Genomic DNA, 40,772 nt, shown 5'->3' with positions numbered 1-40,772 from the left:
CGCCAAAAGAACGCGACGCCATCATCAAATGGCCGAATTCGTACTACGACCGCGGTGTAAAAAAGGGTATCGAGCAAGGTATCGAGCAAGGTATCGAACGGGGCAAGAGCACTGCAACACAGGAATTTGTCCGCAAGTTGCTGCGAAAGGGCATGAGCTACGCCGAAATCAGTGATCTGACCGACCTGTCGAAAAAAGAAATTGAAAAGCTGAATAATGAGGAAGAGTAATTAACCTACCATCGCTCATACTGCCAGAGTCAGCCCTCAGATTCTGGTGGGTGAGCGTTTTATTTTGGGCCTGGCCAGTAATCTCCAAAATAGACCTATACCGAGACAATCACAGTCGCTCCGAAATCACGGAGTCGCGCCCCGAAACGAGCTCGAGGCGGAATCCCTCCAAACTCTGCGCCCTCCATCAAATCTGACAATCTGATCATTTTTCTCCCTCTTAAATAATATATCTATGAACAAGAACTCATAAAAGCGGAGGAAGAAATGAGAGAACAAACCCTATTAAAACTATTCTTGGTACTGGCTGCCACAATGGTTCTGCTCACCGGCTGCTCGGCGACTGATTCAGGCACCGCCAATCCGGCGAGCTCTTCAGGCAGCACGAAAACGGTAAGCACCAAACCAGAGAGCACAAAACCCGTGACCGGCAAACCGTCTGCCGTGCTGAACGCCGACACCGAGAGTCACTGGGCGTCCATTGAAATCCAGATGTTCCAGACTCTGTATAACGACTTCAATACGTACAATCATCAGCTGAACAATCCGGAGAACACAGCAAAATGGGTCACAGACACGCAGCAGGCGACACGTCAATTAGAGGCAGATATCACATCGCTGCAGCAGCATCGACCGATCGGAAACCTTACCGCTAAAATTTATGGCTACATGAGCCCGGCACTGGCCACCGCTCAGAAAGCCATGAAACAAACAGAACTGGCACTTAAAACGGAAAAAATTGCCGACATTCAAAAAGTAGAAGTGTATCTTAACCAGGCAGCCGCTCAGCTAAATACAGCAAACCGCAAAGCCCAGGTGATCGAGACCAAGCTACTGACGCAATCCAGTAAATAACATCAAGGAATGACCAGAGATGAGCCTTGAAAAAATTCAAAGTAAGATAACAGGCCCCCTGTCATCGGACAATCCATCCGATCCAGGGGGCCGCTCAGTCACAAACTTATTTTCACTCACTCAGTCTTTCCTCATTCTGTGCCGCCTGACCAGGCCATAGGCAACGACAAGCAGCAGAAACCAGACCGGCGTGACCAGCAGCGCCGTCCGGGTATCAGCGGCAAAGCCGAGCAGAACAAGGACAAACACGAAGAACGCGAGCAGAAGCCAGTTCACAACCGGTGCACCAGGCATGCGGAACCGGTTCGCCGCAGCGCTCTCCGGCTTCAACCGGCGATAGCGCAGATGAGCGATTACGATCATGCTCCAGACCCAGATAAAACAGATCGTGGCAATACTCGTGACCAGCGTGAACACCTGCGCGGCATCAGGAATCAGATAGTTCAGCAGGACGCCGATCAGCAGCATAACCGCCGAAGCCAGCAGCGCCGGCGCCGGAACATTGCGCGCATTAACCCGCCGCAGTCTGGCAGGCGCCGCCTTTCGCACGCTGAGCGCATAAACCATGCGGCTTGTGCTGAAGATACCGCTGTTGCACGATGAGGCGGCCGACGTCAGCACAACAAAGTTAACCACACCGGCAGCCTCCGGAATACCGATCATCGCAAACACGCGGACGAACGGGCTGCTCGCAGCGCTGACGTTGTCCCACGGATAAATCGACATAATGATCAGCAGCGCCCCGACATAAAAGAACAAAATGCGCAGCGGAATCGTATTAATTGCTTTCGGCAAGGTCTTTTCCGGATCTTCCGCTTCACCGGCCGTGATCCCGACCAGTTCAATACCGACGAAGGCGAACACCGCCATCTGAAACGATAGAATGAACCCGTGAAACCCGTTCGGGAACACGCCGCCGTGCTGCCACAGGTTGGCAAACGTCGCGTGCGTCTCCGCATTGGTAAATCCAGTGAAAATCAATACCAGTCCGACCACGATCAGAGCGAGGATCGCAATCACTTTGATCAGCGCGAACCAGAACTCAATTTCCCCGAACGCCTTGACCGTCGCCAGATTGATCAGCAGCAGGACAACCACGCAAATCAGCGCCGGAATCCACTGCGGCAGATGCGGGAACCAGAACTGCAGATAAATCCCGACAGCCGTGATCTCCGCAATTGCCGTGGCAATCCAGCAGAACCAGTACGTCCAGCCCGTAATAAACCCGGCCCACGGACCGATAAATTCCTCGGCAAACGCCGCGAAGGAGCCGGTCGTCGGACGGTACATCAATAATTCCCCGAGCGCCCGCATCACAAAAAACAAAGCGGCACCGATAATCAGATAGACGAGCAGAATCGACGGCCCGGCAAGATGAATCGATTTCCCCGAACCAAGAAACAGCCCGGTACCGATCGCCCCGCCAATCGCCATCAGCTGAATCTGTCTGTTGCTCAAACCCCGTTGCAAATGCTCTTTCTTCTTCAAAAAATTCACCTTTCACTTTCTCATCACATATGGAAAATAATGTTTTGTCGCCCGTCGTGGCACCACTCTCATAATCTAAAGTTGCCGGACATAAAAGTCAAATTGACGGCCCGCACTTTTCCACTCACCTGAACCAATCTTAAATAATATGGAAAAAATTGCGCCGCCTGCCCTATAATTAACTTTAAGAAGAAGACGAGGGCACAATCGATAGGAAATGTAAAAAAATCTTCGGAAATAAAGGGGCTCAGGGCAAAGTTTACCGCATATTCGGAGATAACAGCCTGCTGAATAATCATTATTCACCCAAATTCAGGATATGTCAGCGGATCTGGAATGAGATCAGCAGAGGAAAGGAGAATCCCAACATGAAAACAGAGGAAGAAAAATTTCTGAAGTCGCTGCACTTCTGGAGCAGACTGATCGGCTGGCTGATGGGCGTCATGGCGGCCGTCGCCCTGATAACAGCCATCATCTTTCTCATCCGGGTGGTTCCTGTCGCGTCGGTCATCGCTCATGGCCGTTATACGGCCCAGGTGGTCGTCCTCGATATCGGGACGCTGCTGCTTGTCCTGCTGCAGCTAATCCCTTTTTACGACTTACTGAAATCCGGCCGGTTCGCCCGCTCCGCACGATCCGGTCGCACGCCGTCCGCACTGGATCCGGCGATCGGCAGTTTCGCCCGTTATACGAGGACGCAGAGCATCATCCTGATCGTCACTTATGTCGGGGCGATGGTGCTGATCGGGCTGTTCCTGATCACGATTGTCCAGTTTACCGTCAAGCCATTCTGAGAGGAGAGAGACAACGATGGACGAACATACCGGAAAAGAGCACACGACCGATACACTGCAAACCGCTCAGCCAATCAGCGATCAAACGCTTGCCGCACTGGCCCGCTGGAGCAACTTTCTCGGCTGGACACTGATCATCTTTGCGGCGCTTCAAGTGACCGTCGCGATCAAAGGCGGCATCACCGGACTGATCATGCCTGCCGTCCAGGCCGGGATCGGCGTCTGCCTGATTCAGGCGAGCTGGGCCGCCAAAAAGTTAAAGGAAGAGAAAGGAAGTCACGCGGATCTCCTCTCGAAGCTCAGAATCTGTCTGATCTTCATCGGCATCATCACGATCATCGCGGTGAGTCTGTTCACCGTCTTCTGCCTGATCTTCATTCTATGGATGCTGCTCCTCTCCAGGTGAACGCAGACCACCATAGAACTTCACCCCGTACAAATCTCCCCGTCCGGCTAGCAGATATCGACCTGCATCCGTTTTGTTATGAAGAAGGCCGGGCCGACCTTAAACCTTGCCAAAGAAGCCCGCACTAAACAATATCACACTCCTTTCTTAGGGTTATAAGAAAACAATCTAAAATTTATATATATTGGGGTGAGCGACATGAAGATAAATAAAATGATTATAATCGCAACGACTGCTTTTTTTTAGCCTTTCACTGGTGTTTTGTTCTTCAAGCGAACATGTGAATGCAAAATCGTACAGTGATCCTTTAATCATTGCCCATCGTGGGGCGAATAATATTGCACCTGAAGAAACGCTGCCAGCTTATATAGACGCGGTTAAAAATCATGCTGATTTTATTGAAGGTGATTTGAGACAGACAAAAGATGGTGTATTAGTTTTGATGCATGACTCTACGGTTAATCGAACAACAAATGGAAAGGGATATGTGAGCAATAAGACATATCATCAGGTCGAGAAATTAGACGCGGGAGTTAAATTCAGTAAGAAATATAGGGGCACTAGGGTATTAAATTTAGAGAATTTAATTAGGCATTTTGGGACAAAGACGAAGTATTATATTGAAACGCGCAGAGTCAAAGGGAAATTGACGATGGAATCTCTATTGTTAAAAATTCTAAATAAATATCATTTAATTTCAAAACGTAAGGTGATAATCGAGTCATTCTATCCGACGAGTCTTAAAAAAATCCATAAAATGAATAAGAATATTCCTCTTGTTTTGCTTATTAAGCATAACCAGACAGTTATTTTACAGATCAACATTTCCGTTATTGGAAAACGTTTGTTTATGGGATTGGATTAGACTCAAAACAGGCTAATAGGGCAATGGTGAATAAGATTTATGATTATGGATTGAAATTACATATATTTTTCTTTACACCTAAGATTGAAAAAAGAGAACAGAAAAGAATGGTTTACGATCATGCAGATGGATTGTTTACAAACAATATTAGATATACTGAAAAGATTTTTAAGCTGAATACCTATTAATTGACACGGTGATTTTGTGGCTATAGACTAAAATACATTGACAATATCTTTCATATCTTGCTATGATTCATAAAACATTTTTGACAATTCGTCTGTCTGTGCCGGAACAATTAAAGCATGGAAAAGATGAGTTGACTAAAAACGCACTAAAAAGATCAGGAAAATGTACAATCTACTTCGTTTCGATGAGAGGTTACTATGGAAGCAACGGAACAGCACGGTGTGAGCATTAAAATCAATCACATTCAAAAAAGTTTCGGACAAGCACACATATTAAAAGATGTGAATTTCGACATTCATGCTGGCGAGTTTATTGCTATTGTCGGCAAAAGTGGCTGCGGCAAGAGTACGTTACTGCGGCAAATTGCCGGCCTGGACGCGCCGACATCCGGCTCGGTCGACTATGACGGTCGCTCGCAGAAAGGGCTGAATCCCGATGTCCGGATCATGTTTCAGGACTCACGGCTTCTGCCATGGAAAAGGGTGCTGAAAAATGTCGGACTCGGCCTTAAAAAGGGCGACATCGATAAAGCCCGGGCGGCACTGCAAAGTGTCGGCCTTTCAGGCAAAGAACGGGAATGGCCGAATTCGCTTTCCGGCGGGCAGCAGCAGCGGGTTGCGCTGGCGCGCGCTCTGGTCAGAAGTCCGCGACTTCTGCTTCTTGATGAACCGCTCGGTGCACTCGATGCGCTGACACGGATCGACATGCAGACCTTGATTGAGTCGATCTGGGAAAAGGACAAGTTCACGGCGATTTTGGTCACGCACGATGTCACCGAAGCAGTTTACCTGGCAGATCGGATCATTCTGATTGAGGACGGCGCTGTGAAACTGGATAAAAAAGTAGATCTGCCGCGGCCTCGCGAGCGAGGCAGTGCCGCTTTTGCCGGAATCGCCGGCGATGTGCTTGACCAAATTCTACACAGAGAATAACAAGCAATACGGGAGATGTTGAGATGGTTTCATTAGCGGATCGCAATCAACGGGAGTTTCAGCACAAGCTTCAGGCAAACATGAAACAGAACAATATTGACGTGCTGCTGTTGACTGGTCAGGAAAGTATTTTCTACGCCACCGGCTACTCGAGTAAGTTTCTGTCGATGATGAAACAGCCGGGTGTGGCCTATGCCGTTGTTCCGGCTGAGGGAAAATGCAAACTGATCGTCAATAATTTTGAGAAACAGACAGCTGATTTGCAGTGCAAGGACATTGATGTCATTCAGTACGACTCGTGGATCTTCATCGATGACGGCGAACCGAAGACAGACAACAAAACGACGCAGATGAATCTGAATCAGTCCTATGAGATTGTGAAGGATCTGATTCGCGAGGTCAGCCCGGCGCCGAGAATCGGCATCGAACCGGTATCGCTCACGTGGGCGTCTACGGAGCAGCTGTACAATGATTACGGTAGGGAAAATGTGGTTGACGTCACAGATGAATTACATAAGGTTCGTCTCTTTAAGACCAACTGGGAGATCCGGGTGCTGCGCGACGCGGCGAAACTTGCCGAGAAGGCGACGCTCCGGACGGCGCGTGATCTGGAGCCTGGGATGAACGAGTTTGATCTCAATGCCGTGTACCGGAAGCACACGGATCAGCTTGACGATCACGCGATCAACACGAATCTGGTCACCTCGATCGGACCGAATTATTCCGCGCCGTTCATTCCGCGCGACTATCAGCTTAAGACGGGGGATATTGTCCGACTCGATGGCGGGATCAACTATTACGGCTATCAGTCCGATATCGCCCGCACATTCGTGCTTGGCGGACAGGCGACGGCGGAACAGCAGGAAAAATTTGATTACTTATATGAAGGGTTTAGCAAGGGCCTGGCGATGATCAAGCCGGGCGTCCGCCTGTCGGACGTTTTCCGCACCGTCAACGGAACGATCCGCAAAGCCGGCATTCCAAACTATTTCCGCGGACATCAGGGCCATTCAATCGGTGTGAGCGCGTTCAGTGAAGAAGCACCATTCATTGCACCGAAAGAGGATCTCGTTTTTCAGGAGAATATGGTTTTCTGTCTTGAGGTACCTTATTACAGTACCAAGGGCGGGTACAATATTGAAGATGAATTCCTGATCACAAAGACTGGCATCGAACGTTTTACCACGGCCAACACATCATTAAACTGGCCGGATTAACGCGAACGCAACAGGGGGATAACAACAGTGAAGAAGTTTAGATGGATCACCATGATTTCGATTGCTGCTATTTTGATTTTTGCCTTGGCCGGCTGCAGTTCATCGCAGAGTCAGAGCGGCAGTTCAAAAGGCAAACTGACGCATCTGTCGCTTGGCTATCAGCAGGGGATTCCGTTGCTGACGACGGTTAAGCAGCAGGGTAAATTAGCCAAACGGCTTAAGAAGATGGGGATTACCGTTTCCTGGCATCAGTTCAGCTCAACCACGGACATGATGAATGCAGTCGGCGTGTCGAACGGGATTGACTTCGGCGGCGGTGGCGCCACGGCGAGCATCTTTGCCCAGGCTTCCGGCAAAAAGTTTGTGAAGGTCGCGGCACAGGACTGGATCAGCCATGGTTCGGCCATACTCGTCCGCGCGGATTCGCCGATTAAGCGCATCAAAGATTTGAAAGGGAAGACGGTTGCAGTAACAAAAGGCTCCGCGCAGCAGTATCTTCTCGTCAGCGCACTGAAGCAGGCCGGGATGAAGTACAGCGATATCAAACCGCTTTATATTGATCCGTCGGAAGCTTTGGCAGCGTTCAAAAAAGGCGGACAGTTCGACGCCTGGGCAATTTGGGATCCGATCACTGCAGAAGCACAGGCCAGTGTGAAGACACGGACACTGGCAGATAACGCGTCGGTATTCGGCAAAGAAGCCGGTCTGCAGACGGCACCTTACTACTTTGCCACCACTTCGCTCGTGAAACAGCATCCGGAAGTCGTCAAAGTGATTCTGGACGAGCTGTCCAGGGCGGGCGCTTGGGCGAAGAATAACCCTGAAGCATCGGCAAAATTGCTTGCCAACGCCTATAACAGTGATTATAAAATTATGCTGACGGAAGAAAAACGCGCCGGCAGCAGAAAGATCGTGCCGATCACCAACCATCTGCTGTCGCTGTTCCAGAACCAGGCCAACACCTTCTACAATCTGAAGGTCGTTCCGAATAAGATCAATGCCTATGACAAGAATTACAACTGGAATTTTCAAAAATAAGTAAAAGTTTCATATTTGATCACTCACCAATGTGTCTCTCCGGATGCTATGCTTCCGGTAAAGCAGCGATGAGTGATCCTTTATTGTATGGGTAAAAATTTAAAAAGTGTGGTGAACGAGATGGCGAAAACCTTACGAACAATCATTCCATGGATCATCCCGGTGATTCTGATGATTCTGTGGCAGATACTGACCACGGGGGGGATCATTCCTGCCAATGTGTTTCCCCGTCCGATCGATGTGATTCAGGCATGTGTCGACTTAACCCGTAACGGCCAGCTTGGCAGCAACATCGCTATCAGCGCGGAACGGGCACTCGCCGGCTTCCTGATCGGCGGTGGACTTGGCTTCATTCTCGGTCTGTTGAACGGCTTATTTACGCTGTTCTATCGCTTTACTGACACATCAATCCAGATGATCCGCAATATTCCGCACCTGGCGCTGCTGCCGCTGGTCATCGTCTGGTTCGGTGTCGGCGAGAGTGGAAAAGTATTTCTCGTGGCCCTGGGCGTCCTTTTTCCGGTTTATATCAATACGCTCCACGGCATTCGCTCGGTCGATAAGCGATTGATTGAAATGGGGCGTGTCTACGGACTTAAGGGCTTCTCTCTTTTTACATCGATTATTCTTCCTGGTGCGCTGTCGTCAATCCTTATCGGTATCCGCTACGCACTGGGTGTCATGTGGCTGACGCTGATCGTTGCTGAAACCGTTGCAGCTAACTCAGGCATCGGCTATATGGCGATGAATGCCCGTGACTTTATGCAAATGAACATTATCGTTTTGAGCATCATTATCTATGCACTGCTTGGAAAAATTTCGGACATGATCGCCAAATTCTTTGAACACCTTTTCCTTAAATGGGATCGTCCGTAATAGGGGAGCGCTGGCGCTATTTTAAATCGGGCATAAACTGTCTCCGATTATTCATTCGAGGGGCAATTTTATTCGCATCAGTATGGCACTCTCTGCGGCATGTACTGGAACTGCTAAAGAGCCCCCGGTGCCGGATTATCCCGTCCGGCATCGGGGGCTCTTTATGGCGCTGGTCAGTCACTATAATGCGGCCCATCAGCTTGTTCAGGACTGGTCGGCCGGGCATTCATGGGGGAAATGGGGGACCTATATAGCCCGTGCCAGTGTTTCCGAAACCTCAGATCCGCTGGCGTTTATCGACACGGATACGTTCACAGTCAAGGGAAACGCCGGCGAAAAAGCAGACAAGATTAAGCTCAAGGCAACCCTTCATACAGACAATCCCAAAGTAACACCGGATTTACGGCTGCTCGGCGCATCGACGGAACATGACTGGAACACCTACATCAAGAATCCGAGTAAAATCAGTCTCAATAAAGATATTCCGACACCCGCTTATTCACAGATGATCCGTGATCCGAAACTGGCGCCGAATATTTGCAGTCCGACAACCATCACCATGGCAATGAACCGGATGGGCGAGAATCTGCTTCTGGAAGAGGCGGCGTACAAAGATTACGACTATACGTATGATGGTTTCGGCAACTGGGCGTTCAGTACGGCACTGGCTGGGAGCCGCGGTTATAAAGCCTACACCGAGTTTACAGATATTGACGGACTAAAGCAGCAGATTGCGGTCGGCTATCCGGTCGGCGTCAGCGTCAAGTACACAAACAATCCGAATAATAAATCGCTTCCATAAGTAGAGAATGCGCCTGGGACGACATACGGCCGCCTGATTCTCGTGCGGGGCTTTGAAACCATTAATGGTCAGAATTACGTCGTCGTCAACGATTCTTTTGCACCCTCTGATGCTACCGCCACGCGCCGCTATAAACTGGATCAATTTGAGAAGGCCTGGGTGACCAGTATTGCTTATATTGTCCATGATAAAGAGCCCGGCGCGGCTGCCGGTGCCGCAAAACGAATCATGGCAACACTGAAACCGGCCACTCAGACTAATGAATATACCCTTTTTGCCGGGGAAGACAAGATTGTGATACCTAAAGACTTTACGGCGAATGTTGATCCGCTGACCACGCAGTCAGGTACGATTGCCTATACCATTTCTGACGGCAAGAAATCCCCGACTACTGCAGCACGGAAATTTTACTACACACATGAAACCTCTGGCGGCAATATCTATCTGGATATGAAGCAAATCGCTTCCGGACTGAACGGCAGAACAGCGACGCTAACGCTTTATGTGATGAGCACTGAGAACAGAACATATATGGCGCAGTTGAAACTGAACGAGGAGATGTTCCTCCGGACGGATAATCTTGTCTGCTCCCAGTTTGCGCAGAATCCGTTATGATAATCGTTTTGCGCCTTCGCCCAGATTTCCTTGACCCCGGCTTCCTTCAGCAGCAATGTGGTCAGGATACTCGCCTGAATATTACGGCTGATTGCCACAATCACATGGTCGAAGTTGCGGATGCCCAGCGTCTGCAGCACCTTCTCATCCGTAGAATCTGTCTCCACCGCCTGGGTAACAATCCCGGAGAAATCATTCACCTTATCACGGTCCGTATCGATCGCCAGCACTTCGCAGCCCATATTGCTCAGTTCCGTACAGATGCTGGCACCAAGCTGACCGAGCCCGATCACTGCATATTGTTTGTTCATCAGCTATCCCTCTTGCTCCGTTCATACGCTCGTTGATTTTAATGCAAGGGCAGGCAACCGGATTGTCAGATAGTGGCGGGCGCCGCAGTCAATGACTTGCGGTGCTTTATTTGGCCATAAGCATCGCCGTTCCAAATAAATATTTCCTATTATAATAGCGCTCATATGAATAACTTTTCATGCCGCTCCATTTTGAACATCGACATCACAGCCAAAAGAGACATCGCATCATCTGTAAGACAGATGAAATAGAAAAGTAATGGAAACTTAATTTGTCGAATTGATAATAAGATCTATTTTTTCACTATACCTTCCTGTTACTTTCTTCCTAGAACTGCCTCTTCTAAACGGTAAATTCTATGCTATAATGCTTATAGTTTGACGGACATAATTTGTCGCATTTTATCGCACTACGGCAACGGGAAATGATGTATAATAGTAAAATCCGGTTGCAGGTTTTTAAGAGATTATGTCGCACATATTTTGTGAGATTCATAACAAAGAGAACATAAGACGCTTTCAGGGGGTCATTCGATGAAGAAAGTCAGAAAAGCAGTTATTCCGGCTGCGGGCCTGGGGACACGGTTCCTGCCTGCGACGAAAGCACTGCCGAAGGAAATGTTGCCGATTGTCAACAAACCGACGATCCAATATATTGTCGAAGAAGCGGTCAAGGCCGGAATCGAAGACATTATCATTGTAACCGGAAAAGGCAAACGGGCAATCGAAGACCACTTCGATATTGCTTATGAACTGGAACAGAATTTAATTCAGAAGAAAAAATTTGACTTGCTTGAGAAAGTCAGAGAGCCGTCCAAAATCGATATTCACTACATCAGGCAAAAATCTCCGAAGGGTTTGGGCCATGCCGTTTGGTGTGCCCGCAAATTCATTGGTGATGAGCCTTTTGCTGTCCTTTTGGGTGATGACATTGTTCAGGCTGAGAAGCCATGCATCCAGCAGATGGCAGAACAATATGAGAAAACCGGCCATTCTGTAATTGGCATCAAAGAAGTTCCATACAGTGAAACGTACCGTTACGGGATTATTGATCCGGAGTCTCAGGAAGGACGCCTGTTTCATGTTAAAAAGTTTGTCGAGAAGCCGGAGTCCAATCCACCGTCCAATATGGCGATCATCGGCCGTTATATCCTGACGCCGGAGATCTTTGACTTTCTGGAAAAGAAAGAAATCGGCGCCGGCGGCGAAATTCAGCTGACGGATGCCATTCAAAAACTCAACGAGCTTCAAGGCGTCGATGCCTATCAGTTTGAAGGCAAACGTTTTGACGTAGGCCAGGTTCTCGGATTCGTGCTGACAAACATTGAGATGGCGCTGCAGAACGAAGACCTTCGTGATGATGTACTGGAAGGAATCGAGAAAATTCTGCATGAGAATAAGTTATCGTTGAAATGATGGAGGAGCATACGATGGCGATACCAAAATCAGAGCTTGACGCACGTTTTATAGAACAGGCTGAACGTGTTGCGACGAAACGCCTCACTAATACAAAAACTTCATATCTGGTGTTAAAAAGAGCACTTGATCTGGTTGGCGCAGTTGTTGGATTAGTGTTTAGTTCGCCGGTATTCGTGATCATCTCATTGCTTTATCTTTTTGGAGATAATAAAGGTCCTGTGTTTTTTAAGCAAAAACGCATCGGTCAATTTGGAAATACCTTCTATATATATAAATTCCGTTCGATGATCGTAAATGCAGAGGGCGTTTTGAAGTCAAATAGAAATCTATATAAAAAATATCTGGATAACAATTATAAGTTGGAACCTCATGAGGATCCCCGTATTACAAAACTGGGCTGTTTTCTGCGCAGAACCAGTCTTGATGAATTGCCTCAGTTACTCAATGTATTGAAGGGCGAAATGAGTCTGGTCGGACCTCGCCCCGTTGTTGCTGAGGAACTCAAAGAATACGGGAACAGGAAAGATGAGTTTCTTTCTGCTAAACCAGGTCTGACGGGTTACTGGCAGGCCTGCGGCCGTAGTGAAATTGAATATCCTGAACGTTGCAATGTAGAACTGTACTATGTAAGACACAAATCGATGAAGTTCGATCTGAAGATTATATTAAAAACAATATATTCTGTATTAAGTAAAAAAGGTGCCTACTAATTTCATGTTTAAAAAATAAGATAAATACAGATTTCTAAAAAAGCATAGGGAAAAATTATTATGAAAATTTATATTAATGGTAGATTTCTTACTCAGTCAGTAACAGGTGTTCAACGATATGCGCACGAAGTGGTCAAATCTATGGATGATTTGCTTGATTTAAATAAATACAAAAGCATTCAGGCATTTCTTATTGTTCCTGAAAATGTTAAGCAAAAGGTTTGTTTTAAAAATATACAGTTTTTAACAGCAGGGAAGCTGACTGGGCATTTTTGGGAACAGTTGGAGCTTCCCTATTTTGTTAAATCAGAGAAATTAGTAAATTTATGCAATGCTGCACCTATTTTTAAAAAAAATCAGATAGTGACAATTCACGATGCTGCCGCTTTTAAAAATTATCACACATTTTCCATTATTTTTAGATTATGGTATCAACTATTATTGAAATTAGAATGTAGGTTTTCAAAAAAAATTGTTACAGTATCACAATTTTCGAAGAATGAGATCATGAAACATACTTCAATAAAAAGTGGTAAAATTTCTGTTTTTTCTGAGGGAATTGAGCATATAGAAGAAAGGCAAGAGGATGATTCAATACTAGGAAGAAATAATTTGAATGAAAAGCCATATATCTTGGCGGTTGGAAGTTTGGATCCTCGCAAAAATTTCAAAACACTAGTTAAAGCCTTTCTTAGATTAAATAATATAGATGTTAATATTGTAATTGCTGGTGGAACTAATCCTAGGATTTTCAAAGATGAGAAAATTGATTTTTCAGAGAATGTTAAATACTTAGGATATGTGACGGATAATGAATTAAAAGCACTGTATAAAAATGCATATTGTTTTGTATATCCATCAATTTATGAGGGATTCGGGCTTCCTCCTATTGAGGCAATGACAGTGGGATGTCCAGTAATTGTTTCAAATGTCTCTTCACTGCCCGAGGTATGTGGATCAGCTGCGATATATTGCGATCCATTTGATGAGAAGGACATTGCAGAAAAAATAAATTATTTGATTCAAAACCAAAAAGTTAGAGAAGACTATGTAACAAAGGCTATAGCACATTCTAAGAACTTTTCATGGTCGGACAGCGCGGCGGGGATATTGGATTCTATTATTGATGACTAATCATTAAATCAAATGGGGATCACTCTTATGGTGAAAAATAATATTAAAGTTGCTGTTGTTACTGAATGGCTTGAAACATATGCAGGTTCTGAAAAAGTGGTTGAACAAATTTTAAAAGTATATCCTCATGCTGATCTCTTTAGCGTGGTTGACTTTTTACCGGAGGATCAAAGAAAATTTATTAATGGTAAAAAAATCACAACAACATTTATACAACATTTGCCCTTTTCGAAAAGAAAATTCAGAGCGTATTTACCACTCATGCCATTTGCTATCGAGCAGCTGGATCTATCAGATTATGATCTGATCATTTCTAGTTCTCATGCAGTTGCTAAAGGAGTTATAACCGGCCCGGATCAGCTACATATATGTTATTGCCATTCGCCCATTAGATATGCGTGGGATTTCCAACATGAATATTTAAGAGAGTCTGGGCTAGATAAAGGGTTAAAGGGACTGATTGCTCGATATATATTACACAAAATTAGAATCTGGGATTATCGGACAGCAAATGGTGTCGATTTTTTTATTTCTAATTCGAATTTTATAAAACGACGAATTTGGAAAGTTTATAGACGCGATGCAACGGTCATTTATCCCCCGGTAGATGTGGATGATTTTACTTTTCAAAAAGAGAAGAAAGAATATTATGTTACCGCATCTAGAATGGTCCCCTATAAAAAAATGGGACTCATTGTTGAAGCATTCTCAAAAATGCCTGATAAGAAATTATATGTTATTGGTGATGGACCAGAATATAAAAATATCAAGGAAAAAGCAACAGATAATATTGTTTTATTAGGCTATCAGAACTTTGATTCAATGCATAGATATATGAAGAATGCAAGAGCTTTCGTGTTTGCTTCTGAGGAGGATTTTGGCATTACTCCTGTGGAGGCCCAGTCATGTGGGACACCAGTGATTGCTTATGGCAAGGGCGGTTCCTTGGAAACTATTAGAGGAATTGATGAAGAAAAAACAACTGGCCTTTTCTTTTATCATCAGACTACAGAATCTTTGATAAATGCTGTAAAAGAATTTGAAAATAACTATTCTAAATTTCAAGCAATAAATTGTAGAGAAAACGCTCTAAATTTCTCTGAGGAGAAATTTAGAGAGAAGTTCAAAAAATTTGTAGAGGTTCAAACACAGAGAAAATGGGGTCGTTAATTCTCTACAAATTGGGTTAAGAAGTTTGAGTATTAATAAACTTCATTTTTTGGTAATCATTTGTTCTATCTTCATCATATAAAAATCTATTTGATTTTTCTTAAGAATAAGTTGAGGTAAAAAATCATGAAAATTGCAATCGTTTCACAGGGTGACAAAGCATCCGGGGCAGAAGTGGTCACGGCAGAGCTTTATGATAAAATCAAATCAGATATCACATTACTTAGTGGTAGTAAGCCGATCCTTTCTTTTTTTAAAGATAGAGGTTTCCCGACTGTTGAGGTACATGGACTTATGCCGATGAATCGATCATCTCTGAGGTTCGGAACATTGTTTCAGATAATACACTCCTGGGGAAGATTGAGAAAGCAAATTGCTGAGTTAAAGCCAGAATATATTCATGTTTACAATTTAGCTTCACTACTTTATACAGCAATTGCTATGATTGGGAGGCTTAATCAATATCATGTCATCTTGCATGTTCATGACTATTATTCTAAATCACATCTTTTGGCTTTTATCTCAAAATTATTGAGGAACAAGCCCAATTACATAGTTGCAGTTTCTGAAAGTGTTAAACAGGATCTCATCAAAGTTGGATTTTCGGCAACCCGAATTCGATGTATCCACAATGGTATTGACACTGGGTTACCTCCCCGGAACACTTTAGAACAAAATACAAGTTTCACAATTGGATTCGTAGGATCCTTATCTAGATGGAAGGGGCTACATATATTACTTAAAGCTGCCAGGATACTAGAAGAACAGGGATTAGTATTTAAATTTGTCATTGTCGGTGCCTTTGCTGATAAGACATATGAGAGAGAAATACGAAATCTGTGTCATTCAGTTAATAAAAGCAAGATAATTTTTTTAGGGAAGAGAAATGATGCCCGAAATTTGATAAGAAAATTTGATGTGTTAGTGCATTGCTCAATAGAAGCTGATCCCTTCCCAACAGTGCTGCTAGAAGGAATGCATTTAGGCTGTCCGGTGATTGGATCCGATTGCGGAGGAGTATTAGAAATAATTGACGATGATAGTACTGGGTTGCTTTTTCATAAAAATTCACCAAAATCTCTGGCCCAGACAATTGAGAAAATTTATTATAATCGTGATTTACGGATAAAAATGGCTGTCAAGGCACTGAAAAAGGCAAAAAATGAATATAGTTTGTCACGATTCCGAAGGGATTTCTTCAATTACGTCGGGTTACTTAAGTAGGGTAATGACCATAATTGAAATATCATTATTGGGCAGGTGATGAACCATCATGGGTTCAGGAATTCAGCTGGAGCACAAATTACGTTTCTATTTCTTATATCTCTTTGTTCTATTGGCAGGAATTTCAGGAGTGTTTGGCTTTGTTTCTCAATTATGGGATTTCCCAGTAATTAAATTGTGGAAGGAAATTTATATAACATTATTCTTTTTTCTTGTTTTTTCAAACAGATTAATTAAATCAGGTTTGAATAATCCTACTAATAAATCCGTTACAAGGTTTTTGTTAATCGCATTCATATATTTTATCCTAGAGGGATTTTATAGTATCTCGTTGCCAATAAAATTAATCCTCTATCAATACAAAATGGATGTACCCCTGCTCATTTTCTTTATGATTTGCTGGATTATTTTAGCAGAAATCTCAGAGTATAATCTCAAGAAGATATCAAAGTTATATATAAGAATACTTTTATCAGTTGGGATCTTAAACGCGCTTGCAATAATATTAGAGAGGGTATTCTCAGCGCCTTTCTTAAGACTATTGGGCATTCAAGGAGGTAATTGGGGTACTACAAGTGGAGTGAAAGTTATTACAATGGGTTCACAAATTAGGGCAATAGGTCTGCTTTCTAATTTTGTGGCATCTGGAACTCTAATGTTAATGTGCATAATTATTCTCATTGAAACACAAACCTTTTTAGATTTAAAAAATAAACTTGTTCTTTACACACTAATAATTTTATTTGCGGTATCACTTTTCCTAACTACCTATAAGACTGCTGTAATGGGACTAATCTTCTATTGTACTTTAAAAATTATTGAAAAGTTTAAAAAGAAGTATATCATTCATGCGTTTTCACTTTTCGTATTTTTTTTATTCTTTATATCAACTCATTTTTATAGCATCTATTATTTTGCTAGTATGTTTAACAGAACTATGGCATATAACTCGATTTATCTGCGCGTAGTTCAACATATCTCAATAATATCTCAGTTAAATACAATTCCAAAAGTTTTATTCGGTTTGGGAATGGGCAGAAATGGTATATATGGTATTAATAAAATGGGATATGGAATTAATCCCATTGCAACGGATAGCACATATATTTATTTAGTTAGTAACTATGGCTATTTGGCTGTTCTTTTATTTCTTTTATTTGGAGTATGGATAATAAGGCTCTTCTTTTTAAACAGTGAGAAGGATGTCCTGGGGGCAAGATTTCTATTACTATATACAGTATGTCTTGAATTTTTCTATAACAATTTCTTCTCAGACTTTCCTACCAACATGTTCCTTATTCTACTTTGCATACTTTCATTTTTTATATACAAGAGAACAGACTCACTGAAATAAAACTGAATGTTTTTTTGACCTGACAGGATTAATGCATAAAATGCTTTTAAAAAAATTTTTATACTAATTTTTAGTGCTTAAAAAAACTTACATTAGAAAGTTGGAACGTTATGAAGATTACTATTATTAACGGATATTGTTATCTTAATAAAGGAGATGCCGGAATTATTATTACTATGGTGAAATCCTTTAAAGAAAAATATCCAGATTCTTCAATCTCAGTTGTAAGTTTGTACCCTGAGATTGATAAGGGAAAATATAGGGATTGCCGCATATTACCGCCTATAATCACTCCATACGAGGGTAAAAATAAGTATATAAGAGTATTAAGGAATATTATTCTTTACTTGTATACAATATTTTTAAATAAAATGAATATTAATCATAATAAATCAGTACAGGCAATAAAAGAAGCAGACATAGTAGTAAGTTGCGGTGGTGGATTCTTCCAGTCAATAAATATTAAATATTTTTTGTCAAATTTCATTTACCATCTGATTCAGATGAAGACTGCTATCCAATTCAATAAAGACCTTGTATTATATGCACAATCTATAGGTGCGTTTTCAAAAAGCAAATTTATTTTATTTCATGTTAAAGAAGTATTAAATGCTGCAAAGCTTATTCTTGTAAGGGAAGGATTATCTTATAAGAATGTGGAAGAATTATTAGACGATACTGAAAAGCTTCATATCACTGGTGATATAGCTTTCTTATTGGAAAAGTCAAAATCTGAAAAGTATCATATTTTAGATAAAAATAGATATCATATAGGAATAACGATAAGAAATTGGAACTTTCCAAATAAATCGAATGTGGAATTACTAAAATCCAAATATAAAAAATCCATAATAGATCTAATCGAGTATTTAACAAGCCAGAGAAATATTTCTGTGTATCTTCTTCCCCAAGTTATTGGTCCGGGTCAAGACAATGATCGTATCATCAATAAAGAGGTTTATTCTAAGCTAAAGAATATTGATCATGTTAATCTAATCGATATAGATATTTCTCCTCAAGAATTAAAAGATTTGTATTCAAAGCTTGATCTGTTAATCGGAACACGAATGCATTCTAATATTTTTGCTCTATCATCCGGAACACCATGTGTTGCAATATCTTATGAACAAAAAACTGATGGGATAATGTCAGATCTTAACTTGAGTAATTATGTGATAAAAATTGATAAGATCAATTCCACTGAACTTATAGAGAAAGTTAATCTGGCATTGGCTGACCATGCAAACATAAAGCACCACTTAGCTATAAACATACCAAAAATGCTCGACCGATCCGCTGAAAATAATCGATTACTTTTTGAGTATTTAAGAGAAAAAGGTAAGAAATAAAGAATCTGTTTAAACTAGTGAGCCTAGTATTAATTAATTCTGATAACTATTTAAGTATAGTTTTGATCCCTGTCGAGTAATACTTGGAAAAATCCAATTTCTCAAAAAGAGGTCTTAATTATAGTAAACAACAGGGCGGTAAAATATGAATCGTTATAAAAAGCTGGCGTTTAACTCGGTCATTTTTGCTGTGGGCAATCTAGGGAGCAAGCTTATTTCGCTTCTACTACTTCCCTTATATACATATTTTCTATCCACGGGACAATATGGAACAGTAGATCTAGTGACAACCACATTAAGTCTAATTCTGCCGGTTTTTACGCTTAGCATTGGTGATGCGGTGTTAAGATTTGTCATGGATAAAAATAGCAATAAAACAATCGTTTTAAATAATGCGCTTGTATTAACAATTTGTGGTTATGCTGTTGCTTGGCTTTTGTATCCTTTATTTAAAACGATATTACCTTTTAATAATTATCTTTTTTACTTTTATATTATGTTACTGACTTCTTCAGTAAATGGTTCATTGATGCAATTTGTTCGGGCTAATGGTCAGGTAAAAACTTTTGCATCTATTGGGATCATAAGTTCATTTGTTGTATTAACTTCTAACATAATACTTTTAGTACAATTCCATTTAGGTGTTGCTGGTTATTTAATTTCACTAATTGCTGCAGATATAGTTAGTTTATTAATCTTATTCAGTATTGGCGGTGTTTACCGATTTATTTCAATTTCTCTTACGAATTTAGCATTACTCAAAGAAATGATTGTCTATTCAATACCTCTTATACCTAATGCTCTAATGTGGTGGATTATGGGGGTGTCCGATCGCTACATTATCACCTTTTTTTTAGGAGTGGGAGCAAACGGGCTATATGCGGTAGCTAATAAAATTCCAAGTATTTTAAGTATGATAAATTCAATTTTTTTTCAAGCATGGCAAATGTCTGCTATTGAAGAAGCAAATTCAAAAAGCAAGTCGCAATTTTATACGAACATATTTAATGCTTTTGCTACTGTGATGTTTCTTGGAACATCATTATTACTGTTATCTTTGAAAACAATCTTGCATTATGTTATATCTCCATCTTTTTTTAGCTCATGGGAATTTGTGCCCTTTTTATTACTTGGGGTCGTTTTTTCAAGCTTTTCTGGTTTCTTAGGTACAAATTATATTGCAGCCAAAAATACAGTTGGAGTATTTAGGACATCAATTTATGGAGCAATTGTCAATGTGGGTGCTAATTTTCTACTTATACCGTTCATCGGTACAAATGGTGCTTCAATTTCAACAATGTTGAGCTTTCTTGTAATCTGGCTATTCCGTATTGCAGATACTAAGTCATTTGTGAAAATAAATTATAATATAAAAAGCATCATTGGGAATTTATCGATTATTTTTTTTCAGATAATAATAATTTATTCGGATCTATCAATACAAATATTATGGCAATCAATATTATTTCTAATAATGATACCAATAAACTGGAAAGAAATTCGATTACTCTACCAGAGTGGATATGGCATATTTATTAATAAAATATCTAGAAAATGAGATCTAATGAAGAAGATGAGCTTGAATGATCACATTACATTTGAGCTTCTTATCAAGTTATCAATGGAAAGATGTATGATGGGATATTTAGCATTCAAGACCATGGCTTACTCTATCTAATTGATGACTTTATTTCGCAGCAGATCCCCTTTAATATTCAATTTAATGATGCTATAAAGCACGGAAATATATTCTGAAACTGTAAGCGTCAAATAATGGACACTTTCTCATACTCCTAGCGACATGCGATAGTGCCTCTATGAATTGATCAGGAGGATGATCCATGACACGAGCGGAGCTACATACATCCTGGAAAAAGAGAATGAGCGATTTTGAGGCGAGCGGATTATCAGGGAGTCAATGGTGCACCGATCAGGAAATCCCATTAAGTTCAATTCCAATATTGGCGGCGTAAGTTACGTTCGACAAGAGATACCGCATCCTCAAGCAGGCCATCTTGGATGGCCGTTGATCTAGCCGTACAGGAGAAAGCAGATATGCTTTTCATCTACCTGGGCCCGGCGAAAATCGAACTTCATGCTGGATTCGATTCGGACCTGTTTGCCGACGTGGTCCGTGTGCTTCGGAGCTTATGATTCGGGAATCAACGATCGAAAATGTCTACCTGGCCAAGGGGTACACTGATCTGCGCAAATCGATTGATGGGTTATCCGTCTTGGTTCAGGAAAGCTTTCACCTTGATCCTTTTTTACCCTGCCTGTTCGTTTTCTGTAATCGCAAGCGGGACAAGCTGAAAATCCTTCACTAGGAATACAATGGATTCCGGCTTTACTATAAACGTCTGGAAAAGGGAACTTTTCAGTGGCCGAAGTCCAATAACGATGCCCCGTCTTTAAAAATTAGCCGGCGCCAATTGAATTGGCTGCTGGACGGGCTGTCTCTCGAACAACGCGAGACCCACTGGGCCGTGAAGGCACGCATGCTGATCTGATTTTTGGTTAAAGCCTGGATTCCCGGAAAGTTATACCAAGGCGTCTAAAAACCCGCATTAGTAAAGGATTTCTAACATGATGCCCCTTTTCCGTTGGTATAATTATGCAGGATTACTATTTGTCAAAAATGCCTTAACGTAAAGGATTTTCATGACATTGGTATAAAAGCACGGGAATTCAGGTTAAACTGTTGCTCTTGACGGTAAAGTGGCTGAGCATCCAGATACTTTTGGCACATCGTCTGTGCCATCATCCAAGGGGATGCCAAACTTTTTGGAAAAACCGGCTTCGGAGCTGGTGCCGCCACAATCAGTGTTTTCGTTCCCTTATTTTCGCAGTGCCAGCAGGCGCAAACCTGTTCTTCTTCGGGCAGACGATAATTGATCACCTCAACCGGAAGGTTGTCCCATTTTTTCTTGCGTTGCCCCGCGGTCTTCTCTCGCTTATAGGTGATGGTTTCAACCGTAGACTCGGGTGCTTGTGGATTCGATTCACTCTCTGCCTCGTTGAACAGTTGCAGGGTGATGAGCTGCTCCGGATCCTGATGTATCTTTTCACTTAAAGCGCCAAACTGGCGTTTTTGGCTGAGACGGAGTTGTTCTTCGAACCATTTCAGCCTCAGTGTCAGTTCGGCGTTTTGTTTTTTCAACGCATCGCGTTCTTTTTGAAGGGCTTCAATTGTGGATAAGGGCGCTTCCGCTCCGTTTTTCATTCTTTCATTATAATAGAAAGTGCGCTCCCTGTCTGCGCTTTAACCTAAATTCCCGCACCCTTATACCAAGGTGTTACTGCTATTCATTAATCTCCAGAAAATGACGGCGACTATTGTCTACAGCTTGACGAGGATGCTGTCCAATGATCATAAAAAATAAGACCGTCTTAAAAAAGACAGTCAATCAACAAGGTATTATAGAATAACCTGATATCCTTGTTTTTCATTGAGGTTAAAACGAACACCTTCGGTGATAACATACCAACAATTGCCGAACTCCAGAGTGCATTTTAGGCAGTAGTAACCCACGATCAGCTCAAATCCTATCCCACAGTGCAGCTCACAGGGATGCCCTTGATAGTCTACACTCCACCGATTCCGTTCCGGATTGTAAAACATTTTATCAAGAGTGTTCATGAGAGTTCCTCCCTCGATCACTCGCTTGATCATTCGATCGTCAATGATCGGATGACCATTTTGAGCACCGTATATGAGGTAATGCGTGCATAACTTATTGATCAACCGGTCCGTACCCCAAGAAAATCGATAGATTTCCTCAATGACGCTTCTCTCCTGAGCAGGATGGCCTCCTCCACTAATTCATGTCTCGATGGGCTCTCCATCGAGCTGGCCTTACAATCATGAAGTTTCAACAGGAGTCAGCCGGACAAGAATGCAGAACGGGTCTGTACCCAAAGATGAACGTTAAAGATCGGTCTGGCCATTCTAACCAACCAGCCCGGCGCATCACCGAATAGTCGTCCAATTTTTTCGAGTGCGGTCAGTGACTCCGTGGACGAAGGAGTCGCCGGGGCGAATCCAATAGTTGAAAGCGGTGGATGATCGAATGAAGGCAGGCCCACCAGTAATTGATAAATTCAAGGAACCAACGGTTCCACCGATATAGCGTTGAATTGTCTGCAGCGACATCATTTTTGTGGGGCTTGGAAATGGTGTTACTGCTATTCATTAATGTCCAGAAAATGACGGGGGCAATTGACCGCAGATTGCCGGCGATGTTGTCCAATGATTATAAAAAAACAAGGCTATCTTAAATAAGACAGCCAATTAACCAGATGTTATAGAATAATCTGATATCTTTGTTTATCATTGAGGTTAAAGCGAACACCTTCGGTGATGATATACCAACAATTGCCGAATTCCAGAGTGCAGTTTAGGTAGTAGTAACCCAGAATCAAGTCAAATATTTCCCCACAGTCTAGCTCGCGGGACTGATCTTCAAATAGTACAACCCAACGATCCAGCTCACGATCATAAAACATTTCATGGGGTGAGTTCATGAGAGTTCTCCCTCGATTACTCGCTTGACCATCCGATCGTCAATGATCGGATGACCATTTTGAGCACCGTATATGAGACAATGCGTGCATACCTTATTGATCAACCGGGCCGTACCCCCGGAAAATCGGTAAATTTCTTCAATGGCGTCCTCTGTAAATAAGGGGCGGTCGCAGCCGGCAAACTTGAGCTGGCACTCAATATAGGCATTGGTTTCTGATCGGTCGTAATGGCCGATCTTGCACTGAAGATCGATACGCTGCCGGATCGCGGCGAAGCTTTGAAGTTTCAGACGGTCCCAGAGCTCGCTTTGACCGACCATGATGAGGGCCATTGGACTTTGTGAATCCATTTTAAAGTTTAAAAGCAACCGAACTTCCTCCAACATTTCACGGCTGAGCAGATGAGCTTCATCGACCACACAGACAGGCTGGAGGCCATGAATCCCACGCATGAGTTCGATCTCATGATGCAGCTGTCTTTTCGCATCCCCCCGATAAAATTTAGCTTCACAACCCAGCTGCTCCAGGAGACCTTTGTAGAAATGACGCGGCGTTAACTTTGAATCGGACAAGTAGAGAACGCTATAATGTCCTGGATCCAATTCTTGCGTAAAGCGTCGGACCATTGTCGTTTTACCTGTGCCACAGTCACCGGTTAAGACAGCGAAGAGCTGTCGTTCCGCTGCGTGCATCAGGCGCCCCAGAATCTCATCCCCAGATTGGGAGTTATAGAGATGACTTGAAGGAACGGACCGGGAGAAAGGGGTCTGCTTCATCTGATAAAAGGGTTCAAACAAGGTGCTCACCCTCTCTCATTACCTTTCTGTAAGAAACCGCCGGTTTCTGCACGTCTTGTCGTTCCTCGTGCTTTTGCGTTGCTGCACGCAAGAGTCGAGAGGCATCCGTTTGTTTGGGCTGAAGGTTTTCGGGTAATTCCGGCCGTTTTCCTACATGCGTGCCAATTTCAAGTCTCTTAGCCTGCCAGGGCGTGTAACCTTCTTTTTCAATGGTGATTTGTGAAAGATCCGAGGGATCATAGACGACATCGACACTGGTGCCGACAAATTGAGTGCCCACTTCATACAGCTGGCTCTGAAAACTGATACATCCGGATTTATCCACTTTTCTTTTTTCCGCATGAAGAAAAGCCAAGCGGATGGTTTCCGCATCTAAAAAATGTAAAATCTTTTTATCGCTGCGATAAGCCATCTCCGGTGTGACATGCTCGCCCAGAGCCGAGTGAGGCTTGTTCAGATAACATTCACTGAGCCAGACTTGGAAGAGATCATTCAGTTGATCAAGTGATTTGGGTTTCTCTAAGGCGACCTCTCCCAAAAAGGCATCGACAACACGGTTCAGACGTTCCACCTTGCCTTTTGAGCTAGGCGAGTACGGGCGGGCATAGAGAAGTTTGGTCCCCAGCTTGGAACACGTTCGAGCCATCCACTTGGTTCGATACTGCTTCCCGTTATCAAAAAATACAGCTTCCGGTCGCCCGTATTTCTGGACGGATTGGCGGAAAGCGTCCTCAACGATTCGCTGATCCAGAGTGGGATAAAAAGCACCATGAAGGACAAAGCGGGTGGCGTCATCAATAAATAAAACAAGATAGACTTGTTTGTTGCTGCCACCTTGACCGATGGGAAGGGTAGGTCCAAATTTAATATCCGACTGCCAAAGCTTATTTCGATGAGATTGTTGGAACCGTCGAGCGGCCCCCGCTGTTGATTGGTAGAGCCGCATTTGCCGAGAACTATAGCCGCGTTCCGTCAATCTTTCCTGCAGTGTTGACCGCTTGATTTCGCCGGGTTTGGCTCGTCCCTCCCACTCCAGAATTTGGATAATCTGCCGGACACTTCGTTGAGGTGCTTCTCTCCTGAGCAGGATGGCTTCCTCCACTAATTCATGTCTCAATGTGCGCTCCATCGAGCTGGCCTGCTTACGACTGGGCTTAAGCCCCTCGATTCCGCGCTCTCGATAGCTACCTAGATAGCGACGGATCGTTCTTTCTGAGAGTCCACTTTGCTTACAGATCTGTTTTTTCACTTCAGTCGCTCTGGCGGCATCCAGATCACCGGATAACAGTGGGGCGATCAGCTGGAAACGTTGAGAGGCCATCTCGTCCAGCTTTCTAGAATCTCTCATCATACATCTCTCCTCGTTTTAACCTTCATTATGAAGTTTAAACAGGAGTCAGCCGGACAAGAATGCAGAACGGGTCTGTACCCAAAGATGAACATTAACGATCGGTCTGGCCATTCTAGCCAGCCAGCCCGGCGCATTGCCGAATAACCGTCCAATTCTTTCGAGTGCGGTCAGTGACTCCATGGACGAAGGAGCCACCGGGGCAGAATCCATTTGTTGAAAGCGGAGAAGGATCGAATGAAGGCAGGCCAACCAGTAATCGATGAACTCAAGGAACCAGCGGTTCCACCGATATAGCGTTGAATTGTCTGCAGCGACATCATTTTTGTGAGGCTGGGAAATGGCTTTTTCAAAACAACGAGACTCATAACGTTTATAAGGAATAAGCAGATCAGGAAGTTCATGATGAATCTTGGAACAAGTGACACAGCACAAACGACGAATCCGCAACGAAACACACTTTCCCGAGTCTTCTATGTATTTTCTCAACCGGCTTCCAATAACTTTAAGTTTTCCTCCGCAACAAGGACAAGGCACCTTTCCCGCACCCTTAACAGAAAACACCCGTTGATTGGTTATCAACAAGGCTATAGTCTGATATAATAATCATATTATTGGTTTAGGGGTATCCCTCGTGTAGGTCGCATTACACGATAAAAGGGATACCCTTTTCCTTTCGCAAAATAAGTGCCAGCTATAAAGTCCTACGGACATTATAGCTGGCACTTATTGGACAGGCAATCCCGTCAACTTTCGGCCAAAATCAGGCATCAATAACAAAATGGCTTTTTCAAAGCAACGGGACTCATAACGTTTATAAGTAATAAGCAGATCAGGAAGTTCATGATGAAATTTTGAAACAAGTGACACTGCACAAACGACGAATCCGTAGCGACGCACACTTTCCCGCACTCTTAACGGAAAACACCCGTTGATTGGTTATCAACAAGGCTATAGTAAGCCTGATTATTGGTATAAATCACCTGAAATGCAGGTTGAAAGAAAAAGATGAAAAGCATGTTGAAAAAAATTTCCGGGCAAATCATGATTATTACGGCTGCCCTGGTACTTTTCTTTGCACTTCTTACACCAGCTTTAACGGATGCCGCATCACTGAAATATCAGTATACTGCGTATACGTTAAGTACGGCGCCTTATCACAGAAGTGCCAGCGGAAAGAGCAGAATACTCGGTCATATTTCAAAACACAAGAATGTTAGCGTCTATAAATACTCGAAGAGCTGGTATACGGTCAAATACGCAAATCACTATGTGTACATTTATAAAAAGTATTTAAAAAAGGGCAAATACGTTGCGCCAAGAAGTTCAGCGCAAACCTTGTCCGTTCAGACAATCAGTGTTAGTCAGAACTGGTCGAAGTTAAGAATTGTGAACAATTCCAGGTATTATGATGTAAAACTTGGAAAAAAAGGAGATTCCGGTCGTAAAATTTACGGAAGAATGAACGTAGCACTAAATAAGGTAAAGATTAAAACGTACAAGACAAGTGGTGCGAGGTACACATTCAGAACTTATGCCTGGCTTCCTTTTCTTGATAAACATTATAAGAGCAGCATTTCTTCTCCTATAAAAGACGGGCAGCTGACTAATCCACAAAGTTTTGTTGTCCTTGGTGGTAATCTGTATACGACCTGGTCGACTTTCACCAATCAAGGATATATTACAAAGTTTCCAATGAAGCTGCCGTCCGGTATGGCAAGGAAAAATGAAGATTTCCGGTCTGCCTATTGGTATAAATATGTGGATCCGAATAAGTCAAAAAAATACGCCGGGTACGTGAGAAACGGCTACAGGGCGGCCGGTGCCGACAGTTTCTTCAATACGATGCGTATCAGCGGTCCGAAAACTATTGGACATGGGCAGACACTGTCGACGGATGGTCAGTCGCTCTACATGCTTCAGGATACGGATTTTGCACATTCAAACTTAAAGGGAACCGGAAAATACATCACTTTGGTTCGCTACGACAAGAACATGAATATGAACAAACAATGGAAGTTCAGACTGAGAAACAGCGCAACCAAAAATGAATACAATCCGCATACGCTGGCGATGATCGATGGCAGCCATTTCTATCTTGGACTGCCCGGTTCGCTGTCGGGAGGCTACAAAGCAAGCTATGTTATTCTCAAAGGTACCATTTCAGGCAGCAAAGTCTCCGTGAAACCGGCATTCAGAGTGAAGTATCCGATCGGCAAGTATTTTCAGGGGCTGACGTACAATAAGAAGAATCATCGTCTCTACATCAGCAGTGACAATACTTTTGTTGGCATCGATGTTCGTAACTATAAGTCATACAGTTCGAAAATACCGGTCAGCATGAATACCCGCGAAACAGAAGGAATGGCTTTCGACGGAAGCTACGGTTACATGTTGTTTAACTCCTATCCGGAATTGATCAGAACGAAATTTTAAGGATTTCATTATGATAATATCAAATACCCTACCGTACTAGATCAAGTAGATCCTTAGGACATTTGATGAAACAAAGTTAATCTGCAGTTAACAAAAAAGTACGAAAACAGCTCGATTCATTCCTTGCTGCTTCCGTACTTTAATTTTTAATGTGAAATGACCAGTTTTATGTTCTGTTGGGATTTTTCATTTTACATAGAGATATTTGGTGATAGACTTTCCGCCAATTTTAATGACTACGCGATATTTTCCTTTTTTTGTGTTCGTGCCCACACGCCATTTCCATGTAATTTTCCCGTTGCTGCCGGCATACTTTGTCCCGAGACCCTTGGCTTTGCTGGCACCTGAGCTGTAGTAGACTTTAATCGTGGCTTTTGTTCCTTTTTTAGCCGCAACTGTGACCGATGCATACTGGCCGCGTGACACGGTCAGTCCTCCTGATATTCGATAGGCTGTCGTTGGTTTCTTTAACGTATGAACCTGATATCGATAGCCGCCGGTTGTCACATATCCTTTGATTTTCCAGATCCCGAGTTTCTTTTTCTTTGCTGCGTTTTGGGCTGCACGAAGGGAGCTCAAATGCTGAGTGTTCGGCTTGTAAACGTAAGCGACCCGGGCATAGCCGGCACGGATAACGTCATAGTTATAGAGGTGCCCTCTGGCTGTATAGATGAAGGCCAGTAAGCGATGATACTTGTCGTACCGATGCCCTTTCACCCCTTCCTGAAGGCGGATATGACTGCCGACAGGAAGCTCTTTCTTTGCAAAGGCTGAGGCGGTCGGCCCATATGGTTCAACACCATATCGCGGATCATGTGTCTCCGGTGTGTCAATCAGCAGCATACGTATCTCCACTTTTTTACCATGAAGCCGGACGTAAATCGAGTCGCCGTCAACCTCTTTGGCTATAGTTGCAGCTACCGCCCCTTTTGGGTAGGATGCCGCCTGTGTGACGGCGGGAGCTGCAACCAGTGAAGAAGACAGGATCAGACTGAACGCCAGTGTTACTGTAAGCAATACTTTCCTAAGAGAATGCAAGATGTAATTCCCCCCAATAGATACTTTTCCATGTAACTCTCATCAAGAGTACACAGCAGGCGCACCCAGCTATCGGGTTTGAAAACGGTAGCTTAGTCTTTAATTAAGAGACAAAAGTGTGTATTTATGCTTTGAAAGTATATTTTATCCATCATAATGTCAAGAAAAATTTGATGTTTGCCATAAAAATAAGAATTTCATGGTAGTTCTTAATTCGAAATTCTGGTAGATTAAGGGATAGATATTTCCGTGGAGGAACTGTATGAGGAAAAAATATGCAAGACTATTGTTATTTCCGATGCTGATTGCTGCTTTCCTGATTTCATCAATAATCATAACAGGAGAACCATTAGTAGCTCATGCCTCAGGAGCTTTAGTCAAACACGCTTCCAGGACGATCACCATTCATTCAAAAGCGAGCAGTTCCAGCAAAGTCGTCGGGAAACTGCCGGCGAACGCACCTGTCTTTGTTTATCGTTCAATCGGAAGCTACTACCGGATCAATTATAAAAATAAAATTGCTTATACATACAAAAAGTATGTTGCCGGCGGGAGTCCGAAAGTGCGTTACACAGGTTATGCGGCGGATACGGTGTATCTGCACTCGATACTCACCGGAAAGACGATGAAAACCACACTCTACCTTGCGACGCCGATCAAGGTATATGCCAAACAGGGGCATTGGCTGACCATTGGTTATTCAGGTGGCTATCACGGCTATGCCGTGACCTATGACAGCCATGTGGTCCGCTATGCAAAAAGGGGAATCGATTTATTTTATGATCAGTCATCGGCTTCCGGTGGACTGGACTTTAAAAAAGTGAAACAGGCGGGCTTCCATTTTGCAATCATTAAAGCAAGCGAGGGAAAAGATTATCCGGTTGCAGGAACAAAATCTTATTTTGTTCAAGATGTTCAAAATGCCAGCAAAGCCGGTCTTAAGGCGCACGCGTACCATATGTTTGATGCGACAAAAATTAGTGACGCACAACTTGAAGCCGATCAGTTTGCGAGACAGATGAATCCTGTAAAGAAACTGCTTGGGTATGCTTTTGTCGATGTTGAATATAAGAATTTGACACACAATCAAACAGATCTTACAAATGAAGTTAATGCCTTTATTAACGAACTCAAGAAAAAGGGATATACACATGTGGGCATCTACTCAAACTATTATTATTATCAGGAAAGACTGATTCCTTCCAAGCTGCTGCTCAAAGGCAATCTACTCTGGATCGCGCGCTACAATGCAACACTCGGGATGAAAGCCGATGTCTGGCAGCATCGGGATACTAACTGCACGATAAAAGGCGTCAAGGGCAAATTTGATTTCGACCTGACTTATAACAGGGCAATCGGAGGATGATGCCTAAAGCAGATTGGGGATCAAATCCGCCGTGTATCAGATGATTATCAGAAACATTATATAGGGTAACAGCCCCTCCACGTAATCTGTTGACATGATTAAGATCCTTGATCAATGATCTTTCAACCTGCATTCCCGTGTATTTATACCAATAATCGAGTCTGATTCCTTTTAAATCAAGGTATTCAGGCTTTTTTACTGTTGCTTTAATGCCGACTTTCTTCTGGATGTTCACTTCATTCCTCATTAGAAGTCGATTGAATTTTGACGTAATCGAATGATTGTTCGGATTCGGATTAGGGTGATTACGGCCAACGAACTGTGCCAGGTGGTACATTCCGTTGGCCGTAATCAATCAGGGAGCCATATAATTTATTTTCGTGGTTTATTTTATTATGTCAAAAATAATCTTTTAAAATAAAATGGGATATATTAATGGCCCTTAAGTAATGCTGTTCAATATATTTTAACAATTAGGAATCATTAACTGGATAATTTATGCTATATTTAATTCATTAGTACCAGGTTCTTTATACCTATAATATGAGATTATGAGGAATAGGAGGAAAATTTTATATGGAAGAGACGGAAGAAAAGCCTGGAAGAAAGCGATCCATTCTCATTATTCTTGTACTTCTTTTGCTATTGGGCGGTTTTGGTACATATTTCACCATTCAGATTGTGAAACAGCATACGATTCAGCAGGAGCTGTCATTAGGTAATCATTACTACAAGGAACATAAGTACAAAGAAGCGATCATTGCTTATAAGAAGGTTTTGAGCATTGATCCGAACAATGTGGAAGCACGTATTGGTTTGGCAAAGTCTTACCTGGCGCTGAAGATGTACAAACCTGCAGTTCAGGTGCTGAAAGCAGGGATAAAGTTGTTGCCCGATGAGCCCAGGCTCTATCTCGGGTTAAGTGATACCGATCTGGCACGCGGTGATGTGCTGGCAGCGATCCGTGATCTTGACAATGGGTATTCGAAAACGAAAGATGGCCAGTTCGCAGATAAATTAGGGCAAATGAGCCAGAGCATTTCCATTGAGTCGGACAAAAATAATGTTCAGATCGGCACGTCGGCTCATCTCAAGACAATTTATAAAAAATCGCCTGATGCCAAGGGAGAACTTGTTGAGGCCAGCTGGTCGCTGATCCCCGGTGATCTGGGGAACCTGTCTTCGAAGACGGGGAAACAGAATACATTTACGGGCAATAAAAATGGTGATGAGTCCGTAATGGCAAAAATGGGCTCGATTTCGGAACAGAAGAATATAAAGGTCAGCAAGCATGTTCTCACATCACTTCAGATTCAGACATCCACGACACAGGCGACGCCGGGTCAGCGAATCCAGCTGAAAGCAGTCGGGAAAGATGCAGATGGGAAAACATTCAGCGTTAATCCGCTTTGGTCTGTTACCAGCGGTGCGGGTGATCTCTCTGCTCAGGAAGGAGAGACCGTATATTTCTCATCGGAACAGACAGGAACAGCAAAGGTCACAGCTGAAGCGAATGGCAAACGGGATACTGTAACCCTCGATGTAAATAAGGCACCGACACCGTCGACAGAAAATGCATCTGACGCTGCGGCAGCCACCGGGTCGACTCAATTGGAACAGCCGGCACAGTCTTCTCAACCTGTTGCTGCGACACAAACAACACAGCTCTCCCAAACCGCGGCGGCAACAACTGGTACGGATGTGCTTCATCCGCAATCCGGTTCGGCTACACGGCCCGTCACAGCAACACCGCAACCCGTTGCGACACAGCCGATCGCTTCAGGAGGAACAACCACTCATTCTTTGACGGGATCGCAGCCGACAGCTGCTTCCCCGGTTGGTCCATCTGCGCCGGCATCATCACCAGTTGCAGCAACGCCGCAGCCTGTTCCTTCAAATCCGGAGCAGCCGGCGCCGACACCGCAGCCAACCGGCGGCATTTCAGGAACAATTACGGATGCACAGAGTGGAGCGCCTGTCTCTGGTGCCACAGTGCATGTGTTAAATGCTGATGGTTCAGAAGCAGCATCTGGGACCACCGATCAGAACGGGAATTACACAATCGCAGCTTTGAAACCGGGAACCTATACGGTTAACTATTCAGGAACAGATTATGTCACGAAGAGTGAACAGATAACAGTGATGTCCGGAGCGACGACGTCGCAAAATGAAACGATCATCAAACAGGGACAGGCAGCTTTCCAGGTTGTTTTGACCTGGGATGCCGAGCCGGATGATCTGGATTCCCATCTTGCATGGGTCGACGCAAGCGATCCTTCGACTACAAATCAAGTTTATTATGGCAATACGGCGGTACAGGACAGCAATGGCACAACATTGGCAGAACTGGACCATGATGATACGGATGCCTACGGACCTGAGACAATAACAAGTTTCCAGGAAACGCCCGGTACCACTTACAGATATTTCGTTTATAATTTTTCACATGGTAATGATACAGAGTTAAGCCAGAGTCAGGCGGAAGTAGAATTGTACCGTGACGGCCATCTTGTGAAGACGCTGAACGTCCCGACAACAGGTAATGGCTATGTATGGCACGTGTTTGAGATAACGGACGGCACCATAAGAATCATCAATACGATCGATGCTTCAGATCCGGATTATAGTGAAAGCTTAAGTGATCCGGAGACAACGGCAGATTCAGGCGACACAGGCAGTTCAGCACCGGCAGCCGCGGACTCAACAAATAGTGCGACCACGGATTCAAGTTCATCAACAGCACCATCAGCATCTGCAGACAGTTCTGATCCGTCACAGTTGGAGTCAGACAGCTCGTCACCGGCAGCAGCGACATCGAGTCAGCCTTCTGATGATGGGAATAGTTCATCAACTGCAGCGGCTTCGCAGCAGCCAAGTGACAGCAGCTCAACTGCTGCATCTTCTTCGGCTCCTGTTGCTCCATAACTTAAACGTATTAAAGAATTCTCTGGGACCAGCTTTCCAGAGAATTTCTATATCTACTTAAAAATCAGAGAGGGAAGAGACCATGACACGTTTCAGAAAAATCATTGCAGTACTTCTGATAATACCACTTGCAGCATTTACCGTGCAGTTTTCCGGAACAGCTCAGGCAGCAGAAAAAGCAGTAACATTCAAAGATAAAAATCTGGAACAATCCGTTCGTAAAGCAATCGACAAACCGGTTGGTACGATTTATCAAAGTGACGTAAATAATTTGAAGACACTGGATGCCAGTGACAATCACATCAAGGATCTGAATGGTATTGAGAATCTGTCCAGTCTCACCGATTTGCGACTGGAGAACAACTTGATTTCCGATATTACGCCACTCCAGAAGCTTAAGGACCTTCAATCTCTGGATTTAACGAATAACCAGATTCAATCAATCACACCGTTGCAAAACCTGGACAAGATGGAACGGCTCTTCCTGAGTGACAACCAGATTCAGGACATCGATGATCTGAACAATTTATCACGGCTGAATACCCTGATGCTGGAGAATAACCAGATTAAGTCGATCAATGGGATCAATAAATTAAATAAGCTCGTCAATCTGCATCTCGACAGCAACAAGATCGAGGATTTGTCCGCAGTACAGCAGCTGCTAAATTTGAAGGTACTGCGTGCAGCAGATAACAACATTTCCGATGCTTATGCTTTGACCAAACTTTCTGATTTGAGAGTGCTCGATCTTTCCAATAACCCGGTCGTCTTGCTGAAACCGCTAAGTAATCTTACAGAGCTGCGTGTGCTTGATCTTTCCCATTCCCGGGTTAAAGAACTTGATCCATTGCGCGGACTGACCAGAATTCAGGTGCTCGATCTGAACGACGATAAGATTCAAAATATCGGTCCGCTGGAAAATCTGACAAGTTTAAAAGAATTAAAATTGACTGGCAATCAGATCAATGACTTTTCTCCAGTTGAAAGTGTCTATCAGACACTGGATCATAAAGATTTTTCAATGGGTACGGAGAAATCTGGTACAAAGCCGGCCCAGAGTTCAAATAATTTCATCCTTTATGCGCTGCTGGCCATCATTCTGGTTCAGTTTGCAGGATTATTTCTCGTCTTCTTTAATACGAAGAAGAAATATCAGGGTTAAAGTACCTCAGTTTGAAATAGAGCGGATATAGGGGAGAGAGCAATGTTAGATCAAGCAGCCAATGCACGTAAAGGCGTGCTGAATATTTATATCGATAACGCATTGGTCAATTCATATGAGTTCGGTTTGGCCTCAGATAAAGTGCTGACACTGGGCCGAGGCACGGAGAACACCATTGAAATTCACTCCCCGATTGTTTCTTTGCACCATGCAAAGGTTGAAGTTCACGATGGACACTGTTCGATTGTTGATCTGGACAGCACAAACGGGTTGGTGATCAATGGCAAGCGGATCAAGAATCAAGAATTAAAGAATGGTACACAGATTTTGATCGATGATCCGGAACATCATCATGATAAAGGTGTTTTTATTCTTTTTTCATTGCTCGATGAAGGGGTCGGCGAGAAATGGAATGAGCTTTATTTAAAACCGGATCAGACCGTAATGATCGGCCGGGATCATTCAAATGCACTGGTCATCGCCGAGGGACCGGTATCGAGGAAACATGCTGAGATTCATTTGGGCAGTGGAGGATTCAGTATCCGCGACTGCAACAGTACGAACGGCACCTTCGTGAATGGAAAACAGATCCGGTCAAGCGTTCAATTGAAACCGCATGATGTGATCATGATCGGCCGGACAAAATTTATCGTTCAAGAAAATAAGCTGATCTACAACACGAATATTCACGGCCTGCAGCTGGATGCGATTGCCATCTCAAAAACCGTGGAGGAATCCCACGGCCTGTTTAAGAAAAAAGTCCGTAAGAAAATCCTCGACAACATCACAATCAGCATCAAACCAGGTGAACTGGTAGCACTTGTCGGCGGCAGCGGTGCGGGAAAGTCAACATTCATGGATACGCTGAATGGGTTCCGTCCGGCAACAGAAGGCGGCGTGCTGGTGAATGGTGATGATTTCTATGCGAACTTCAATGCCTATAAAAATATTATGGGCTATGTGCCGCAGCAGGACATTGTCTATGAAGAACTGACCGTCAGCGAGATGCTGACTTATGCTGCACGACTGAGAATGCCTGAAGATTCCAGCAAGGAAGAAATCACAGCACGGGTTCGCCGTGTTGTAATCGATGTCGAGCTCGATGGCAAAGAGAATCTGGTCATTCGAAATCTGAGCGGCGGGCAGCGCAAACGTGTCAGTATTGCGGTGGAACTAATTGCCGATCCGAAACTGTTCTTTCTGGATGAGCCGACGTCGGGGCTGGATCCCGGTATGGAGCGAAACATGATGCGTCTGCTTCGGAAACTCTCAAATACCGGAAAGACAATCATTTTGATCACCCATGCGACGGCAAATCTCTATCTCTGTGATAAAGTGGTTTTTCTCGGCACCGGCGGAAAGCTCTGTTATTTCGGACCACCGAAAGGCGCACTGGAATTTTTCAATGTGGATGGATACACCGATGTATATGATCAGACAGGCGAACGTGCCGCTTACTGGCAGAAAAGGTTTCTCAAATCGCAGTACTACTCCTATGTGCATCACATGGCACCATCCGGTGAAAGTGCCAGACAGAAGTTGATCACCATCCGACGGAGCGCACTGCGTCAGTTCAGAATCCTTCTCGAACGGTATTTGAAACTGACATGGGTAGATCATGCACGCTTTTTCCTGCTCATACTTCAGGTACCGGCGATTGCCTGGCTGCTTGGATTTGTTGGAAATCATCATTCATTTGATTATTATGAGACCAGTAAGGAAGTCATCTTTACGGCAGCATCTTCAGCTGTCTGGATTGGTTTGCTAAATTCTATTCAAGAGATCACTAAGGAACAGGTGATCTATAAGCGGGAACGGATGGTCAATCTGAAGATCTGGCCCTATCTCATGTCGAAGATGGGCATTCTCGGTGTACTGGCGGCGGTGCAGTCGGTGCTGTTTGTCTGGATTCTGAATTACGTCATTCCGTTTCCAAAGCAGAGTCTGATCGGCAGTGTTTCGCTTGAAGTCATGATCACCTTCTTTCTTACGGTCTTGGCTGCAACGGCGATGGGATTAGTTGTCTCCTGCCTTGTTTCCAATTCAGACCGGGCGATGAGTCTGGCTCCGCTGCTGCTGATTCCCCAGCTGATGTTCAACGGACTGGTCTTCGATCTGAAGAAATGGAGCGATCTGATTTCAAATCTGGCGATCAGCAAATGGGCTTCGCGTGCGATGGCGATATCCTTTAATTTGAACAATGTGCCGATGAAGATTGAAACCAAGGCGGCGGTTCCGCCCAGGGATCTTCCCGTCTATTTTGATCATCGAATGAATCTGCTGTGGCAGAACTGGCTGATCCTGATCGGATTTGCTGTGGTCTGCCTGATTCTCAGCAATGTGCTGCTCAAAAGAAAAGACAGCCAGTAAAATGCAGGGGGGGAGCAATATGTCAAATAATTTAACACTGATCTATCTCATTATCGGGGTTGCTCTTGTGGCGAATGTGATACTGATTATTGCCATCATGAGAAGGAAGAATACCGAAAGACCGGAAACAGCGGTGTCCCTGTATCAGAAGCTGCAGGATTCTGAAACCGGTCAGGACGAAGACCGCTCAAAAACAACGGCACTATCAGACGTACAAGCACAGCAGGTTGAGAAAGCCCGGAAGTCCATGCCGATTCCGGAAAATCGTGAAGAAGAAAAAACGGAAATGCTGCATCCGATCAGCAACCTGTCCCCAAAAATCAAGGGGGACATCAAAAATGCGGGCCCGGAAGATGCCACGATGCTGCTCAGCAAGGATGAAAGTATTCCGCCGCTTCAGAAGCAGGCGAAGAGGACCATCGACTATCAGATCGGCAGTGAAAAAGAACAATACTCCTGGACAGGCAGTGAGCCGGTCCGGATCGGAAGAGATCCGGATCAATGTGATCTGGTCATTGCCAATGACGGGTATGTTGGGCGTGTTCATGCGTTGATATATACCAAATCAGGGAAATACTATCTCGTTGACCTGGACAGTAAAAACGGGACATACATCGAATCCCGTCAGGTGAAAGGTCAGGAGGAACTTGCTGCTGGTCAGTACTTTAAAATCGGCAAGACAGAATTAGTCGTGAACTGACGGGGGATGGAAACATTGAGTGAGGAACAGGTAGATGAGACGCTGCGTATGAAGCCCTTTGTCCGATATGGGGCGGCGACTGAGAGGGGCATTCGGTCGGAAAATCAGGACAGCTATCTTGCGAGACCGGAACTCGTCATGGCGACCTTTGCGGTTGCCGACGGTGTCGGCGGGCATCAGTTCGGCGGACAGGCAAGCCGGCTGACCATTGATGCGCTGAACAGCGAGCTGGATTCGAACCGGGATTATTCTCCGGATTATGTCACGTTGTTAATGAAAAAGAAGTATGAACAAATCAATACATATATTTTTGAAGATGCCTGGAAGCGAAATGTTGTGACAGCGACAACACTGTCGATGCTGAATATTTTTAAAGACAGCATGATCCTGAGCAATGTCGGCGATACCAAAGTATTCAGAATCCGTGATGGTGAAATTCACTGCATTTCAGACATTCAGACAGCCGCATGGGAAGAATTTAAGGATGGAAAAATCAGGCGCGAAGAAATTGAGTCTAACCCGTACCGTCATGTGCTGACTCAGGCGCTTGGGGCCGATAAGACGATTCAGCCCTATATGAAAACAGAAGCGACCCGATCTCTGGATATCTATCTGATTTGCTCGGACGGTTTATACAACTTCATGGCGTCTTCACGGCTTCTGCAAATATTTGATCACTCAGTTTTGCTGAGTAATAAACAATTGGAAGCATTGTGCATCCAGTGTGTTCATGAAGCACTGGTTAATCAGAGCGATGATAATGTAACGCTTCTGGCAGTGCAGATCGTCTGATTCGGAGGTGAACCATGTTGGATTTGAAGATCGGTCAGATATTTGAAGATAAATATGAAATTTTAAAAGTACTTGGACAGGGCGGGATGGGCAAAGTCTATCTGGCACGCCATGTCAAATTAGGAACGCTCTGGGCGATTAAGCAGGTAAACAAAGAGTCGGATGTCTCCGTTGATTTGCTTGCCGAGCCCAATATCATGAAACAATTGAATCATCCCAGACTGCCAAGAATCTTTGATATTGTCGATACTTCAGAAGCTATATTCATCGTTGTTGACTATGTCCAGGGTGAGTCACTGGATAAGGTGCTGAAGCGAGCCGGGAAAATTCCCGAACCGGTTCTGGTGGCGTGGGCGAAACAGATCTGTGACGTATACATCTATCTGCATGAGCATCAACCGCACCCGATTATCTACCGGGATATGAAACCTTCAAACTTGATGGAGACGCCGGATGGCGAAGTCCGTGTCATCGACTTCGGTATTGCCCGTGAATATAAGAAAGAATCGAAAACAGACACCCAGGTACTCGGCACCAAAATTTATGCGGCTCCGGAACAATACGGCAGTGCGCAGACGGATGAACGCTCGGACATTTACAGTCTGGGTGTTACTCTTTATCAGCTGGCGACAGGCGAGTCACCTAATGCAGCGATTCTCAGCAAACCGATTCGCAAAGTGCTTCCGGAAAGTTCGGAAGGCCTTGAGGAAATACTCGGAAAGATGCTGAAGCCGGATCCGGCCGAACGCTATCAGACGGCGCGTGAGCTGCTGGACGACTTCAGTAACATCGAGAAAATGTCGTCGCGATACAAAAAGGCACGTAGGAAAAAGTCCGAGAAAGTCGGCGCTCTAATTGTCAGCGTTCTCGTCTTTTTTGCCCTCACCCTGTCCGGATTCTCGCAGGTCAAAGCGGAAAATCTGAAAAACTATCAGACACTGGTCAAGCAGGGGACCGCACTTGCGGCTGCTTATCAGTACGGGAAAGCGCAACGTCTGTTTGATGAAGCCATCCACCGCGAGCCGCATGAACTGGGTGCTTATGAGGGGACGGCGGGAAGCCTCTATCTTCAGAAGAAATATGATGAGGAAATCAAGTACATTCAGACAGTGACTAAAAATATTCCTGGGAGCGCCAAGGATCCCCGGCTGATCTATGAACTGGGAGCAGCCTGTCTCGAAAAGAAAGACTACGAGAATGCGATTACGCTGCTTCGTAAAGTCTCCGCTGCGTCTCCCAAAACGACGGTCTATCAGCGGGATCTTGCGGTGGCATTGGCCAGGGCTAAACAGCTCAGCGCTGCGAATTTAGTGCTGCAGAAGATGAATAAGGAACACATTGCTGATGAAGTGACCTGGTATGTGCAGGCGGAAATAGCCAGCGCCAGTGGAAACGATACTCAGGCAGCGGCTCAGTATAAAAAAGTATTAACCAGAGGAAATGATCCGTCTCTGAAACTGAGAAGCGTTCTGGCATTGGCTGATTTATATAAAATACATGCATCAGCACTGCATGACCAGCATCTTGATCAGCGGATTGCCATCTTGAAACAGGGATTGCAGGAAATTAAGGGTCAGGATGCGATGCAGCTTACGGAGATGCTTGCCGAAGCCTATCATGAAAAAGGCTCAGCCGGCCAAAACCGTAACGGGTTCAACAAATTATCGGTCAATCTGTTCAAACAGTTAATTGCCAATGGGTACGAGCGGCCCTATCTCTACCGCAACATCGCGATTATCTATCAGGAAATGAACGATTATAAAGGCAGTGAAAAAGTGCTGCTTGCGATGAAGAAGAAATATCCGACGGAGTACACGTGCTACATTCAGCTTGCTCTGCTCTACGCCGATATGGAAAACAGCAAGCCTGCAGCCAAAAGGAATTACAGTAGAGTCGTGAAGAATTACCAGCTTGCATTAAAGTACAGTCCGGACGGCGCCAATGATCCGGAGCTTGCACCGCTGAGTCATCTGATCGACGAGTTGAAAGCTAATCACTGGATAAAATAGGCTTAAAGCCTAGTGGTAATATGTCAAGACCCTAAAAATAGGGAATTGGAAATTTTTCAAAGCCTTTATCCAAAAACGCTTAAAAAAGCGTACACAAATCAAGCTCTACAATGATTAACAAAAATTACCATATGGTGTAGAGCCGTCATCGAAGGGATGTGATAAAAACCGTGGGACTCACGTCCTCCCTTCAGGGGGTGTGTACAATTGGTTGGTGCTTAGTAGCGAATACACCAACCGTACCAGTTTTCTTGCGGTTAAGACGAGTGCGCGTTTATGTTGATGCCGAGTCACTTCTCTGTACTTCTTCTGGTAAAAAGCCTGATA

35 protein-coding genes and 5 pseudogenes are annotated in these 40,772 nt (G+C 44.0%); 29 read left to right on the top strand and 11 right to left on the bottom strand.

All coding sequences use genetic code 11. The features are described 5' to 3' along the window. Together D889_RS15750 and D889_RS0113365 are read left to right on the top strand one after the other, a co-directional pair. Positions 1 to 230, top strand: a pseudogene (locus tag D889_RS15750) (DUF4351 domain-containing protein); the annotation flags it as partial. Positions 231 to 497: 267 nt separating this feature from the next. Next, positions 498 to 1,085 carry a DUF3558 domain-containing protein gene (locus D889_RS0113365; protein ID WP_010632737.1) on the top strand — a complete coding sequence of 196 codons (588 nt, stop codon included), beginning with the start codon at positions 498 to 500 and terminating at the stop codon, positions 1,083 to 1,085. A gap of 120 nt (positions 1,086 to 1,205) precedes the next feature. On the opposite strand, the gene D889_RS0113360 is transcribed toward D889_RS0113365, so the two are convergent. Beyond that, positions 1,206 to 2,519: an amino acid permease gene (locus tag D889_RS0113360; RefSeq protein ID WP_051001353.1), complete on the bottom strand. Its 1,314-nt coding sequence runs from the start codon at positions 2,517 to 2,519 to the stop codon at positions 1,206 to 1,208. 422 nt (positions 2,520 to 2,941) lie between these two features. Between D889_RS0113360 and D889_RS0113350 the strand changes: the two genes are divergently transcribed. The 8 genes from D889_RS0113350 (at position 2,942) to D889_RS0113310 (ending at position 9,692) form a co-directional block, all read left to right on the top strand. Further along, positions 2,942 to 3,367: a hypothetical protein gene (locus D889_RS0113350; protein WP_010632740.1), complete on the top strand. Its 426-nt coding sequence runs from the start codon at positions 2,942 to 2,944 to the stop codon at positions 3,365 to 3,367. Positions 3,368 to 3,383: 16 nt separating this feature from the next. Next, positions 3,384 to 3,773 carry a hypothetical protein gene (locus tag D889_RS0113345; RefSeq protein ID WP_010632741.1) on the top strand — a complete coding sequence of 130 codons (390 nt, stop codon included), beginning with the start codon at positions 3,384 to 3,386 and terminating at the stop codon, positions 3,771 to 3,773. Between the two features lie 280 nt (positions 3,774 to 4,053). After that, complete coding sequence (locus D889_RS15200; protein WP_010632742.1) at positions 4,054 to 4,638, top strand: glycerophosphodiester phosphodiesterase family protein; 585 nt, start codon at positions 4,054 to 4,056, stop codon at positions 4,636 to 4,638. A 386-nt stretch (positions 4,639 to 5,024) separates the two neighbouring features. Continuing rightward, positions 5,025 to 5,759: an ABC transporter ATP-binding protein gene (locus D889_RS0113330; RefSeq protein WP_010632744.1), complete on the top strand. Its 735-nt coding sequence runs from the start codon at positions 5,025 to 5,027 to the stop codon at positions 5,757 to 5,759. Between the two features lie 23 nt (positions 5,760 to 5,782). Then, the gene (locus D889_RS0113325; RefSeq protein ID WP_010632745.1) at positions 5,783 to 6,976 is read left to right on the top strand and encodes a M24 family metallopeptidase; all 1,194 of its coding nucleotides are present in this window, start codon (positions 5,783 to 5,785) and stop codon (positions 6,974 to 6,976) included. Between the two features lie 27 nt (positions 6,977 to 7,003). Continuing rightward, positions 7,004 to 8,014 (top strand): aliphatic sulfonate ABC transporter substrate-binding protein, encoded by a 1,011-nt coding sequence (locus D889_RS0113320; RefSeq protein WP_010632746.1) that lies wholly within the window; start codon positions 7,004 to 7,006, stop codon positions 8,012 to 8,014. 120 nt (positions 8,015 to 8,134) lie between these two features. Then, positions 8,135 to 8,890 carry an ABC transporter permease subunit gene (locus D889_RS0113315; protein ID WP_018962406.1) on the top strand — a complete coding sequence of 252 codons (756 nt, stop codon included), beginning with the start codon at positions 8,135 to 8,137 and terminating at the stop codon, positions 8,888 to 8,890. Positions 8,891 to 9,053: 163 nt separating this feature from the next. After that, the gene (locus tag D889_RS0113310) at positions 9,054 to 9,692 is read left to right on the top strand and encodes a C39 family peptidase (RefSeq protein WP_010632748.1); all 639 of its coding nucleotides are present in this window, start codon (positions 9,054 to 9,056) and stop codon (positions 9,690 to 9,692) included. Between the two features lie 555 nt (positions 9,693 to 10,247). Here D889_RS0113310 and D889_RS15475 read toward each other — a convergent pair. Beyond that, a pseudogene (locus D889_RS15475) lies at positions 10,248 to 10,618 on the bottom strand (potassium channel family protein); the annotation flags it as partial. A gap of 534 nt (positions 10,619 to 11,152) precedes the next feature. On the opposite strand from D889_RS15475, the gene galU reads away from it, so the two are divergent. The 11 genes and pseudogenes from galU to tnpB all read left to right on the top strand — a co-directional run bounded on the left by galU (position 11,153) and on the right by tnpB (position 21,488). Then, positions 11,153 to 12,034 (top strand): UTP--glucose-1-phosphate uridylyltransferase GalU, encoded by an 882-nt coding sequence (galU, locus tag D889_RS0113295; protein WP_010632751.1) that lies wholly within the window; start codon positions 11,153 to 11,155, stop codon positions 12,032 to 12,034. A gap of 14 nt (positions 12,035 to 12,048) precedes the next feature. Continuing rightward, the gene (locus D889_RS0113290; RefSeq protein ID WP_010632752.1) at positions 12,049 to 12,747 is read left to right on the top strand and encodes a sugar transferase; all 699 of its coding nucleotides are present in this window, start codon (positions 12,049 to 12,051) and stop codon (positions 12,745 to 12,747) included. 60 nt (positions 12,748 to 12,807) lie between these two features. After that, complete coding sequence (locus D889_RS0113285; protein ID WP_010632753.1) at positions 12,808 to 13,881, top strand: glycosyltransferase family 4 protein; 1,074 nt, start codon at positions 12,808 to 12,810, stop codon at positions 13,879 to 13,881. A gap of 27 nt (positions 13,882 to 13,908) precedes the next feature. Beyond that, positions 13,909 to 15,051, top strand: coding sequence for a glycosyltransferase family 4 protein (locus D889_RS0113280; protein WP_010632754.1), 1,143 nt, complete (start codon positions 13,909 to 13,911; stop codon positions 15,049 to 15,051). Between the two features lie 126 nt (positions 15,052 to 15,177). Continuing rightward, entirely contained in the window at positions 15,178 to 16,275 is a 1,098-nt protein-coding gene (locus tag D889_RS0113275; protein WP_010632755.1) for a glycosyltransferase family 4 protein, read from the top strand. Between the two features lie 49 nt (positions 16,276 to 16,324). After that, positions 16,325 to 17,629 (top strand): hypothetical protein, encoded by a 1,305-nt coding sequence (locus D889_RS0113270; RefSeq protein ID WP_018962403.1) that lies wholly within the window; start codon positions 16,325 to 16,327, stop codon positions 17,627 to 17,629. Between the two features lie 110 nt (positions 17,630 to 17,739). Continuing rightward, the gene (locus tag D889_RS0113265; RefSeq protein WP_026291243.1) at positions 17,740 to 18,978 is read left to right on the top strand and encodes a polysaccharide pyruvyl transferase family protein; all 1,239 of its coding nucleotides are present in this window, start codon (positions 17,740 to 17,742) and stop codon (positions 18,976 to 18,978) included. A gap of 145 nt (positions 18,979 to 19,123) precedes the next feature. Further along, positions 19,124 to 20,536 (top strand): oligosaccharide flippase family protein, encoded by a 1,413-nt coding sequence (locus D889_RS15030; protein ID WP_018962401.1) that lies wholly within the window; start codon positions 19,124 to 19,126, stop codon positions 20,534 to 20,536. Positions 20,537 to 20,819: 283 nt separating this feature from the next. After that, positions 20,820 to 20,951, top strand: coding sequence for an IS66 family insertion sequence element accessory protein TnpA (gene tnpA / locus D889_RS16015; RefSeq protein ID WP_428834905.1), 132 nt, complete (start codon positions 20,820 to 20,822; stop codon positions 20,949 to 20,951). Positions 20,952 to 20,997: 46 nt separating this feature from the next. Beyond that, positions 20,998 to 21,132, top strand: a complete 135-nt coding sequence (locus tag D889_RS15915; protein ID WP_274517451.1) for a hypothetical protein — start codon at positions 20,998 to 21,000, stop codon at positions 21,130 to 21,132. Then, a pseudogene (tnpB, locus tag D889_RS16010) lies at positions 21,129 to 21,488 on the top strand (IS66 family insertion sequence element accessory protein TnpB). Before D889_RS15915 ends, tnpB begins: the two are co-directional and overlap by 4 nt. 149 nt (positions 21,489 to 21,637) lie before the next feature. Here the strand turns inward: tnpB and D889_RS0113245 are convergent. From D889_RS0113245 to D889_RS15850, 7 genes and pseudogenes are all read right to left on the bottom strand, one after another. After that, positions 21,638 to 22,201, bottom strand: a complete 564-nt coding sequence (locus D889_RS0113245) for an IS66 family transposase (RefSeq protein ID WP_018962399.1) — start codon at positions 22,199 to 22,201, stop codon at positions 21,638 to 21,640. 195 nt (positions 22,202 to 22,396) lie between these two features. Further along, positions 22,397 to 22,600, bottom strand: coding sequence for a DUF5348 domain-containing protein (locus D889_RS15745; RefSeq protein ID WP_238537760.1), 204 nt, complete (start codon positions 22,598 to 22,600; stop codon positions 22,397 to 22,399). Positions 22,601 to 23,280: 680 nt separating this feature from the next. Then, on the bottom strand, positions 23,281 to 23,484 hold the full coding sequence (locus tag D889_RS0113235) for a DUF5348 domain-containing protein (RefSeq protein WP_238537768.1): 204 nt from the start codon (positions 23,482 to 23,484) through the stop codon (positions 23,281 to 23,283). A 14-nt stretch (positions 23,485 to 23,498) separates the two neighbouring features. After that, positions 23,499 to 24,299: an ExeA family protein gene (locus tag D889_RS0113230; protein WP_010632929.1), complete on the bottom strand. Its 801-nt coding sequence runs from the start codon at positions 24,297 to 24,299 to the stop codon at positions 23,499 to 23,501. Beyond that, positions 24,292 to 25,647, bottom strand: coding sequence for a DDE-type integrase/transposase/recombinase (locus D889_RS0113225; RefSeq protein WP_010632930.1), 1,356 nt, complete (start codon positions 25,645 to 25,647; stop codon positions 24,292 to 24,294). Before D889_RS0113225 ends, D889_RS0113230 begins: the two co-directional genes overlap by 8 nt. Before the next feature lie 48 nt (positions 25,648 to 25,695). After that, complete coding sequence (locus D889_RS15910) at positions 25,696 to 25,830, bottom strand: hypothetical protein (RefSeq protein WP_274517450.1); 135 nt, start codon at positions 25,828 to 25,830, stop codon at positions 25,696 to 25,698. A 114-nt stretch (positions 25,831 to 25,944) separates the two neighbouring features. Continuing rightward, a pseudogene (locus D889_RS15850) lies at positions 25,945 to 26,184 on the bottom strand (DUF6431 domain-containing protein); the annotation flags it as partial. 480 nt (positions 26,185 to 26,664) lie between these two features. Here D889_RS15850 and D889_RS0113215 point away from each other — a divergent pair. After that, positions 26,665 to 28,083 carry a hypothetical protein gene (locus D889_RS0113215; protein ID WP_238537728.1) on the top strand — a complete coding sequence of 473 codons (1,419 nt, stop codon included), beginning with the start codon at positions 26,665 to 26,667 and terminating at the stop codon, positions 28,081 to 28,083. 186 nt (positions 28,084 to 28,269) lie between these two features. Here D889_RS0113215 and D889_RS0113210 read toward each other — a convergent pair whose 3' ends face one another. After that, on the bottom strand, positions 28,270 to 29,121 hold the full coding sequence (locus D889_RS0113210; protein ID WP_010632813.1) for a thermonuclease family protein: 852 nt from the start codon (positions 29,119 to 29,121) through the stop codon (positions 28,270 to 28,272). A gap of 262 nt (positions 29,122 to 29,383) precedes the next feature. Between D889_RS0113210 and D889_RS0113205 the strand changes: the two genes are divergently transcribed. The 7 genes from D889_RS0113205 to D889_RS0113175 all read left to right on the top strand — a co-directional run bounded on the left by D889_RS0113205 (position 29,384) and on the right by D889_RS0113175 (position 40,445). Next, positions 29,384 to 30,487, top strand: coding sequence for a glycoside hydrolase family 25 protein (locus tag D889_RS0113205; protein WP_010632812.1), 1,104 nt, complete (start codon positions 29,384 to 29,386; stop codon positions 30,485 to 30,487). A 576-nt stretch (positions 30,488 to 31,063) separates the two neighbouring features. Continuing rightward, positions 31,064 to 33,412, top strand: a complete 2,349-nt coding sequence (locus tag D889_RS0113200; protein WP_010632811.1) for a carboxypeptidase regulatory-like domain-containing protein — start codon at positions 31,064 to 31,066, stop codon at positions 33,410 to 33,412. 82 nt (positions 33,413 to 33,494) lie between these two features. Continuing rightward, entirely contained in the window at positions 33,495 to 34,574 is a 1,080-nt protein-coding gene (locus D889_RS0113195; protein WP_010632810.1) for a leucine-rich repeat domain-containing protein, read from the top strand. Positions 34,575 to 34,616: 42 nt separating this feature from the next. After that, positions 34,617 to 36,944 carry an FHA domain-containing protein gene (locus tag D889_RS0113190; protein ID WP_010632809.1) on the top strand — a complete coding sequence of 776 codons (2,328 nt, stop codon included), beginning with the start codon at positions 34,617 to 34,619 and terminating at the stop codon, positions 36,942 to 36,944. Positions 36,945 to 36,963: 19 nt separating this feature from the next. Next, positions 36,964 to 37,644, top strand: a complete 681-nt coding sequence (locus D889_RS0113185; protein ID WP_010632808.1) for an FHA domain-containing protein — start codon at positions 36,964 to 36,966, stop codon at positions 37,642 to 37,644. A 6-nt stretch (positions 37,645 to 37,650) separates the two neighbouring features. Further along, positions 37,651 to 38,436, top strand: coding sequence for a PP2C family protein-serine/threonine phosphatase (locus D889_RS0113180; RefSeq protein WP_248676843.1), 786 nt, complete (start codon positions 37,651 to 37,653; stop codon positions 38,434 to 38,436). 14 nt (positions 38,437 to 38,450) lie between these two features. Further along, positions 38,451 to 40,445, top strand: coding sequence for a serine/threonine-protein kinase (locus tag D889_RS0113175; RefSeq protein WP_238537726.1), 1,995 nt, complete (start codon positions 38,451 to 38,453; stop codon positions 40,443 to 40,445). A gap of 177 nt (positions 40,446 to 40,622) precedes the next feature. Here D889_RS0113175 and D889_RS15660 read toward each other — a convergent pair. Beyond that, positions 40,623 to 40,772, bottom strand: a pseudogene (locus D889_RS15660) (IS110 family RNA-guided transposase); the annotation flags it as partial.

It is taken from the genome of Sporolactobacillus vineae DSM 21990 = SL153 (genome assembly GCF_000377985.1).
GTDB classification, from domain to species: domain Bacteria; phylum Bacillota; class Bacilli; order Bacillales; family Sporolactobacillaceae; genus Sporolactobacillus; species Sporolactobacillus vineae.
This window is presented reverse-complemented; position numbering and strand designations above follow the sequence as displayed.

Excerpts from the sequence above, each read along its gene's own strand:
- D889_RS0113310 (WP_010632748.1), top strand. The coding sequence starts at position 9,054 with ATGGCGCTGGTCAGTCACTATAATGCGGCCCATCAGCTTGTTCAGGAC.
- galU (WP_010632751.1), top strand. The coding sequence starts at position 11,153 with ATGAAGAAAGTCAGAAAAGCAGTTATTCCGGCTGCGGGCCTGGGGACA.
- D889_RS0113200 (WP_010632811.1), top strand. The coding sequence starts at position 31,064 with ATGGAAGAGACGGAAGAAAAGCCTGGAAGAAAGCGATCCATTCTCATT.
- D889_RS0113345 (WP_010632741.1), top strand. The coding sequence starts at position 3,384 with ATGGACGAACATACCGGAAAAGAGCACACGACCGATACACTGCAAACC.
- tnpA (WP_428834905.1), top strand. The coding sequence starts at position 20,820 with ATGACACGAGCGGAGCTACATACATCCTGGAAAAAGAGAATGAGCGAT.
- D889_RS0113180 (WP_248676843.1), top strand. The coding sequence starts at position 37,651 with ATGGAAACATTGAGTGAGGAACAGGTAGATGAGACGCTGCGTATGAAG.
- D889_RS0113275 (WP_010632755.1), top strand. The coding sequence starts at position 15,178 with ATGAAAATTGCAATCGTTTCACAGGGTGACAAAGCATCCGGGGCAGAA.
- D889_RS0113205 (WP_010632812.1), top strand. The coding sequence starts at position 29,384 with ATGAGGAAAAAATATGCAAGACTATTGTTATTTCCGATGCTGATTGCT.
- D889_RS15030 (WP_018962401.1), top strand. The coding sequence starts at position 19,124 with ATGAATCGTTATAAAAAGCTGGCGTTTAACTCGGTCATTTTTGCTGTG.
- D889_RS0113265 (WP_026291243.1), top strand. The coding sequence starts at position 17,740 with ATGAAGATTACTATTATTAACGGATATTGTTATCTTAATAAAGGAGAT.
- D889_RS0113190 (WP_010632809.1), top strand. The coding sequence starts at position 34,617 with ATGTTAGATCAAGCAGCCAATGCACGTAAAGGCGTGCTGAATATTTAT.
- D889_RS15745 (WP_238537760.1), bottom strand. The coding sequence starts at position 22,600 with ATGTTTTACAATCCGGAACGGAATCGGTGGAGTGTAGACTATCAAGGG.
- D889_RS0113235 (WP_238537768.1), bottom strand. The coding sequence starts at position 23,484 with ATGTTTTATGATCGTGAGCTGGATCGTTGGGTTGTACTATTTGAAGAT.
- D889_RS0113315 (WP_018962406.1), top strand. The coding sequence starts at position 8,135 with ATGGCGAAAACCTTACGAACAATCATTCCATGGATCATCCCGGTGATT.
- D889_RS0113360 (WP_051001353.1), bottom strand. The coding sequence starts at position 2,519 with ATGGCGATTGGCGGGGCGATCGGTACCGGGCTGTTTCTTGGTTCGGGG.
- D889_RS15910 (WP_274517450.1), bottom strand. The coding sequence starts at position 25,830 with ATGGAGTCACTGACCGCACTCGAAAGAATTGGACGGTTATTCGGCAAT.
- D889_RS0113330 (WP_010632744.1), top strand. The coding sequence starts at position 5,025 with ATGGAAGCAACGGAACAGCACGGTGTGAGCATTAAAATCAATCACATT.
- D889_RS0113175 (WP_238537726.1), top strand. The coding sequence starts at position 38,451 with ATGTTGGATTTGAAGATCGGTCAGATATTTGAAGATAAATATGAAATT.
- D889_RS0113325 (WP_010632745.1), top strand. The coding sequence starts at position 5,783 with ATGGTTTCATTAGCGGATCGCAATCAACGGGAGTTTCAGCACAAGCTT.
- D889_RS0113225 (WP_010632930.1), bottom strand. The coding sequence starts at position 25,647 with ATGAGAGATTCTAGAAAGCTGGACGAGATGGCCTCTCAACGTTTCCAG.
- D889_RS0113285 (WP_010632753.1), top strand. The coding sequence starts at position 12,808 with ATGAAAATTTATATTAATGGTAGATTTCTTACTCAGTCAGTAACAGGT.
- D889_RS0113245 (WP_018962399.1), bottom strand. The coding sequence starts at position 22,201 with ATGAAAAACGGAGCGGAAGCGCCCTTATCCACAATTGAAGCCCTTCAA.
- D889_RS0113195 (WP_010632810.1), top strand. The coding sequence starts at position 33,495 with ATGACACGTTTCAGAAAAATCATTGCAGTACTTCTGATAATACCACTT.
- D889_RS0113350 (WP_010632740.1), top strand. The coding sequence starts at position 2,942 with ATGAAAACAGAGGAAGAAAAATTTCTGAAGTCGCTGCACTTCTGGAGC.
- D889_RS0113270 (WP_018962403.1), top strand. The coding sequence starts at position 16,325 with ATGGGTTCAGGAATTCAGCTGGAGCACAAATTACGTTTCTATTTCTTA.
- D889_RS0113215 (WP_238537728.1), top strand. The coding sequence starts at position 26,665 with ATGTTGAAAAAAATTTCCGGGCAAATCATGATTATTACGGCTGCCCTG.
- D889_RS0113280 (WP_010632754.1), top strand. The coding sequence starts at position 13,909 with ATGGTGAAAAATAATATTAAAGTTGCTGTTGTTACTGAATGGCTTGAA.
- D889_RS0113365 (WP_010632737.1), top strand. The coding sequence starts at position 498 with ATGAGAGAACAAACCCTATTAAAACTATTCTTGGTACTGGCTGCCACA.
- D889_RS0113185 (WP_010632808.1), top strand. The coding sequence starts at position 36,964 with ATGTCAAATAATTTAACACTGATCTATCTCATTATCGGGGTTGCTCTT.
- D889_RS0113290 (WP_010632752.1), top strand. The coding sequence starts at position 12,049 with ATGGCGATACCAAAATCAGAGCTTGACGCACGTTTTATAGAACAGGCT.
- D889_RS15915 (WP_274517451.1), top strand. The coding sequence starts at position 20,998 with ATGGCCGTTGATCTAGCCGTACAGGAGAAAGCAGATATGCTTTTCATC.